The organism is Curvibacter sp. GW821-FHT09D12 (assembly GCF_059416245.1).
Genome location: NZ_JBWKOU010000003.1, coordinates 115,343 through 173,013, shown reverse-complemented (window position 1 = coordinate 173,013; position 57,671 = coordinate 115,343). Strand labels below are relative to the sequence as shown.

At 65.0% G+C, this 57,671-nt stretch carries 46 protein-coding genes and 1 pseudogene (2 of these 47 running past the window's edge); 28 read left to right on the top strand and 19 right to left on the bottom strand.

The annotated features are described in order from the left end of the window. Both AC07PT_RS05700 and AC07PT_RS05695 read left to right on the top strand, forming a co-directional pair. Nucleotides 1-1,067, top strand: the 3' portion of a protein-coding gene (locus AC07PT_RS05700; RefSeq protein ID WP_494656081.1) for a class I adenylate-forming enzyme family protein. It extends 433 nt beyond the left edge of the window; the window shows 1,067 of its 1,500 coding nt (coding positions 434-1,500); its start codon lies off the left edge, out of view; it ends in the stop codon at nt 1,065-1,067. Nucleotides 1,068-1,088: 21 nt separating this feature from the next. Continuing rightward, nucleotides 1,089-1,880, top strand: coding sequence for a citryl-CoA lyase (locus tag AC07PT_RS05695; protein WP_494656080.1), 792 nt, complete (start codon nt 1,089-1,091; stop codon nt 1,878-1,880). Here AC07PT_RS05695 and AC07PT_RS05690 read toward each other — a convergent pair. Then, nucleotides 1,853-2,443, bottom strand: coding sequence for a PadR family transcriptional regulator (locus tag AC07PT_RS05690; protein WP_494656079.1), 591 nt, complete (start codon nt 2,441-2,443; stop codon nt 1,853-1,855). The two genes, AC07PT_RS05695 and AC07PT_RS05690, sit on opposite strands and share 28 nt — an antisense overlap. 127 nt (nt 2,444-2,570) lie before the next feature. Between AC07PT_RS05690 and AC07PT_RS05685 the strand changes: the two genes are divergently transcribed. From AC07PT_RS05685 to AC07PT_RS05670, 4 genes are all read left to right on the top strand, one after another. Next, a complete protein-coding gene (locus tag AC07PT_RS05685) occupies nt 2,571-4,595 on the top strand; it encodes an oxidoreductase (protein WP_494656078.1) in 2,025 nt (674 codons plus the stop codon). A gap of 19 nt (nt 4,596-4,614) precedes the next feature. Then, entirely contained in the window at nt 4,615-5,055 is a 441-nt protein-coding gene (locus AC07PT_RS05680) for a nuclear transport factor 2 family protein (RefSeq protein WP_494656077.1), read from the top strand. Between the two features lie 99 nt (nt 5,056-5,154). Next, nucleotides 5,155-5,403, top strand: a complete 249-nt coding sequence (locus AC07PT_RS05675) for a type II toxin-antitoxin system Phd/YefM family antitoxin (RefSeq protein WP_492345455.1) — start codon at nt 5,155-5,157, stop codon at nt 5,401-5,403. Further along, nucleotides 5,400-5,819: a type II toxin-antitoxin system VapC family toxin gene (locus AC07PT_RS05670; protein ID WP_494656076.1), complete on the top strand. Its 420-nt coding sequence runs from the start codon at nt 5,400-5,402 to the stop codon at nt 5,817-5,819. Before AC07PT_RS05675 ends, AC07PT_RS05670 begins: the two co-directional genes overlap by 4 nt. Nucleotides 5,820-5,881: 62 nt before the next feature. Here AC07PT_RS05670 and AC07PT_RS05665 read toward each other — a convergent pair whose 3' ends face one another. Beyond that, nucleotides 5,882-7,414 carry a methyl-accepting chemotaxis protein gene (locus AC07PT_RS05665; protein WP_494656075.1) on the bottom strand — a complete coding sequence of 511 codons (1,533 nt, stop codon included), beginning with the start codon at nt 7,412-7,414 and terminating at the stop codon, nt 5,882-5,884. A gap of 119 nt (nt 7,415-7,533) precedes the next feature. Further along, the gene (locus tag AC07PT_RS05660) at nt 7,534-8,427 is read right to left on the bottom strand and encodes a LysR family transcriptional regulator (RefSeq protein ID WP_494656074.1); all 894 of its coding nucleotides are present in this window, start codon (nt 8,425-8,427) and stop codon (nt 7,534-7,536) included. Nucleotides 8,428-8,591: 164 nt separating this feature from the next. Between AC07PT_RS05660 and AC07PT_RS05655 the strand changes: the two genes are divergently transcribed. The 11 genes from AC07PT_RS05655 (at nt 8,592) to AC07PT_RS05605 (ending at nt 23,900) form a co-directional block, all read left to right on the top strand. Continuing rightward, on the top strand, nt 8,592-10,091 hold the full coding sequence (locus AC07PT_RS05655; RefSeq protein ID WP_492345451.1) for a CoA-acylating methylmalonate-semialdehyde dehydrogenase: 1,500 nt from the start codon (nt 8,592-8,594) through the stop codon (nt 10,089-10,091). Between the two features lie 101 nt (nt 10,092-10,192). Beyond that, nucleotides 10,193-11,353 (top strand): acyl-CoA dehydrogenase family protein, encoded by a 1,161-nt coding sequence (locus AC07PT_RS05650; RefSeq protein WP_492345450.1) that lies wholly within the window; start codon nt 10,193-10,195, stop codon nt 11,351-11,353. Between the two features lie 52 nt (nt 11,354-11,405). Further along, the gene (gene mmsB / locus AC07PT_RS05645) at nt 11,406-12,290 is read left to right on the top strand and encodes a 3-hydroxyisobutyrate dehydrogenase (protein WP_492345449.1); all 885 of its coding nucleotides are present in this window, start codon (nt 11,406-11,408) and stop codon (nt 12,288-12,290) included. 104 nt (nt 12,291-12,394) lie between these two features. Continuing rightward, on the top strand, nt 12,395-14,596 hold the full coding sequence (locus AC07PT_RS05640; RefSeq protein WP_494656073.1) for a diguanylate cyclase domain-containing protein: 2,202 nt from the start codon (nt 12,395-12,397) through the stop codon (nt 14,594-14,596). Nucleotides 14,597-14,690: 94 nt separating this feature from the next. Next, nucleotides 14,691-15,896 (top strand): succinyldiaminopimelate transaminase, encoded by a 1,206-nt coding sequence (dapC, locus tag AC07PT_RS05635; RefSeq protein WP_492345447.1) that lies wholly within the window; start codon nt 14,691-14,693, stop codon nt 15,894-15,896. A gap of 62 nt (nt 15,897-15,958) precedes the next feature. Continuing rightward, nucleotides 15,959-17,116, top strand: a complete 1,158-nt coding sequence (locus AC07PT_RS05630; protein ID WP_494656274.1) for a PilT/PilU family type 4a pilus ATPase — start codon at nt 15,959-15,961, stop codon at nt 17,114-17,116. Continuing rightward, nucleotides 17,116-18,288, top strand: coding sequence for a succinyl-diaminopimelate desuccinylase (dapE, locus tag AC07PT_RS05625; RefSeq protein WP_494656072.1), 1,173 nt, complete (start codon nt 17,116-17,118; stop codon nt 18,286-18,288). Before AC07PT_RS05630 ends, dapE begins: the two co-directional genes overlap by 1 nt. After that, a complete protein-coding gene (prmB, locus tag AC07PT_RS05620; RefSeq protein WP_494656071.1) occupies nt 18,285-19,193 on the top strand; it encodes a 50S ribosomal protein L3 N(5)-glutamine methyltransferase in 909 nt (302 codons plus the stop codon). Before dapE ends, prmB begins: the two co-directional genes overlap by 4 nt. Before the next feature lie 243 nt (nt 19,194-19,436). After that, nucleotides 19,437-21,242: a methyl-accepting chemotaxis protein gene (locus AC07PT_RS05615; RefSeq protein WP_494656070.1), complete on the top strand. Its 1,806-nt coding sequence runs from the start codon at nt 19,437-19,439 to the stop codon at nt 21,240-21,242. 82 nt (nt 21,243-21,324) lie between these two features. Next, complete coding sequence (locus AC07PT_RS05610) at nt 21,325-23,361, top strand: ABC-F family ATP-binding cassette domain-containing protein (protein ID WP_494656069.1); 2,037 nt, start codon at nt 21,325-21,327, stop codon at nt 23,359-23,361. 50 nt (nt 23,362-23,411) lie between these two features. Next, nucleotides 23,412-23,900 (top strand): hypothetical protein, encoded by a 489-nt coding sequence (locus AC07PT_RS05605; protein WP_492345442.1) that lies wholly within the window; start codon nt 23,412-23,414, stop codon nt 23,898-23,900. Nucleotides 23,901-23,923: 23 nt separating this feature from the next. Here AC07PT_RS05605 and AC07PT_RS05600 read toward each other — a convergent pair whose 3' ends face one another. The 9 genes from AC07PT_RS05600 to AC07PT_RS05560 all read right to left on the bottom strand — a co-directional run bounded on the left by AC07PT_RS05600 (nt 23,924) and on the right by AC07PT_RS05560 (nt 37,113). Continuing rightward, complete coding sequence (locus AC07PT_RS05600) at nt 23,924-24,316, bottom strand: VOC family protein (RefSeq protein WP_492345441.1); 393 nt, start codon at nt 24,314-24,316, stop codon at nt 23,924-23,926. Between the two features lie 123 nt (nt 24,317-24,439). After that, nucleotides 24,440-26,086 carry an ABC transporter ATP-binding protein gene (locus AC07PT_RS05595; protein ID WP_494656068.1) on the bottom strand — a complete coding sequence of 549 codons (1,647 nt, stop codon included), beginning with the start codon at nt 26,084-26,086 and terminating at the stop codon, nt 24,440-24,442. Continuing rightward, nucleotides 26,083-27,189: an ABC transporter permease gene (locus tag AC07PT_RS05590; protein WP_494656067.1), complete on the bottom strand. Its 1,107-nt coding sequence runs from the start codon at nt 27,187-27,189 to the stop codon at nt 26,083-26,085. The genes AC07PT_RS05595 and AC07PT_RS05590 overlap by 4 nt, the downstream gene beginning before the upstream one ends. After that, a complete protein-coding gene (locus AC07PT_RS05585) occupies nt 27,155-28,180 on the bottom strand; it encodes a microcin C ABC transporter permease YejB (RefSeq protein ID WP_494656066.1) in 1,026 nt (341 codons plus the stop codon). Before AC07PT_RS05585 ends, AC07PT_RS05590 begins: the two co-directional genes overlap by 35 nt. Before the next feature lie 48 nt (nt 28,181-28,228). Beyond that, on the bottom strand, nt 28,229-30,055 hold the full coding sequence (locus AC07PT_RS05580) for an extracellular solute-binding protein (protein WP_494656065.1): 1,827 nt from the start codon (nt 30,053-30,055) through the stop codon (nt 28,229-28,231). Between the two features lie 87 nt (nt 30,056-30,142). After that, entirely contained in the window at nt 30,143-35,524 is a 5,382-nt protein-coding gene (locus tag AC07PT_RS05575) for a beta strand repeat-containing protein (protein WP_494656064.1), read from the bottom strand. Nucleotides 35,525-35,549: 25 nt separating this feature from the next. Further along, a complete protein-coding gene (locus AC07PT_RS05570) occupies nt 35,550-36,062 on the bottom strand; it encodes a phage tail protein (RefSeq protein WP_494656063.1) in 513 nt (170 codons plus the stop codon). A 12-nt stretch (nt 36,063-36,074) separates the two neighbouring features. Continuing rightward, nucleotides 36,075-36,569: a phage tail protein gene (locus AC07PT_RS05565; RefSeq protein ID WP_494656062.1), complete on the bottom strand. Its 495-nt coding sequence runs from the start codon at nt 36,567-36,569 to the stop codon at nt 36,075-36,077. Between the two features lie 25 nt (nt 36,570-36,594). Next, nucleotides 36,595-37,113 (bottom strand): phage tail protein, encoded by a 519-nt coding sequence (locus tag AC07PT_RS05560; protein WP_494656061.1) that lies wholly within the window; start codon nt 37,111-37,113, stop codon nt 36,595-36,597. Between the two features lie 155 nt (nt 37,114-37,268). On the opposite strand from AC07PT_RS05560, the gene AC07PT_RS05555 reads away from it, so the two are divergent. Continuing rightward, nucleotides 37,269-37,676 (top strand): DUF6916 family protein, encoded by a 408-nt coding sequence (locus AC07PT_RS05555; RefSeq protein ID WP_494656060.1) that lies wholly within the window; start codon nt 37,269-37,271, stop codon nt 37,674-37,676. Here the strand turns inward: AC07PT_RS05555 and AC07PT_RS05550 are convergent. Both AC07PT_RS05550 and AC07PT_RS05545 read right to left on the bottom strand, forming a co-directional pair. After that, complete coding sequence (locus AC07PT_RS05550) at nt 37,663-38,187, bottom strand: GNAT family N-acetyltransferase (RefSeq protein ID WP_494656059.1); 525 nt, start codon at nt 38,185-38,187, stop codon at nt 37,663-37,665. The genes AC07PT_RS05555 and AC07PT_RS05550 overlap by 14 nt on opposite strands. Continuing rightward, nucleotides 38,184-38,510 (bottom strand): DUF6916 family protein, encoded by a 327-nt coding sequence (locus AC07PT_RS05545; RefSeq protein WP_494656058.1) that lies wholly within the window; start codon nt 38,508-38,510, stop codon nt 38,184-38,186. The genes AC07PT_RS05550 and AC07PT_RS05545 overlap by 4 nt, the downstream gene beginning before the upstream one ends. Nucleotides 38,511-38,659: 149 nt before the next feature. On the opposite strand from AC07PT_RS05545, the gene fabI reads away from it, so the two are divergent. Together fabI and AC07PT_RS05535 are read left to right on the top strand one after the other, a co-directional pair. Further along, entirely contained in the window at nt 38,660-39,463 is an 804-nt protein-coding gene (gene fabI, locus AC07PT_RS05540; RefSeq protein ID WP_492345436.1) for an enoyl-ACP reductase FabI, read from the top strand. A gap of 124 nt (nt 39,464-39,587) precedes the next feature. Continuing rightward, nucleotides 39,588-40,520, top strand: coding sequence for a DNA ligase (locus AC07PT_RS05535; protein WP_494656057.1), 933 nt, complete (start codon nt 39,588-39,590; stop codon nt 40,518-40,520). Between the two features lie 96 nt (nt 40,521-40,616). On the opposite strand, the gene AC07PT_RS05530 is transcribed toward AC07PT_RS05535, so the two are convergent. After that, nucleotides 40,617-42,887: an Orn/Lys/Arg family decarboxylase gene (locus AC07PT_RS05530; RefSeq protein ID WP_492345434.1), complete on the bottom strand. Its 2,271-nt coding sequence runs from the start codon at nt 42,885-42,887 to the stop codon at nt 40,617-40,619. Nucleotides 42,888-43,048: 161 nt separating this feature from the next. Between AC07PT_RS05530 and AC07PT_RS05525 the strand changes: the two genes are divergently transcribed. Together AC07PT_RS05525 and AC07PT_RS05520 are read left to right on the top strand one after the other, a co-directional pair. Beyond that, nucleotides 43,049-43,474, top strand: a complete 426-nt coding sequence (locus tag AC07PT_RS05525) for an NfeD family protein (RefSeq protein WP_494656056.1) — start codon at nt 43,049-43,051, stop codon at nt 43,472-43,474. A 52-nt stretch (nt 43,475-43,526) separates the two neighbouring features. Further along, the gene (locus tag AC07PT_RS05520) at nt 43,527-44,438 is read left to right on the top strand and encodes an SPFH domain-containing protein (protein WP_019576615.1); all 912 of its coding nucleotides are present in this window, start codon (nt 43,527-43,529) and stop codon (nt 44,436-44,438) included. A 132-nt stretch (nt 44,439-44,570) separates the two neighbouring features. Here AC07PT_RS05520 and AC07PT_RS05515 read toward each other — a convergent pair whose 3' ends face one another. The 3 genes from AC07PT_RS05515 to AC07PT_RS05505 form a co-directional block, all read right to left on the bottom strand. Continuing rightward, nucleotides 44,571-45,098, bottom strand: a complete 528-nt coding sequence (locus tag AC07PT_RS05515; RefSeq protein WP_494656055.1) for a hypothetical protein — start codon at nt 45,096-45,098, stop codon at nt 44,571-44,573. After that, nucleotides 45,095-46,216: an MGDG synthase family glycosyltransferase gene (locus AC07PT_RS05510; protein WP_494656054.1), complete on the bottom strand. Its 1,122-nt coding sequence runs from the start codon at nt 46,214-46,216 to the stop codon at nt 45,095-45,097. The genes AC07PT_RS05515 and AC07PT_RS05510 overlap by 4 nt, the downstream gene beginning before the upstream one ends. 243 nt (nt 46,217-46,459) lie before the next feature. Next, entirely contained in the window at nt 46,460-47,014 is a 555-nt protein-coding gene (locus tag AC07PT_RS05505; protein WP_492345430.1) for a BON domain-containing protein, read from the bottom strand. A 234-nt stretch (nt 47,015-47,248) separates the two neighbouring features. On the opposite strand from AC07PT_RS05505, the gene AC07PT_RS05500 reads away from it, so the two are divergent. Both AC07PT_RS05500 and AC07PT_RS05495 read left to right on the top strand, forming a co-directional pair. Continuing rightward, nucleotides 47,249-48,004, top strand: coding sequence for a carbonic anhydrase (locus AC07PT_RS05500; RefSeq protein WP_492345429.1), 756 nt, complete (start codon nt 47,249-47,251; stop codon nt 48,002-48,004). Between the two features lie 123 nt (nt 48,005-48,127). Then, nucleotides 48,128-48,430, top strand: a complete 303-nt coding sequence (locus tag AC07PT_RS05495; RefSeq protein ID WP_492345428.1) for a cupin domain-containing protein — start codon at nt 48,128-48,130, stop codon at nt 48,428-48,430. A gap of 44 nt (nt 48,431-48,474) precedes the next feature. Here the strand turns inward: AC07PT_RS05495 and AC07PT_RS05490 are convergent, their stop codons facing one another. Next, entirely contained in the window at nt 48,475-49,674 is a 1,200-nt protein-coding gene (locus tag AC07PT_RS05490) for a serine hydrolase domain-containing protein (RefSeq protein WP_494656053.1), read from the bottom strand. A gap of 114 nt (nt 49,675-49,788) precedes the next feature. Between AC07PT_RS05490 and AC07PT_RS05485 the strand changes: the two genes are divergently transcribed. The 4 genes and pseudogenes from AC07PT_RS05485 to AC07PT_RS05470 form a co-directional block, all read left to right on the top strand. Continuing rightward, entirely contained in the window at nt 49,789-50,691 is a 903-nt protein-coding gene (locus AC07PT_RS05485; RefSeq protein ID WP_494656052.1) for a LysR family transcriptional regulator, read from the top strand. Between the two features lie 297 nt (nt 50,692-50,988). After that, a pseudogene (locus AC07PT_RS05480) lies at nt 50,989-51,527 on the top strand (IS256 family transposase); the annotation flags it as partial. A 360-nt stretch (nt 51,528-51,887) separates the two neighbouring features. Next, nucleotides 51,888-52,667 (top strand): methyltransferase domain-containing protein, encoded by a 780-nt coding sequence (locus AC07PT_RS05475; RefSeq protein WP_494656051.1) that lies wholly within the window; start codon nt 51,888-51,890, stop codon nt 52,665-52,667. 450 nt (nt 52,668-53,117) lie between these two features. Beyond that, nucleotides 53,118-57,671: the 5' portion of an SDR family NAD(P)-dependent oxidoreductase gene (locus AC07PT_RS05470; RefSeq protein WP_494656050.1), read on the top strand. The gene runs 3,165 nt beyond the window's last position; only the first 4,554 of its 7,719 coding nucleotides appear in the window; its start codon is at nt 53,118-53,120; its stop codon lies beyond the right edge, outside the window.

The following is a 57,671-nucleotide window of genomic DNA, read 5'->3' as shown; positions in this document are numbered from 1 at the left end:
CTGATCAGGCCACCCAGGCCATCAAGTTCACGGGGGGCACCACCGGCCTGCCCAAGGGCGTGATGCAGCCCTACCGGGCCTGGATGGCCAACATCGTCAACCAGATCCAGGCCTGGGGCTTTGACGAGCACACGCGCTATGTGGTGGCCGCCCCGATCACGCACGGCACCTCGACCTACCTGTTGCCGGTGCTGGCCCAGGGCGGCTGCCACGTGCTGCTGGCCCAGGGCGGGGCCGAGGCGGTGCGCCAGGCCTTTCGCGAGCGTGGCGGCACGGTGTGCTTCATGCCCCCGACCCTGATCTACATGCTGATGGCCCTGCCCGGCAGCAGCCGGGCCGACTACCCGCAACTGCGCCAGTTGATCTATGGCGGAGCCCCCATGCCGCCCGAGAAGATCCGCGCCGTGCGCGAATTCTTCGGCCCGGTGTTGGGCACCACCTATGGCCAGACCGAGGCGCCGCAGATCCTGACCGTGATGCGCCCGGACGATTTCGAGGACGAGCGCCACTGGGCCGCGGTGGGGCGCACCGCCTGGTTCAGCGACGTGGCCATCATGTCGCCCAGCGGTGAGATCCTGCCGCCCGGCGAGATCGGCGAGGTGGTGGCGCGCGGCGACCTGCTCATGAGCGGCTATTGGCGCCTGCCCGAAAAGACCGCCGAAACTCTGGTGGAAGGCTGGCTGCACACCGGCGACCGGGGCCTGATCGACGAACAGGGCTACCTGTTCCTGAAGGACCGCCTGCGTGACGTGGTGATCACCGGTGGCTTCAACGTCTACCCGGTGGATGTGGAAAACGCCCTGGGTCAGCACCCGGCCGTGCACGAATGCGTGGTGTTCGGCGTGCCCGACGACAAGTGGGGCGAATCGGTGCAGGCCGCAGTGCAACTGCGCCCCGACGCCCTGCCCCTGCCCAGCGAGGCCGAGCTGATCGCCTTTGTGCGTGAGCGCCTGGGCCCGGTGCAGACCCCCAAGCGCATCCACTTCCATGCCAGCCTGCCCCGCTCACCCGTGGGCAAGGTGCTCAAGACCGAGGTGCGCCAGCAAGCGCTGAGCCCCGCTGCCTGAAACTGTTCCAAAGGAATCCCCATGACGAACCCCCAAGCCCAGAACACCCCGACCACCGGCCTGTGCCGCCACACCCTGACCAGCCTGCATTACCGCGATGCGGATCTGGTCGAAGACCTGATGGGCCAAAAAGGCTTCACCGAGGTGATGCTGATGCAAATCCTGGGGCGCCCGCTGCGACCGGTGGATGTGCGCATCACCGACGTGGTGCTGGTGGTGCTGATGGAGCACGGCCTGACCCCCAGCGCCATTGCCACCCGCCTGATCTACATGAGCGCCCCCGAGAACCTGCAAGGCGCGGTGGCGGCCGGTCTGCTGGCCGTGGGCAGCTCTTTTGTGGGCACCATGGAGAACGGCTCCCGCTTGCTGGACCGCATCCTGGCCGCCCCGGATGGGCCCGCCGAAGCGCTGGCCATCGCCCGTGAGCATCGCGCGCGCAAACAGGCCGTGCCCGGCTTCGGCCACCACCTGCACAAACCGGTGGACCCGCGCGCCTACAAGCTCATCGAGCTGGGCCGGGCCGAGCCCGAGTTGAAGGGGGCCCATCTGGATGCCTTGATGACCTTGTCCCAAGCGGTGGACGAGGTCTGGGGCCGCCCCGTCACGATCAACGCCACCGGCGCCGTGGCCGCCCTGCTGGGCGAACTGGGCGTGCCCACCGCCGTGATGCGCGGCTTTGCCGTGATCTCGCGTGCGGCCGGGCTGGTGGCCCACATCGTGGAAGAACAGAAATCGCCCTCAGGGCGCTTCATCTGGGACACGGTGGAGCACGCGATCCCCTTTGTTCACGGGGATGGCGGGCCTGCTGCCTGATCCGCTGCAGGGGAGCCCTCGCCGGCCTCAGGCTCGGGTTCATTCAGGATGGCCAGGGCGCGCTCTGAGAACTCGCACCACATGGACTCCACCATGATGCCGGCCTGCAGGACCAGGTGCTGCAGGCGCTGGGCTCGCTGGTCACCGCCCGCTGGAAAGTCGCGTTGTTCGATGGCCTGATAGACCGCCAGCTGGGCCTGGTGCAGGGCCAGCCGACGGGCAATTTCGGGCTCCAGGCCACAGGGGCCGACGGCGGCATCAGCCCGCAGGCGCACCATCAGTTCCTCGCGCAGGGGCCGCGGGTCGGCGGGCTCGGCCACCCAGCGGCGCAGTTCCTCACGCCCCGCGTCCAGCACTTCGTAGACCTTGCGCCCGCCCCGGGCGCTTTCGTCGGCACTGGAGCGCACCCAGCCCGCCTCTTCCAGCCGGCCCAGTTCACGGTAGATCTGCTGGTGTGAGGCCTGCCAGAAATAGGCCATCGATTTGTCAAAACGGGCCGCCAGGTCAAAACCTGAACTGGGTCGCTCGATCAGGGCCGTGAGCAAGGCATGGGGCAGGGACATGGGGAAGATTTTGCCTCAACACAGCTTTTGGGGCGCTTGGGCCACCGTTTATGCAACCGGTTGCACAAAGACCAATTTTGCCTCTAGAATTTTATGCAACCAGTTGCAATTAAAACGGAGACCGACGATGAGCCACCCCTACCCTCACCTGCTGCAGCCCTTGGACCTGGGCTTCACCACCCTCAAGAACCGCGTGTTGATGGGCTCCATGCATGTGGGCCTCGAAGAGGTGCCGAACGGCTTTGAGCGCATGGCCGCCTTTTACGCCGAGCGCGCCCGCGGCGGCGTGGCCTTGATGGTGACCGGCGGCATCGCCCCGAATGACGCGGGCCGCCCCATGAAGGGCGGCGCCAAGCTCAGCACCGAGGCCGAAGCCCTGCAGCACCGCACGGTGACCGAGGCCGTGCACGCGGCGGGGGGCAAGATTGCCATGCAGATCCTGCATTTCGGCCGCTATTCCTATCAAAAAGGCCTGGTGGCCCCCAGTGCACTTCAGGCGCCCATCAACCCCTTTGTGCCCCAGGCCCTGTCAGGTGAAGAGGTGGAGCAGACCATCGCCGATTTCGTGAATTGCGCCGCCCTGGCCCAGTGGGCGGGCTATGACGGCGTCGAGATCATGGGCTCGGAGGGCTACCTGATCAACGAGTTCATTGCGGCGCGCACCAACCACCGCAGCGACGAATGGGGGGGGCCCTACGAAAACCGCATCCGCTTTGCCGTCGAAATCGTGCGGCGGGTGCGTGAGCGGGTGGGCCCGAACTTCATCATCATCTACCGTCTGTCGGCTATCGACCTGGTCGAGGGCGGCTCCACCCTGGCCGAGGTGATCACCCTGGCCCAGGCCATCGAAGCCGCCGGGGCCACGATCCTCAACACCGGCATTGGCTGGCACGAGGCCCGCATCCCCACCATCGCCACCAAGGTGCCGCGCGCGGCCTACGCCTGGGTGACCGGCAAGCTCAAGGGGCATGTCGGCATCCCGCTGGTGGCCACCAACCGCATCAACACCCCCGAGGTCGGCGAACAACTGCTGGCCGACGGCGTCTGCGACATGGTGTCGATGGCCCGCCCCCTGCTGGCCGACCCGTTCTTTGTGCAAAAGGCCGCCGACAACCGCGCCGACGAGATCAACACCTGCATCGGTTGCAACCAGGCCTGCCTAGACCACACCTTTGGCGGCAAGATCACCTCCTGCCTGGTCAACCCCCGGGCCTGCCACGAGACCGAGCTGCTGATCGAGCCCACGGCCCAGCCGCAGAAGATCGCCGTGGTGGGCGCCGGCCCGGCCGGATTGAGCTTTGCGGTCACCGCCGCCGAGCGTGGCCACCAGGTCAGCCTGTTTGATGCCGCGGCCGAGATCGGCGGCCAGTTCAACATCGCCAAACAGGTGCCGGGCAAAGAGGAGTTCCATGAAACCCTGCGCTACTTCAAACGCCAGCTTGAGTTGACGAAGGTGGCTCTGCACCTGAACACCCGCGTCGATGTGGCCGGCCTGCGGGCCGGCGGCTTTGACCAGATCGTGCTGGCCACCGGCGTGGTGCCCCGCACCCCGGCGATCGAGGGCATCGACCACCCCAAGGTGCTCGGTTACCTCGATGTGTTGCGCGATCACCAGCCCGTGGGCCGCTCGGTGGCCGTGATCGGGGCCGGCGGCATTGGCTTTGATGTGTCCGAGGTGCTCACCCATGCGGGCGACAGCGCCAGCCAGAACCCGACCAAGTTCTATGCCGAATGGGGCATCGACCCAAGCTATGCCCAGGCCGGCGGCCTGGCCCGCCCGCAGGTGGAGGCCTCGCCACGCCAGGTGCACCTGCTGCAGCGCAAGGACAGCAAGGTGGGCGACCAACTCGGCAAGACCACGGGCTGGATCCACCGCAGCGCCCTGAAGGCGCGCCGCGTGGCCATGACGAATTCAGTGGCCTACCAGAAGATCGACGACGAAGGCCTGCACATCACCGTGGACGGCCAACCCCAGTTGCTGCCCGTGGACAACGTGGTGGTCTGCGCCGGCCAAGAACCCCAGCGCGAGTTGTACGAAGGGCTGCGGGCCGCCGGCTGCAGCGTGCACCTGATCGGCGGTGCCGATGTGGCCGCCGAACTGGATGCCAAGCGTGCCATCCACCAAGGCACCACCCTCGCCGCCCAAATCTGAACCCCCAAAGGAGACTGCGATGATCAACACCCTGACCCACCTGAACCCCGCCGTGCAGGCCTCCCTGGCCCGCTGGCACGCCATGGTGCAAACCAAAAACCTCAGCGGCCTGAGCGCCTTGCTGCACCCCAACGCCGTGTTCCGCTCGCCGATGGCGCACACGCCCTACGGCCCGGCGGCCGCACTGGAGATGATCCTGGGCACGGTGATGCAAGTGTTTGAAGACTTTGCCTACCACCGAGAACTGGCCAGCGACGATGGCCTGAGCGTGGTGCTGGAGTTCAGCGCCAACGTGAAGGGCAAGGCGCTCAAGGGCATCGACCTGATCCAGTTTGACGCCCAAGGGCTGATCACCGAGTTTGAGGTAATGGTGCGCCCGCTGAGCGGCCTGCAGGCACTGGGCGCGGAGATGGGCGAGCGGCTGGCGGCACGCTTGCCGGCGCACAAGCTGAAAGGCTGACGAACTGACGAACTGACCGGCGGACAGGGCACCGAAAGCACCTGCCCATGGCATGGCGATAAACTATGCCCTGTCTGGTCAGAATTCACGGAGGCACCCATGTCCATCTGGCAAGTTCAAGAAGCCAAAGCCCGCTTCTCCGAAGTCGTCAAGAAGGCCGAAACCGAAGGCCCACAGGACATCACCCTGCACGGGCGCCCGGTGGCGGTTCTGCTATCCCAAAAGCAATATGAATCGCTCTCAGGTCGACATCAGTCTCTCGTGGAATTCATGCAGCAGGCGCCGTTTCCGGACCTGGAGTTGGACCTGACACGGCAACAGGACACCGTACCCGAGGTTCCCTGGTGAGCTACCTGCTGGACACCAATGTGCTGTCCGAGTTGCGGCGTAAGGCCCCCAACCCCGCCGTCGCCCACTGGATATCACAACGCCCGTCTCGCGCCTTGTTCCTCAGCGTCCTCACCCTCGGAGAAATCCGCAAAGGCATCGACAGCCTGCAGGACCTTCCGAAAAGGCAGATCTTGAACGACTGGCTGGAGACCGAGCTTCCGGCCTACTTCCAAGGGCGCATCCTGCCGGTGGATCAGCTTGTCGGCGATCGTTGGGGCCGCTTGTTGGCGAAGGCTGGCCGACCCCTGCCGACCATCGACTCGCTGCTGGCGGCCACCGCGGCCGCTCACGGCCTGTGCATGGTGACACGCAACACCCGTGATTTCGAAGGCCTGGGCATCGATCTGTTCAACCCCTGGTCCGGGTCAGCCTGAGAGCCTGTTCTCGCGGTGGGCGCACACCAGGCCATCAGCCGGGCATCGGCGGGCCATCCACCTCAGCAATGGAAATGCCCCACCGTCCCCGTCAGCCGCTGGGCCTGCTCCTGCAGGCTGGCGGCCGCGGCAGAGCTTTGCTCCACCAGGGCCGCGTTCTGCTGCGTCATCTGGTCGAGTTGCGACACCGCGCTGCCGATCTCGCCCAGGCTGCGGCTTTGTTGCGCCCCGGCCTCCGAGATGTCCTGGATCATGACGCTGACCTGGTCCACCGCTTTCACGATGTCGTCCATGGTGGAGCCCGCCTGCTGGACCAGGTGGCTGCCGTTCTCGACCCGGCTGCCCGAATCGGCGATCAGGGCCTTGATCTCGCGGGCGGCTTGGGCGCTGCGGCCTGCCAGGCTGCGCACCTCGCTGGCCACCACGGCAAAGCCGCGCCCCTGCTCACCGGCACGGGCCGCCTCGACAGCCGCGTTGAGCGCCAGGATGTTGGTCTGGAATGCAATGCCATCGATCACGCCGATGATGTCGCCGATGCGCCGCGATGAATCATTGATCTCGGCCATGGTGCTCACCACCTGGGCCATCACCGAGCCCCCTCGGCTGGCCACATCGCTGGCCTGCAAGGCCAGTTGACGGGCCTGTTGTGCCGCCTCGGCGTTGTGCTGAACGTTGTCGGTCAGTTGTTCCATCGACGAGGCGCTCTCCTCCAGGCTGGCCGCCGCCTGCTCGGTGCGGTTGGACAGGTCCTGGCTGCCCTGGGCCACCTCCTCGGCCGCCTGGCGGATGGTGGACGCCCCCTGCTGAACCTCTTGCACCACGTCGCGCAGCGAGCGCTGCATGGTTTGCATCTGACCCAACAGGCTTTCAGCGGGCCCTTCCAGCACGATGGACTGGTCCAACCGCCCTGCGGCGATGCCCCGGGCAATGGTGGCCGCGTAATCGGGCTCACCCCCAAGCTGCCGCTGCAGCACGCGATGGGTGCGCCAGCCCAGGCCCAGCAAAACGGCCAGCACCACGCCACCCAGACCCAGAAAGTGCAACAGGTAGCTGCGGTAGATCGCGTCAATGTCGTCGATGAACACCCCGTTGCCGATGACCCAGCCCCAGCGCTCGTCCAGGATGGCGCCCAGCAGCTTGGGCACTTCGCTCTTGTCGGTCGCGGATGGCCGGGCCACGTAGGCGGTCATGAACACCTGGCGGGCGCGGCTGAGGCCGTCGCGGTAGACCTCGGAGGTCAGGCGGCCATCATCGGTGCGAGAGCCCTTGTCCACCTTGCCCACGCGGCGCGGGTCGGCGTGCACCAGCATCACGTTGTCAAGAGTGCGCACAAACAGGTAGTCGTCTTCAAAGCGCATGCCCGTCAGCGCCTCGCGGGCCTGGGTCTGAGCCTGTTCACGGCTCAGCTTGCCGGCACTTTCCAGTTGCTGGTACTGCGCCACCACGCCCTGGGCCAATCGGGCCACTTTCAGGATCTGCTCCTGTTTGCCCTCCACCAGGGTCTGGCGCAGAGCTTGAAGGCCCGTGGCACTGATCAAGGCCATGCCCAGCAGCGAGGCCAGGCTCATCAGCAGGATTCTCTGGCGTGTCTTCATGGCCGAGGCTCCTATCTTTTTGGGAATGAACCGCGCTGCAACTGCGCGACGCGTTGTCACAAGATGTCACGAGCGTGCCCACCTGTCCACCCGTGGCAAACCCTCACCAGGCCCCGCTGTCAAGCGGACGGGTTAATCCAGTCCTGCAAGCCCTGCACCGTCTCGCGCACAAAGGCCCAGGTGGCCTGCATGCGGGCCTGGTGCTTGGCCTCGGCGGGCATGGACATCCAGAAGGTGCGGGTGAAGCGGGCCTGCCCTGGCAAGACCGGCACCAGCGCCGGGTCGCGTGCAGCCACAAAGGCCGGCAGCACGGCCAAGCCGGCGCCCGCCTTCACGGCCTCGTACTGGGTCAGGATGCTGGTGCTGCGCAGGGCGAAGCGCTCGGGGCGGTACAACTCGTCCAGCAACTGCAGCTCCTTGGAAAACAGCAGGTCGTCCACATAGCTGATGAAGGTGTGCAGGCGCAGGTCGTCCCGGCTTTCGATGGCCGGTTGGCGCGCCAGGTAGTCGCGCGAGCCATAGAGCTGCAGCACATAGTCGGTGAGCTTGGTCACCACCACCGGCCCGCGCTTGGGCCGCTCCAGCGAGATCACGATGTCGGCCTCGCGCCGCGACAGGTGCACCAGGCGTGGCAGGGCCAGCAGGTCGATCGACAGGGCCGGGTACTGGCGGCTGAGCCGGGCCAGCTGAGGGGCCAGCACCACCGTGCCAAAGCCCTCGGTGGTCCCCAGCCTGACCAGGCCCGAAGGGCCCTCGGCCGTCGACAGCGACGCCCGCTCGACCTGGGCCACCGCGGCCTCCATGGCCTCGACCTGGGGCAGCAACTGCCGGCCGGCCTCGGTCAGGCGGTGGCCGCCCGCCTCGCGGGCGAACAAAGGCGTGCCCACTTCTTTTTCAAGCGCCTGCAGGCGCCGCGCCACCGTGGTGTGGTCCACCTCCAGGCGCCGCGCCGCATTCACCAGGGTGCCGGTGCGGGCCAGTTCGAGGAAATATCGCAGGTTGTTCCAGTCCATGGTGAAAGGCGAGCCTTTTTTGGAGGACGTCGGCTGAATTGACGCCCGTCCGTGTTGTGCAAATTTGCAATGATGTGATGCGAATTTACCTCTTGCCTGAATAATTTCGCAAACCTAACATGCACGGCAAAGCAACCGCCTACCTACATTGGAGACAAGCGACCATGAGCACCCCCACCGTCAAACTGCTGATCAACGGCGAATTCGTCGAGTCCAAGACCACCCAGTGGCGCAATGTGGTCAACCCGGCCACCCAGGAGGTGCTGGCTCGCGTGCCCTTTGCCACGCCTGACGAGATCAACGCCGCGGTGGCCAGCGCCAAGACCGCGTTCAAGACCTGGCGCAAGACGGCCATCGGGGCCCGGGCCCGCATCTTCCTGAAGTACCAGCAACTGATCCGCGAGAACATGGCCGAGTTGGCCGCCATCCTGACCGCCGAGCAAGGCAAGACCCTGCCCGACGCCGAAGGCGATGTGTTCCGTGGCCTGGAGGTGGTGGAGCACGCAGCGGGCATCGGCAACCTGCAACTGGGCGAGCTGGCCAACAACGTGGCCGGTGGCGTGGACACCTACACCCTGCTGCAGCCGCTGGGCGTTTGCGCCGGCATCACGCCGTTCAACTTTCCGGCCATGATCCCGCTGTGGATGTTCCCAATGGCCATCGCCACCGGTAACACCTTCATCCTCAAGCCCTCCGAGCAAGACCCCATGGTGACCATGCGCCTGTGCGAACTGGCGCTGCAGGCCGGCATTCCGGCTGGCGTGCTGAACGTGGTGCATGGCGGCGAAGAGGTGGTCAACGCCATCTGCGATCACCCTGACATCAAGGCCATCAGCTTCGTGGGCTCGACCAAGGTCGGCACCCATGTGTACAACCGGGCCAGCCTGGCCGGCAAGCGGGTGCAATGCATGATGGGCGCCAAGAACCACGCCATCGTGCTGCCCGATGCCAACAAGGAGCAGACCCTGAACGCCATTGCCGGTGCCACCTTCGGCGCCGCCGGTCAACGCTGCATGGCGCTGTCGGTGGTGGTGCTGGTGGGTGAAGCACGGCAGTGGGTGAACGACCTGGCCGACAAGGCCAAGACGCTGAAGGTCAACGCCGGCACCGAAAAAGGCACCGATGTGGGCCCGCTGGTGTCCTGCGCAGCCCGCGACCGGGTCGAGAGCCTGATCGAGCGCGGCGTGGCCGACGGCGCCACCCTGGTGCTGGACGGCCGCAAGCCCCAGGTGCCCGGCTATGAACAAGGCAACTTCGTAGGCCCGACCATTTTTGACGGTGTGAAACCCGGCATGGCCATCTACGACCAGGAAATCTTCGGCCCGGTGCTCTGCCTGGCCGGGGCCGAAACCCTGGATGAAGCCATCGAGCTGATCAACAGCAACCCGAACGGCAACGGCACGGCCATCTTCACGCAAAGCGGTGCCGCAGCACGCAAGTTCCAGGAGGACATCGACGTCGGCCAGGTGGGCATCAACGTGCCGATCCCGGTGCCGGTGCCCATGTTCTCGTTCACCGGTTCGCGGGCTTCCAAGCTGGGCGACCTGGGCCCCTATGGCAAGCAGGTGGTGTTGTTCTACACCCAGACCAAGACCATCACCGCACGTTGGTTCGACGACAGCACGGTGAGCCAGGGCGTCAACACGACCATCAGCTTGAAATGAGACCACCCTGTTGGAACTTCCTCGCAGGAAAACGCCGGGCCGCCCGCCGTTTTCCTGTCCCTCTCGGGGTAAAACAGCACTTTGGGTTCTGAAAGTCTTCCATGGATTTTGAACTGAGCGAAGAACAGCGGGCCTTTGCACAAACCGCCCGCGACTTTGCCGAAGCCGAGTTCGCGCCGCATGCGGCGCATTGGGACGAGGCTGGCATTTTTCCGAAAGAGGCCATCGCCAAGGCGGGCGAGTTGGGCTTTTGCGGCCTGTACGCCCCCGAGGCCGCCGGCGGCCTGGCCCTGCCCCGCCTCGATGCCACGCTGGTGTTCGAGGAGATGGCCGCGGTCGACCCCTCCACCACGGCCTTCATCAGCATCCACAACATGGCCACCTGGATGCTGGGCACCTGGGCCACCCCCGCGGTGCGCGACCACTGGGGGCCCCTGCTGTGCAGCGGCCAGAAGCTGGCCTCGTACTGCCTGACCGAGCCCGGCGCCGGCTCCGACGCGGCTTCGCTCAAGACGCGGGCCGAGCGGGTGGGCTTTGAGTATGTGATCAACGGCGGCAAGGCCTTCATTTCGGGGGCGGGCAGCACCGATGTGCTGGTCTTGATGGCCCGCACCGGCGGCCCTGGCGCAGGAGGTGTGTCGGCCTTGGTGGTGCCCGCCGATGCGCCGGGCATCAGTTACGGCAAGAAGGAGCACAAGATGGGCTGGAACAGCCAGCCCACCCGCACCATCAGCTTTGACAACGTGCGCATCCCGACCGACAACCTGCTGGGCGCCGAGGGCGAGGGCTTCAAGATCGCCATGAAGGGGCTGGACGGCGGGCGCATCAACATCGCCACCTGTTCGGTCGGTGCCGCCCAAGGGGCGCTGGCCCAGGCCCAGCGCTACATGCAGGAGCGCCAGCAGTTCGGCAAACCCATTGCCAGCTTTCAGGCCTTGCAGTTCAAGCTGGCCGACATGGCCACCGAACTGGTGGCCGCTCGCCAGATGGTGCGGCTGGCCGCCAGCAAACTCGATGCCGGGGCCCCCGATGCCACCACCTACTGCGCCATGGCCAAGCGCTTTGCCACCGATGTGGGCTTCACGGTCTGCAACGAGGCCCTGCAACTGCATGGCGGCTACGGCTACATCCGCGAGTACCCGCTGGAGCGCCTGCTGCGCGACGCCCGGGTGCACCAGATCCTGGAAGGCACCAACGAGATCATGCGCGTGATCATCTCGCGCCGCATGCTTGACGGCGATGCCCCGGACGCCATCCGCTGACCCCCACCGAACCACGGTACCGCGACCACACAACGACGACGGAGACACACACATGAAGATCGCTTTCATTGGCCTGGGCAACATGGGCGGCCCGATGGCCCTGAACCTGCTCAAGGCCGGCCACGCCGTGCAGGCTTTTGACCTGTCCAAACCCGCCTGCGACAAGTTTGCGGCAGAGGGTTTGACGATTGCCACCAGCGCCGCCGAGGCCGTGCGCGGTGCCCAGGCGGTGATCAGCATGCTGCCCGCCAGCCAGCACGTCGAGTCGCTGTACCTGGGCGACACCGGCCTGCTGAAGCAATTGAACCCGGGCACGCTGGTGATCGACTGCTCGACCATTGCCGCCGCCAGCGCGCAAAAAGTGGCCCAGGCGGCCACAGCCCTCGGCCTGCCCTGCATCGACGCCCCGGTGTCGGGCGGCACGGGTGGCGCCATCGCGGGCACCCTGACCTTCATGGTGGGGGGGGATGACGCGGGCCTGGCACTGGCCCGGCCCCTGCTCGAAAAAATGGGCGCCAACATCTTCCATGCCGGCAGCGCAGGCGCCGGCCAGACCGCCAAGATTTGCAACAACATGCTGCTGGGCATCCTGATGATCGGCACCAGCGAGGCCCTGGCCCTGGGCGTGGCCAACGGGCTGGACCCCAAGGTGCTGTCCGAGATCATGCGCCGCAGCTCGGGCGGCAACTGGGCCCTCGAAAAATACAACCCCATGCCCGGCGTAATGGAGACGGCCCCGGCCTCCAAGGGCTACGCGGGCGGCTTTGGGACCGATCTGATGCTCAAGGACCTGGGCCTGGCCCAGGAAAACGCCACCGCGGTCAAGGCCAGCACGCCGTTGGGCGGCCTGGCGCGCAGCCTTTACGCCGCCCACAGCCTGGGCGGCCAGGGGGCACTGGACTTCTCCAGCGTGATCCGTCTGTTTCAGAAGGGTTGAAGCCCCATCGGGCTGAATCCATTTAACTGTTCAGCACCTGGCAATGGTGCGGCCTCACGGGAGGGTCCACTTCTAAAGTGGGCCCTCTTTCATTGCGCCGCCCCATGTCCGATCTGCCCCCCCATCTCCAGCCCGAGGCTGATTTCGCCCGTCAGGACACGGTTCTGATGATCTGGATCACCGGCTTGCTGATGGTCTCGTCGTGTCTGGCCATGAGCTATGTCTACGACACCCGCTTCTTCGAAGAGATCGCCCGCATCCGCCTGGCCATCCTGCTGGTGCTGCCAAGCTGCCTGCTGCTGGTCAATCTCGGCCATGTGCAGGCAGCAGCCCATGTGCTGATCTGGGGGCAATGGCTGATTTCACTGGAGGTGGTCTTCCACAACGGCGGCCTGAACGGACCACTGATCCTCTCGCTGCCGATCCAGGTCGCCAGCGCCGCCTGGTTGCTGGGGCCCCGCAGCGCCCTGGCCGTGGCGGCCCTCAACACGGGCTACATGCTGGCCCTGCCCTGGTTTGAAGCCCGGGGCTGGCTGCCGCCGGCCCGCTTTCAGCGCGAATACGCCCCGCACCTGGTGGTGCTCACCAACATGGCCGTGGCCCTGAGCATTGCGCTGCTGTCGCGCCTGAGCTACCAGCGCCAGTTGCTGCGGGCCCAGGCCACCCTGAGTGCCTGGCAGGCGCAGGATGAAGAAATCCACAAACTGGTCAGCCTGATCGAGCAGTGCCCCATCGGCATCGTGATCACGGACACCCAGCGGCGCATCGAATACGTCAATCCCGCCTTCATTGGCCGGGCCGGCCTGAATGCGGCCGCCTTCCACAACCTGCCTGCCGACCTGCTGTCCACCCCGGGCCTGAGCACCCAGCAACGCCACAGCCTGCACGAAGCCATGGCCCGGGGCCAAACCTGGCGGGGTGAGCAATCCGTGCTGCTGCCCGATGGTCGCCGGGTGTTGGAAGACGTCGAGATCGGCCCCATCCGACGCGCCAATGGCGACATCACACATTGGTTTGAACTCAAGAAGGACATCACCGCCAGCCGCTGGGCGGCCGACCAGATCGAGCGCCTGGTGTACCTGGACACGCTCACCCGCCTGCCCAACCGCGCGGCACTGCACGATCGCCTGATGGCGGGCCAGGCGGCGCAAGGCCAGGCCTGGAACCTGCTGATGGTGAAGCTCGATGGCCTGGGCCAACTCAATGAACTGCGGGGTCCGCAGGCGGGCGACGCCTGCCTGCAGCAATTGGGGCAGGCCTTGAGCCAGCACCTGCCCGAAGCCGGCACCGACCTGTTCCGCTTGGGTGGCAGCGAATTCGTGGCCCTGCTACCGGCCCACTTGACGGCGTCTGAAGTCGAGGCCTGCGCCTGGCGCGTGTACCAGGCCCTGATGGGGTACGCCGGCCACCCCACCCGGCCCCTGAGCGAGGTCAGGGTGCTGCTGGCGGCCGCCCCGCTGAGCGGCGACGAAGACGACCCCCTCACCCAGGGCTTGCGCCGCGTCAGCCTGGCCGTGCGCCAGGCCCGCCACGAAGCACCGGGTCGCCCCTGCTGGTACGCCCCCGGGCTGGGCCAGCAGGCCCGGCAAAGGCTGTTGGCCCGCAGTGACCTCGGCCTCTCGGCGCTGACCCGTTGGCTGAGCCTGGACCTGCGCCATCGCCAACGCTCCGACGGCCAGCCAGGGGGCCATCGGGCGGCCCTGCGATGGATTGAAACCGCCGGCCCCAGAGCGCCGCTGCAGGAAGTGGCCCGCCGCGCCGATCTGAGCTTTGAACTGGACGAAGAACTGATCGCGCGGGTCAGCCGATGGCAACACCTTGAAAAGGGCCCGGCACCGCCAACCTCGGCCCCTTTGCCGCTGACACTGGCCCTGTTGACCCCCTTGCTGCGCCAGGACCATGCGGTGCGCTGGCTGCAAGACTGCCTGCAGCGGCACCCCCTGCCGGGGCAGGTGCTGGGCCTGGCCCTGAGCACCCATGACCTGGCCTGGGCCGCCAGCGACCCGACCAGCGCATGGCGCCGACTGCAGAGCTTGCGGGCGGTCGGGTTCCGCCTGTGCCTGCAAGACGTCGGGCTGGGCTACCCGGGGGTGCTTGAACTGCCCCAGTGGCCCGTGGACGAGTGGCTGCTGGCCCCCGGCCTGCTGAGCGCAGCCCAACACCCAGGCTCCCACCAGGCGCTGCTGCAGGCCATCGTGGCGATGGCCCGTGACCTCGCCAAACCGCTGGTGACCGAAAGCGAGCTGCCGCATCCGCGCGACGCCGGCCCGTATAAGAGCCTGGGCAATACCGTCATGGTCAACTGACACCCGAGCAAAAAGGCACCTGCGCCAGCGCTGCAGGGCGATTTCAAGCCCGTTTTCAACGAAGGTCTGCGGCACTCCGGGATAATGTGGTTCCATGAACCCACTGCTCTCCAAACTGCAGCCTTACCCGTTTGAACGGCTGAGGCAACTTTTTGCCGGCGTCACGCCCAGCCCCTACCACAGCCCGATCAGCCTGGGCATTGGCGAGCCCAAGCACCCGACGCCCGAGTTCATCAAGACGGCCCTGGTCAACAGCCTGGACGGCCTGGCGGGCTACCCGGCCACGGCCGGTGAACCCCGATTGCGCGAAGCCATGGCCGCCTGGGTCAAACGCCGCTACGACCTCGACCTGAACCCTGCCAGCCAGATCCTGCCGGTGAACGGTTCGCGCGAAGCCCTGTTTGCCTTTGCCCAGACCGTGATCGACCCGCGCTGGCCCACACCGGCCGTGGTCTGCCCCAACCCCTTCTATCAAATCTATGAAGGTGCGGCCCTGCTGGCCGGCGCCGACCCGTACTTTGCGCCCAGCGATCCGGCGCGCAACTTTGCGGTCGACTGGGACAGCGTGCCCGCCGACACCTGGGCCCGTACCCAGTTGCTGTTTGTCTGCTCGCCCGGCAACCCCACCGGGGCCGTGATGCCCCTGAGCGAGTGGCAAAAGCTGTTCGAACTCAGCGACCGCCATGGCTTCATCATTGCCTCGGACGAGTGCTACAGCGAAATCTATTTCCGCGATGAGCCCCCACTGGGCGGCCTGGAAGCCGCCAAGAAGCTGGGGCGCGACGATTTCCGCAATCTGGTGTCCTTCACCAGCCTGTCCAAGCGCAGCAACGTGCCGGGCCTGCGCAGCGGCTTTGTGGCGGGCGATGCGGCCATCCTCAAGCAGTTCCTGCTGTACCGCACCTACCATGGCAGCGCCATGAGCCCGGTGGTGCAGGCGGCCAGCATCGCAGCCTGGAACGACGAAGCCCATGTGGTCGAGAACCGCGTGCTGTACCGCAAGAAATTCGCCCAGGTCACCCCCATTCTGGCCGGCGTGCTGGATGTGGCACTGCCCGACGCCAGCTTCTACCTCTGGGCCCGGGTGCCCGAGGCCCTGGGCCTCAGCGACACCGGTTTTGCCCGTGAGTTGCTGGCTCAATACAACGTGACGGTGCTGCCGGGCAGCTACCTGGCACGCGAGGTGGGTGGGGTCAACCCCGGAGCCCAGCGCATCCGCATGGCCCTGGTGGCCGATGCGGCCGAATGCGTCGAAGCGGCGCTGCGCATCGTCAACTTCGTCCAGTCACGCAGCCGCTGAAGCCGGTTGCCCCGGGTCCCCACGCCACCCTGCACTTCGAAAGCCAGTCCATGAGCGCCAACATGAGCATGATGGAACGCATCCTGCGGTTGATGGGTGAAAAGGGTGCGTCCGACGTTTACCTGTCAGCCAACGCCCCAGCCCTGATCCGCATCAACGGCACCTGCGTGCCCATCAACAACCAGTTGTTGCCCTTTGATGCCCCACGCAGCCTGCTGGCCGAGATCCTGCCCGCCAGCAACATGGAAGAGCTGCAGGAGACCGGCGAGCTGAATGTGGGCTATGCGCTCAAGGGCATCGGGCGCTTCCGCATCAGCGCCATGCATCAGCGCGGCAGCGTGGCCGCCGTGATCCGCTACATCAGCCATGAGATCCCCAAGCTGGCCACGCTCAACCTGCCCGACATCCTGACCGAACTGATCATGGAGAAGCGGGGCCTGCTGCTGGTGGTGGGGGCCACGGGCTCGGGCAAGAGCACCACGCTGGCCTCGATGCTGGACAACCGCAACGAGCACAGCACGGGCCACATCCTGACCATCGAAGAACCGATCGAGTTTCTGTTCAAGAACAAGAAATCGATCATCAACCAGCGCGAGGTGGGCACCGACACCCAGTCGCTGCAGGTGGCGCTCAAGAACGCACTGCGCCAGGCCCCCGACGTGATCCTGATCGGCGAAATCCGCGATCGCGAGACCATGTCGGCCTCCCTGGCCTATGCGCAGTCGGGCCACCTGGTGCTGGCCACCATGCACGCCAACAACAGCTACCAGGCCCTGAACCGGATCCTGAGCTTCTACCCGGTCGAAGTGCGCCAGACCCTGCTGGTCGACCTCAGCTCGGCGCTCAAGGCCGTCATGTCGCAGCGCTTGCTGCGCAGCAACCAGGGCGGCCGCATCCCCGCCTGCGAGGTGTTGCGCAACACCAAGCTGATTGCCGACCTGATCGAAAAAGGCGACTTCAACGGCATCCAGGAAGCCATGGAAAAGTCCATGGCCGAAGGTTCGCAGACCTTCGAAGAAGACATTGCCCGCCTGATCCAGGCCGGCATCATCGACCGCAAGGAAGGCATGGCCCATGCCGACTCGCCCACCAACCTGATGTGGCGTCTGCAAAACGACTTCGACCAGTCCGGCAAGGCCGCTGCCGAGGCCGCCAAGTCCCGGGCCGAGCCCGAGGACGAACCCTCATTCACCGAAATCGTCCTCGACGTGAAGCACTGATGTCCCGTACCCTGCACCTCACCGAACAACTGATCTCGCGCCCCTCCGTCACGCCCGACGACGCGGGCTGCCAGGCGCTGCTGCGCGAACGCCTTGAGGCCCTGGGCTTTGTCTGCGAAACCCTGGTCAGCGGGCCCGCGCATTTCCGAGTCACCAACCTGTGGGCCAAGCGGCCGGGCGCCACCCCCGATGCCCCTACCCTGGTCTTTGCCGGCCACACCGATGTCGTGCCCACCGGCCCGCTGGAGCAGTGGAAGAGCGACCCCTTCACCCCCACCCACCGCGACGGGCGCCTGTACGGGCGTGGCGCCAGCGACATGAAAACCTCGATCGCGGCCTTTGTGGTCGCCACCGAGGAGTTTCTGGCCGCGCAGCCGCAACCAGCCCTGTCCCTGGCCCTGTTGATCACCAGCGATGAAGAAGGCCCTTCAGTGGACGGCACCGTGGTGGTCTGCCGCACCCTCAAGGAACGTGGCGAGAAGCTCGACTTCTGCATCGTGGGTGAACCTACTTCGGTGCAGCGCACCGGCGACATGATCAAGAACGGCCGCCGCGGCACCATGAGCGGCAAGTTGACGGTCAAGGGCGTGCAGGGCCACATCGCCTACCCGCAACTGGCCCGCAACCCCATCCATCAAGCCCTGCCGGCCCTGACCGAGTTGGCCGCCATCGAGTGGGACCGTGGCAACGCCTACTTCCCACCCACCAGCTGGCAGATCAGCAACATCCACGGCGGCACCGGTGCCACCAATGTGATCCCCGGGCAGGTGGTGATCGACTTCAACTTCCGCTTTTCGTCCGAATCGACCGCCGAAGCGCTGCAGCAGCGCCTGACCAGCGTGCTGGAGCGCCATGAGCTGGAATACGACATCCAGTGGACCATCGGTGGCCACCCCTTCCTGACCACCCCGGGCAGCCTGGTCACAGCCATCCAGGGCGCCATCCGCGACGAAGTGGGCATCGAGACCGAACTCTCCACCACCGGTGGCACCAGCGACGGTCGCTTCATTGCCCAGATCTGCCCCCAGGTGATCGAGTTTGGCCCGCCCAACGCCACCATCCACAAGATCGACGAGCACATCGCCGTGGCCGACATTGAACCTGTGAAAAACATCTACCGCCGCACCCTTGAGAACTTGAACGCCAGCCTGGGCACCGGAGTCGCAGCGTGAGCGGCGCCCCGCAAACCGTGTTGGGTCTGATCGAGCAAGCCCGGCAACAACTGGAGACCGCTGGCGTGGCCTTTGGTCACGGCACCACCAATGCCTTTGACGAGGCCGCCTGGCTGGTGTTGTGGCAACTGGGCCTGCCGCTGGACAGCCCCTTGGGGGGTGAGCCCGAGGGTGAACCTTCGGTGGCCGACCAAGCCGTTGGCCCCGACGATGCCGCACGCGTGCAGGCCCTGATCGAGCGCCGCATCAGCAGCCGCCAGCCCGCGGCCTACCTGACGCGCGAGGCCTGGCTGCAAGGCGTGCCTTTTTATGTGGACGAGCGCGCCATCGTGCCGCGCAGCTTCATTGCCGAACTGATTGCCGACGGCAGCATCGACCCCTGGCTGGACGCCAACACCCACCGCGTGCTCGACCTGTGCACCGGCAACGGCAGCCTGGCCGTGCTGGCCGCCATGGCCTGGCCCGAAATCGTGGTGGAAGGCGCCGACCTCTCTGCCGACGCACTGGCCGTGGCCCGCATCAACGTGGACCGGCATGGCCTGCAAGACCGCATCACGCTCAAGACCAGCGACGGCCTGAGCGCCCTGCCCGGCCCCTACGACCTGATCCTGTGCAACCCGCCCTACGTCAACGCCCAGAGCATGACCCAACTGCCCGCGGAGTACCTGGCCGAGCCCGAAATGGCCCTGGCTGGCGGCACTGACGGCATGGATTTCATCCGGCAGTTGTTGCGCGATGCGCCGGACCGACTCAGCGAGCAAGGCGTGCTGGTGCTCGAGATCGGCAACGAGCGGGCCTACTTCGAAGCCGCTTTCCCCGATCTGCCGGTGTTCTGGCTGGAAACCAGTGCTGGTGGCGACCAGGTGCTGCTGGTGACGCGTGAGGCCTTGAGCCCTGCAGACTGACCCAGGGCGGCCCGCCACTCAGGGCAAAGCTGTAGCCAGTTGTCACATGAATGTGTCAAACTTTGTCACATCTGACCACAACCAGAGACGAGCAGCCTACCCCAAGTCCCCTTGAATCCCATGTCCGCCGGAGGTCGAGGCTGCATCCCCCTTGCTCAGGCCATGGGGTCACAGGCCGAAGGGGCTCCGGGTGACAGACTGGAGCAGGGGCCTGCCCGCCTCGATCCTCATGAAGGACAGGCCATGTTCCACAGCATCCGCCAGAAGCTGATCGCCACCAGCGTGCTCATCGTGAGCGCCGCCATCGTGCTGGTCAGCGCTGTCAGCTATTACTTTGCACGCGGCTTCATCCTCGAGGACCTGAACGAGCAATTGACCCGCATCAGCCAGTCCGAAGCCCGGCAACTGGGCCAATGGGCGCTGGCGCAAAAGCAGGTCGTCGAAGCCCTGGCACCTGCGGTGGACAACCCCGACCCCAACCCGGCCCTGCAACAGGCCCTGGTGTCCGGTCGACAGGACCTGGCCTACATCGGCAGCGCCGACAAGAAGATGGTGTCGGTGCCCAGCCGCAGCCGCCCGGCCGACTACGATCCCACCTCCCGCGCCTGGTACAAGCTGGCCGATCAGAGCGGCAAGGCCATCCTCACGCCGCCCTACATCGCTGCATCGAGCCAAAAGCTGGTCGTGACCTTTGCCTTCCCCGTCAAGACCGGCGGCCAGACCCGCGCCGTGACCGGGGCCGATGTCACGGTTGAAGACGTGGTCAAGGGCCTGGGCCAGATCCACCCCACGCCGAGCGGCTTTGCCTTTCTGCTGGACAAGGAGGGCCGCATCCTGGCTCACCCTGACAAGCAATTGATCCTCAAGCCCGTGGCCGACCTGTCCAGGGACATCACCCCGGATCTGCTGGGCCGCGCCAGCCAGAGCGAACATGACCCCGAAGTCGCCGGGATCGGTGGCGAGGCCTATTTGCTCAAGGCCGCGCCCGTCCCCGAGACCGACTGGGTACTGGTGACGGCTGCCCAGCGGCGCGAAGCCCTGAGCCGGCTGGACCGCCTGCTGCTCAGTGTGGCGGGTGCCCTGGTCGTCGTCGGTGTGCTGGCCGGCCTGCTGGCCATGGGCACCGTGCACGCCCTGCTGGGTGGCCTGACCCGCGTGCGCAACGCCATGCGCCAGATCGGCTCGGGCACAGGCGACCTGACCCAGCGCCTGCCGATCAAGGGCCGCGACGAGATCGACGAGATCGCCACCGCCTTCAACGACTTCGTGGGCAAGATCGAGGCCGTGATGCGCGACGTCAGCCACACCAGCGAGTCCATCGCCACGGCCTCCAGCGAGATCGCCCTGGGCTCGCAAGACCTGAGCAGCCGCACCGAGCAGACCGCCAGCAACCTCGAAGAGGCGTCGGCCTCGATGGAGCAATTGACCCAACTGGTCAACCACAGCGCCCAGAGCGCAGCCCACGGCCGCGACCTGGCCACCCGCTCGGTCGACATGGCCGATCGCGGGGGCCTGGTGATGGGTCAGGTGGTGCAAACCATGAGTGACATCTCGAACAGCTCGCACCGCATCTCAGACATCACCTCAGTGATCGACGGCATTGCCTTCCAGACCAACATCCTCGCCCTGAACGCGGCGGTCGAAGCTGCGCGGGCCGGCGAGCAAGGTCGTGGTTTTGCCGTGGTGGCCTCCGAGGTGCGCTCGCTGGCCAGCCGATCTGCCGAGGCCGCCAAAGAGATCAAGACCCTGATCGGCGCCAGCGTCGAGCGGGTGGAAGACGGCGGCCGCCTGGTCGGCGAGGCCGGACAGGCCATGGGCGAGATCGTGCAAAGCGTGAAACAGGTCACCACCATCGTCCAGGAGATCAGCACCGGCACCACCGACCAGAGCCGTGGCATCGGTGAGATCAATGCGGCCGTGTCCCACCTCGACCAGATGACCCAGCAGAACGCCGCCCTGGTCGAGCAATCGGCCGCTGCCGCCGAAAGCCTCAAGGAGCAGGCGGCCCATCTGGCGGCTGTGGTGGCCACCTTCAAGATCAGCCGCTGAAGCTCGCGGCAACCCTGCCCTGTCCGGGCATGCGAAAATCGCAGGCTTTGCCTTCCAACACCGGCACCGGCCGGGCCTTGCCATGATCACGCTCAAGAACATCGTCTTGCGACGCAGCGCCAAAGTGCTGCTCGACAAGGTTTCCGTCACCCTCAACCCGGGGGAGAAGGTAGGCCTGGTCGGTCGCAACGGGGCCGGCAAGTCCACCCTGTTTGCCCTGCTGAATGGCAGCCTGCATGAAGACGGCGGCGATTTCTACATTCCGGCCCAGTGGCGCATGGCCCAGGTGGCCCAGAACATGCCCGAGACCGATGAAAGTGCCACCCATTTCGTGTTGAATGGCGACACCCGACTCGCCGAGTTGCGTGCCCAATTGCACGCACTGGAGGCCTCTGACGCGTCGTACGACGATCACGACCACGGCATGGCCATGGCCCAGCTCTACACCGACCTGGCCGATGCGGGTGACCACGATGCGGTGCCGCGCGCCCAGTCGCTGATCCTGGGCCTGGGTTTCCAGAGCCACGAGCTGGACCGCCCTGTGAACAGTTTCTCGGGCGGCTGGCGCATGCGCCTTCAGTTGGCCCGGGCTCTGATGTGCCCCTCCGACCTGCTGCTGCTCGATGAACCCACCAACCACTTGGACCTGGACGCCCTGGTCTGGCTCGAAGCCTGGCTCAAGCGCTACGCCGGCACCATGATCGTGATCAGCCACGACCGCGAGTTTCTGGATGCCGTGACCAACGTCACCCTGCACATCGACAACGCCCAACTGGTGCGCTACGGCGGCAACTACAGCGCGTTTGAGACCCTGCAGGCTCAGCAGATGGAGTTGCAGGCGGCGGCCTTCTCCAAGCAGCAGGACAAGATTGCCCACCTGCAGAAGTTCATTGACCGCTTCAAGGCCAAGGCCAGCAAGGCCAAGCAGGCGCAAAGCCGGGTCAAGGCCCTGGAGCGCATGGAGAAGATTGCGCCCATCCTGGCCAATGCCGAGTTCACCTTCGAGTTCAAGGAACCGACCAACCTGCCCAACCCCATGCTGGCCATCAGCGATGCGGCGTTCGGCTACCAGACCGACGAGGGCGACAAGTACATCCTCAGCGGGGTCAACCGCTCGGTACTGGCCGGCCAGCGCATCGGCATCCTGGGTGCCAATGGCCAGGGCAAATCGACCCTGGTCAAGACCATTGCCCGCGAGATGAAGCCCCTGGGCGGCACCGTGACCGAAGGCAAGGGCCTGTCCATCGGCTACTTTGCCCAGCAGGAACTGGATGTGCTGCGCAGCGGCGAGAACCCGCTGGAGCACATGATCCGGCTGGCCAAGGAGCTGGGGCCGAATGCCCGCGAATCCTCCCGCGAGCAAGACCTGCGCAACTACCTGGGCACATTCAACTTCAGCGGCGACATGGTCAAGCAGGCCGTGGGCACCATGAGCGGCGGTGAAAAAGCGCGCCTTGTGCTGGCCATGATCGTGTGGCAGCGACCCAACCTGCTGCTGCTGGACGAACCGACCAACCACCTGGACCTGGCCACCCGCGAGGCCCTGTCGGTGGCGCTGAACGAGTTTGAAGGCACCGTGATGCTGGTCAGCCACGACCGGGCGCTGCTGCGCTCGGTGTGCGACGAGTTCTGGCTGGTGGGCCGTGGCGTGGTCGGCCCCTTCGATGGTGACCTGGACGACTACCAGCGTTACCTGCTGGACGAATCCAAACGCCTGCGTGAAGTCGCCAAGGAAACCCAGCGCAATCTGGAGGCCGAGGCCCAGGCCAGCCAGGCCGCCGCTGCCGAGGCCGCCCGTGCTGCCGAAGCCGCCGCCAGCCAGGCAGCTGCCCCGGCCATTGCCTCACGTGATCAACGCAAGCTCGATGCCCAGGCCCGCCAGGCCCTGGCCGAAAAGACCCGCCCCCTCAAGAAAGAGCTGGAGCAAGTGGACCAGCGCATGGCCCAGCTCGGCAAGGACAAGACGGCCTTGGAAGAACGCCTGAGCACGCCGTTGCCGTCGGCCGAGATTGCAGAATGCGGCAAGAAGCTCAAGGCCATCAGCGACGAACTGGAAAAGCTTGAAGAGCGCTGGCTGGAACTCAACGAAGAGATCGAAGCCATCACGCAGGCCGCTTGAAGAAGGCCCTTGGCCAGCACAATGGCGCCATAGGACTGACTGGAGCCCCCATGCCCGACAAGACCCTGGCCCTGACCCACGGCCAAGCCGACCTGCAACGCGCCGTGCTGAACAGCCGGCGCCTGCTGAAAAAGCGCGCATTGTGGGCGGCGGCTGCCGCCGCCCTGCCCGTACCGGGCCTGGATTTCGCTGTGGACGCGGCCCTGCTGTCGCGCCTGATCCCCCAGATCAGCCATGAATTTGGCCTGTCCGGGGTGCAACTGGACCGCTTGTCACCAGATCGGCGCGAACAGGTGCAGAAAGCCGTCGCAGTGGTGGGCTCGCTGCTGATCGGGCGTTTTCTCAGCGCCGAGTTGCTGCTGACCTTGGCGGCCAAGGCTGGCCTGCGCCTGACCGCCGGCCAGGCCGCCCGCTACGTGCCGCTTGCCGGCCAAGCCCTGTCGGCTGCCATGGGCTATGCAGCGGTGCGTGCCCTGGGCGAACAGCACATCCGCGAATGTGTGCTGGTGCGCCAGGCGCTGCCGCCAGCACCTGACTGACGGCCCGACCCGCGGCCAGCAACTTACTTGGGACGGTACAGGGCGCAGAGCTTGTGACCATCCGGGTCGCGCACATAGGCCAGGTACATCGAGCCCATCTTGCCTTCGCGCAGACCCGGTGGGTCTTCGATGGAGATGCCGCCATGGGCCACCGCGGTGTCGTGGAACTGCTTCAGCTGCTCGGGTGAATTGCATTTGAAGCCCAGGGTGAAGCCGTTGGCCACGGTGGCGGCCTGGCCATCGATGGGTTCGCTGAGGCCGAAGGTGTTGCCATCGTGCCGATAGAACAGCCGCACCTGGCCGGTGGCGTTCACGTTGCGCGCGGGCTCGCCCGCGCCCAGAACGCCCAGCACGGCGTCGTAAAAACGTTTGGACCGCTCGATGTCGCTGGTGCCCAGCATCACGTGGTTGAACATGGGAGTCTCCTTTGGGTTTTCATGGGGGGTGAGGCATGCTAGCGCAAGGTGGCGCCCCAGCCGGCGCGGTCTGAGTCACCTGCGTGGCAGTGCGACAGCGCCTGGGCAGGATCCAAGCGGCCCTCAATCCAGCGCGGCCTGCACCAGGGTGCGGGTGTAGTCGCTTTGCGGCTGCTCCAGCACCTGGGCCACCGTGCCGGATTCGACCACCTGGCCATCTTTCATCACCAGCACCTCGTGCGCCATGGCGCGGATCACGGCGATGTCGTGGGTGATCAGCAGGAAACTCAGGCCGCGTTCGCGCTGAAGCTGCTGCAGCAACTGCAGCACCTGCTTCTGGATGCTGACATCGAGCGCGCTGGTAGGTTCGTCCAGCACCAACAGGCTCGGGCCCACGATCAAGGCCCGGGCAATGGCCAGGCGTTGACGCTGGCCGCCCGAGAATTCATGCGGGTAGCGGGCCAGCAGGCCCGGAAACTGCGCCTCGCCCAGCCCCACCTCGGCCAGGGCCTGGGCGACTCGGGCGCGCCGCTGGGCCCCACTCAGCCCGGGTTCGTGCACCAGCAGCCCCTCGCCCACGATCTCCTCCACCGTGAGCCGGGGCGACAAGGACGAAAACGGGTCTTGAAACACCACCTGCACCTGGCGCCGCAAGGCCCGGTGGGCCGGCGTGTTGCGGGTGCCCAGGCCTTGCCAGCCCTGCGCACCAAAGCGCAGCGTGCCCTGGCTGGGCAGCAAGCCCAACACCGCCTGTGCCAGGGTGGACTTGCCCGAACCCGACTCGCCCACCACCCCCAGGGTGCGCCCCTGGGGCAGGCTGAAACTGGCACCTTGCACCGCCACAAACTCGCCGCGCCCCCACCAGCCCCGCCAACCTGGCAAGGCCACGGGGTAGACCACGCGCAGGCCCTCAGCCTGCAGCACCGCGGCCGGAACAGGGTCGGCGGGATCGACCTCGATCACGTCGCGCCGCGGCAGGCTGTCGAGCAACTTGCGGGTGTAGGCATGGCGGGGCCTGGCAAACACCTCAGCGACGGCGCCCTGCTCCACCAGCACGCCGTTTTCCATCACCGCCACACGGTCGGCAAAACGGCGCACCATCTGCAGATCATGGGTGATCAACAGCACGGCCATGCCGGTGCGCCGTTGCAGATCGGACAGCAGATCCAGGATCTGTGCACGCAAGGTCACATCCAGGGCCGTGGTGGGCTCATCGGCCAGCAGCAGGCGCGGCTCGGTGGCCAAGGCCATGGCAATCATGGCGCGCTGGCGCTGGCCGCCCGACAACTGATGGGGGTAGCTGCGGGCGCGCCGTTCCGGCTCGGGAATGCCGGTGTCTGCCAGGGCTTTAACCGCCAGGGGCCAGGCCTGCTGGCGGTTCAGCCCCTTCTTGAGTTGCAGCACCTCCACAATCTGCTCGCCCACCGTGAACAGCGGGTTGAGGGCGGTCATGGGCTCTTGGAAGATCATGGCGATGTCGTCTCCCCGCAGGCCTTGCAACTCACGCTCTGGCAGGCTCAGCAGGTCACGCATGGGGGCGCCGGTCGCGGTGTCGCGCAGCAGCACACAACCCCGACAGCGGGCATGCGCCGCCAGGCGCAGCAAGCTCAGCGCCGTGACCGACTTGCCCGAGCCCGATTCGCCCACCAGGGCCAGTTTTTCGCCCGCAGCCAAGTTGAAGCTGATGCCATGCACCACTTCCTTGTCGTCAAACGCGATGCGCAGATCCTGCACCTGCAACAGCGGTGCATCGGTGGTGGGGGTGTTCATGCCTGGGCCTCCGCCTGACGGGGGTCGAGGGCATCGCGCAGCGCATCGCCCATGAAAGTGAGCAGCAGCAGGGTGATCACCAGCACGCCAAACGTGGACAGCGAGATCCACCACGCATCGATGTTGCCTTTGCCCTGGCTCAGCAATTCACCCAGCGAGGGCGTGCCCGGTGGCACCCCCAGGCCCAGAAAATCAAGCGAGGTGAGCGCCAGGATGGCTGCGCTCATGCGAAAGGGCAAAAAGGTGACCACCGGGGTCAGGCTGTTGGGCAGGATGTGGCGCCAGATGATCTGGGTGTTGGACACCCCCAGGGCACGGGCAGCCTTCACGTAGTCGAGCTGCCGGTTGCGCAAAAACTCGGCGCGCACATAGTCGGACAGGCCCATCCAGCCGAACAGGCTGAGCAGCACCAGCAGCAGGGCCACACTGGGCGCAAACACCGCGCTGAAGATGATCAGCAGGTACAGCTCAGGCATGGAGCCCCAGATTTCGATGAAGCGCTGAAAGGCCAGGTCGGTGCGCCCACCGAAATACCCTTGCACGGCGCCCGTCAACACCCCCAGCAACACCCCCGACACGGTGAGTGCCAGGGCAAACAGCACGCTGACACGAAAGCCATAGATCAGTTGGGCCAGCAGGTCACGCCCCCGGTCGTCAGTGCCCAGCCAGTTGTCTCGGCTGGGGCCGGAGGGGTTGGGCTCTTTGGCGAAGTAATTCAGGGTTTTGGGGCCATAGGGGTTGGGCGCAAACACCGCCCAATTGCCGGGCTGCGCCAATTGCTGACGGATGAAAGGGTCGAGGTAGTCGGTGGGGGTTTCAAAATCACCGCCAAACACCTTTTCGGGGTAATCGTTCCACATCGGGAAATAGGTTTGCCCGGCGTAGCGCACCAGCAGCGGTCGGTCGTTCGACATCAGCTCGGCGCCCAGGCTCATCAACACCAGGGCCACGAACAACACCAGACTCCAGTAGCCCAGCCGGTTGCGCTTGAAGCGCAGCCAGGCACGGCGGGAGGGGCTGAGGCTGGCCGGCACGGGGGGCAAGGATTCAGGCAACGAAAGGGGGGCTTCAGTCGAATTTGACACGGGGGTCCACCCAAACATAAGACAGGTCGGAGATCAGCTTGGTCACCAGGCCGATCAGCGTGAACAGGTACAGCGTGCCCAGCACCACCGGGTAGTCGCGCCGGATCACACTCTCGTAGCTCAGCAGCCCCAGCCCGTCGAGTGAGAACAGGGTCTCGATCAACAGCGAGCCGGTGAAGAAGGCACCCACAAAGGCCGCCGGAAAACCGGTGATGATGGGGATCAGCGCATTGCGGAACACATGCTTCCACAGCACCTGACGTTCGCTCAGGCCCTTGGCACGGGCGGTGATCACGTACTGCTTGCCGATTTCTTCGAGAAAGGCGTTCTTGGTCAGCATGGCGGTGACGGCAAAGCTGCCCAGCACCATGGCCGTGACCGGCAGCGCGATGTGCCACAGGTAATCGGTGATGCGCGCCGGCCAGGCCAGGTCAGACCAGTTGCTGGAGGTCAGCCCACGCAGCGGGAACCACTGCAACTGCCCGCCAAAGATCACCAGCAGCGCCACCCCGAGCACAAAGCCCGGAATCGCATAGCCCACCAAAATCAGCAAGGTGGTGACCAGATCGAAGCGCGAGCCTGACCGCACCGCCTTCGCCACCCCCAGCGGCACGGCCACACCGTAGCTGATGAAAAAGGTCCACAGGCCCAGGCTGGCCGACACCGGCAGTTTGTCGAGGATCAGCTGCCACACATCCTTGTTCTGAAAAAAGCTCTTGCCCAGGTCAAAGCGCGCAAACTGGCCCAGCATCTGCACGAAGCGCTCGGCTGGCGGCTTGTCAAAGCCATACAAGGCCTTGATCTGCTCCAGCCGTTTCGGGTCCACACCCTGGCTTCCGCGGTAGCTGCCGCCGCCCTCGGCCCCGCGCTGGGCACCGGCCTTGGCTTCGGCCAGATACTGCTCCACCGGCCCACCGGGCACGAACTGGATCACGGCGAAGGTCAGCAGCAGCACCCCGAACAAGGTGGGCACCATCAGCAGCAGGCGTTTGACGATGTAGGCAAGCATGGGTGGGCCGGTGGGTGACTGGGGTCAGGGCTTGAGGTCAGGGCGGGATCAGGGCTGTCGGGCCGGCGCGGGCCGGGCCCACCAGGTGTCGATCACCCACTCTTCGCCCGGGGCGTAGGGGGGCATGGTGGCGGGCCCCTGCAAGCGCCAGGCATCAAACACCAGCCGGTGGGTGACGGCGGTGTACTGCGGAATCAGGTAGTGGCCGTGCATGATGACCCGATCCAGCGCACGGCAGGCCGAATGCAACGCGGCCTCGGTCTTGGCCGCCGTCATGCGGGCGATGAGGGCATCCACTGCCGGGCTCTTGACGCCCGCCATGTTGCCCGAATCCTCGGTGTCGGCGGCCTTGCTGCCAAACAGGTCGGCGTACTCCTGGCCCGGCGTGTGGGTGCCGGGCACGGCCAGGGTGATCAGGTCGAAATCGAACTTCTGGATGCGCTGCAGGTACAGCGCAAAGTCGACCGAGCGGAAATTGAGCTTGATGCCCAGCTTCTCGAGATTGCGCCCCCACGAGGCAAAAGTGGCCATCTTGCCTTCGCTGCTGTCCAGGTACTCCAGCACCAGGGGCTCGCCCTGCGCATTGCGCAAGGCGCCATCGCGGTAGTGCCAACCGGCCTCGGCCAGCAGCGCCTGGGCCCGGCGCAGGTTGCCCCGCAGCGACTGATCGCCATCGGTGCGCGGCGGCTGGGCCATGGGGCCGAACACGGCCTCGGGCACCTGGCCACGCCAGGGCTCCAGCAGGGCCAGCTCATCGGGGCCGGGGCTGCCGGAAGCGGCGCAGGCCGTGTTGCCGAACAAACCCGTCACGCGCTGGTAGCTGCCATAGAACAGTTGCCGGTTCATCCATTCGAAATCGAGCGCCAGCCCCAGGGCCTGACGCACCCGGAGGTCGTCCAGCGGCTTGCGCCGGGTGTTGAGGAAAAAGCTCTGGAAACCCGAGGGCAACTGGTGCTTGAACTCACGCTTGACCAGCTCGCCGGAATCGAATCGCTTGCCATTGACGCGGCGCGCCCAGTCGCCCGCCGAATAGAAACGCATCAGGTCGAACTCGCCCGCCTTCAAGGCCTCCAGCTTGGCCGTGTTGTCCTTGTAGATCTTGACCGTGATGCGGTCAAAGTTGTCGCTGCCACGCTTGACGTTGAGATCGCGCGCCCAGTATTGGGGGTCGCGCACATAGGTGATGTCTTTGCCGAAGCGCACCGGGCCGATGCGGTAGGGGCCGCTGCCGATGGGGACCTCGGTCACCACCTCACTGAAGCGCTTGCCAGCCCCCCATTGGTGGCTGAACACGGGCAAGCCGCCCACGGTCAGGGGCAGCTCGCGATTGGGCTTTTTGAAGCGGTAGCGCACGGTGCGCTCGTCCAGCACCTCCAGGCCCGCCACATCTTCGAGTGTGGTCTTGTAGGCGGGCGAGGTGTCCGGTCCCATCAGCATGTCGTAGCTGTACTTCACATCACGGGCCAGCACCGGGTCGCCGTTGTGAAAGCGGGCCTCGGGCCGCAGCCGGAAAGTGGCGCTCAGCCCATCGGGGGCCACCGTCACATCCTCGGCCAGCAAGCCATAGCCCGAGCCCACCTCGTCCATCGCACCGGTGAGCAAGGTGTCGAACATCAGCCCGCTGAGGTAGGCCGGGGCCGACCCCTTGAGCGTGAAGGGGTTGTACTTGTCGAAGGTCGAGGCGCGGCTGTTGCTGACCAGGCGCAATTCGCCGCCCTTGGGCACCTGCGGGTTGACGTAGTCGAAATGCGCGAAACCCGCCGGGTACTTGGGCTGCCCCCACAGGGCGTAGGCCGGGGCCGCGGTGCCGAGCACGGGTCCGACCGCCAGCAGCGCCCCCAACAGGCAGGCATGGATATTTCGCAAAGACGTCATTGCGACTGAGTGTAGCGGCAGCCTGCAGGCTCCGGCCCGACAGCAGGCATCCGACCACCGCGCCCCGGCAGCACCGGGGTCACGGGCTCAGCCGCGCGGGCGGCGTCGGCCCCAGGCGAAGACCATCAGCAGCATCAGGGCCAGCGCGGCCAGAGCCGCTGGGTTCAGGGCCGGGACCGAATTGGCCAAGGCCGAGGGATCGGGCACCACGATGCCACCGCCATCGCTGATCGAGCCATTGGCCGTCAGGTCATCATCGCCGACTCCGCCGTCCACAATCGTCAGGGTGACGGTCCTGCCGCTGAACTGCACGCCGTTGAACTGATACCAGTGCGGCGACGTGTTGGACGCCGTCGGGCCGAACTTCCAGTACTGTGCGTTCGCTGGTGCAGCGGCCGGCAGGTCGAAGGTCAGGACCACAGTGGCCCCGGGGGCTCCGTTCATCACGACAAAATCAAACAGTCCGTACGGAAACGTGAGGCCAGGCGGCGGTGCCACGCTGGGTGACTTCGGATGTCCAGTCAGAGGAATAAAACCGGCCGTCGCCCCGTTGCCACTGCCCGACGGTGCGAACACCCAGCCACCGCTCAAGGACACACTCCCGCCCCCAGGCAGGCCGCCCAGGCTGGTGCTGGTGCCCGCCGGCAGCGTGATGGTGAAGCTCTGATCCACCGGCGCAGCGGCAAGGTGACTTGCGTCACCCGCTTGACGCGCACTGAGGGTGCACAAGCCTGTGGCGGAAAGATGCACGCTGCTGCCATTGACCTGGCACAGACCCGGGGTGAGGCTGACGTAGCTCACCGCCAGGCCCGAACTCGCACTGGCACCCAGCGTGAAATCAGGCGTCCCCAGCACGCGGTCGGTCAGTGCTGCAAAGCTGATGCTCTGGCTGGCCTTGCCCACACCGATGACCAGGCTGGCGGTGGCCGGCAGATACTGTGCATCACCGGCCTTGCTGACGCCGACGGTGCAATCGCCGACGGCCTGGGCGCTCAGCGTGCTGCCGGACAGCGTGCAGAAGGCCTGGCCGGCGTCGAGTGTGAAACTGGCAGCACCGGTCCCCGATCCGCCTGCCGCACTGAGCGTCACCGATCCGTTGAGCACCAGGGTGGCCGGTGCAAGTTGTACCGACAGGCTGGCCTGGGCGGCACGCCCAACCACCACGTCGACGGTGGCGGTGGTCGCCAGATATGGACCCGATGCCGCCTTGGTGGCCGTCACCGTGCAGGTGCCAACCCCGATGGCGCTCAAGGTCGTCTGGTTGACACTGCAATAGCTGTTGCCGGCCGTGATGGCGTAGCTGACGGCGCCATTGCCCGAACCACCGCTGCTGCTCAGGCTGGCCGTGGCCCCGTAAGCCAGCGACGCTGGCGTGGCACTGACGACCAGGCTGGCCTGGGCTGCCGCGGCCACCCCCACGTCCAGCGTCACGTCGGCCTGGTTGTAGGTGGCATCCCCGGCCTTGGTGGCGGTCACCGTGCAGGTTCCCACGCCGGTCGCGCTGAGCGTATTGCCACTGATCGAGCAAACACTGGCGCCGGCCGTGACGGCGTAGGAGACCGCACCACTGCCGCTGCCCCCCGTGATGGCCAGGCTGGCCGTGCCCCCGTAGACCAGGCTGCTCGGCGTGGCCGTCAAGGTCAGGGCGGCCTGCGCCATCTTGCCCACCGTGATGTCCAGGGTGGCCTGGCGGGCCTGGTACTGCGCGTCCCCGGCCTTGGTGGCCGTCACCGTGCAGGTGCCCACGCCAGTGCCGGTCACGGTACTGCCACTGACCGAACAGTAACTGCTGCCGCTGCTGACCACGAAGCTCACGGCACCGCTGCCCGAGCCGCCGCTGGTGCTCAGCGTGGCCGTGCCCTGAAGCACAAGGCTGCTGGGGTTGATGCTCAGGCTCAACGCACTCTGGGGGCCTGCGCTGACCACCACATCGACGGCAGCGCTGGCGGCTTCGTAGCTCGCATCGGCGGCCTTGGTGGCGGTGACCGTGCAAGTGCCCACGCCGATGGCATTCAAGGTGCTGCCCGAGACCGAGCAGAAAGTGCCGCCGCTTGTCACCGCATAAGTGACGGAGCCACTGCCGGCCCCCCCGCTGGTAGACAGCGTGCTGCTGCCGCCAAAGCCCAGCGCCGCGGGGTTGGCGCTGACACTCAGGGCACTCTGTGCGGCCTTCGAGACCACCACGTCAACCGTGGCGGAGGCCGGCAGATAGCTGGCATCACTGGCCTTGGTGGCAGTGACAGTGCAGGTCCCGACACCGATGGCCGTCAGTTCGGCCCCGTTGAGGCTGCAATAGGCGCCACCGGCGGTGATCGCATAGCTCACGGCGCCGCTGCCTGCCCCCCCACTGCTGGACAACGTGGCGCTGCCGCCATAGCTGAGCGCCGCCGGGCTGGCACTCACGCTTAAGCCCGACTGCGACGCCTGGGTGACGCTGACGTCAACCGTCGACTGGGCAAGCTTGTAATGGCTGTCGCCGGCCTTGGTGGCGGTCACGGTGCACGTGCCGACGGCGATCCCGGTCAGGGTGCTGCCCGCAAGTGAGCAGAAGCTGTCGCCACTGGTGATCGCGAAGCTCACGGCGCCCGTGCCCGTCCCCCCGCTGCTGCTCAGCGAGGCGCTTGAATTGAAGGCTATGCTGGCGGGCGAGGCACTGACTGAAAAACCACTCTGGTCGGCCGTGCCGATGCTCAGGTCCAGCGTGGCACTGGCCGCGTTGTAGTTGGAGTCGCCCGCCTTGGTGGCGGTCACGGTGCAGCCACCGACCTCGGTGGCCGTCAGGGTGCTGCCGCTGATCGAGCAATAAGTGGTGCCGGTGGTGACCACAAAGGTCACGGCCCCGCTGCCGGATCCCCCTGTGCTGCCCAACGTGCCAGTGCCGCCATAGGCCAGCGTGGACGGGGTCAGACTGGGCACCAGCGCGGCCTGCGCGCCCTTGAGGTTGCTCAGGCTGAAGCTGGTCGACAAGCCGCCAGCGGCCGCCTGCACGTTGTAGCTGCCCACCGTGCCATTGGCGGTCGCATTGACCGTGGCGTAGCCATTGCCATCGGTGCTGACGGCACTGGAGGGCGTGAGCCCGGCTGAGGCCCCGGTGGCCGGCACCGTGAAGGTGACCACCACGTTGCGCAACGGCTGGCTGCTGGCATCGAGCACCTGGACCTTCAGGGCCGTGGCAAAGGCACTCTGGATCGCCGTCGCCTGGTTGTCACCGCTCTTGATCAGACTGGCCGGCGGGCCGAAGGGATCGATGCGCAGCACCATGCCCGAGGCACCGCTGTAACTGGCCAGCGCCGAAAGGTCGCTGCTGGAGGCCGTGGCCGCACCGCCGGGCAGGCTGCTGCCGGAGGTCGTGCCCCCCAGGCGCAGCACCGGCCCGTCGATCGAGGTGGCCGCCACCAGCGAACGCGCCTCGTCGATGCCGGTGCCGCCCAGCAGGCCGGCGTACTTCCAGGCCGACGGTGCGCTGTAAAGCACCTTGCCCAACATCACGTCCTGGGCCCCCAGCGCGACCTGGCTCAGGCCTTTGTCATCGACAAAGTTGAAATTGCTGCCCGCGCTGCTGGGGCCCGTGAAGTAAAACGCGCTCCCGTCCGAGGCCACGGCCTGCACCGCGTCATAGCCGCTGGCCCCCACATAGGAGACACTGGTGATCGCCGTGCCACTGCCGTCCAGGCGCAGGACAAATCCATCCATGCCTCCGCGTGAGGACACCAATGGCCCAACGCTGCTGCTCGAACCGCCCGTGCGCTGCGGAAAGCCGCTCGAATCGGTTTCGCCCCCCACCACCACCCCGCCCTGCCCGTCCAGAGCCACGGCAAGGGCACGGTCGGCACCGGATTCGCCGGTCTGCGAAGGCTGGCCAGTCAGCAGCGAGAAGAAGACCGGCGCCCCGGTCGATGCCAGCCGGGCCACAAAGCCGTCGCTGCTGTCGAGGCTTCGACTGTTGGTGCTGCTTTGCAGGGCCGACAAGGTCGGCAGGCTGGCGCTCTGCGAGTTGGTCTGCCCGGCCACAAAGACCGTGCCATTCGACATGGCCACGATGGCATTGCCCATGTCGGTATCGCCGTCACCGCCGAGAAAACCGGCATACACCAGGCCGCTGCCGTCCGCCGCCACGGCGGCGACGAAGGCGTCATAGCCCTGGGCACCGCTGGCGCCACCATATTGACTCAGCACCGGGCCCAGCAGGCTGGGAAAGGCCGTTCCAGCGGTGACACAGCCTGCACCGGGCGTGGCCGTGCACTGGCTGTATCCCGTCACATAGGCGCGGTAACTGGCATCGACGGCAATCCCGTTGGCCTGATCGTTTTCGCTGCCACCGATGAAACCGCTGTAATCGATGCTGCTGGCACCAGCCGGCAACCGCATCACGAAGGCATCACGCCCACCGGCCAGGGCGCGGCGGAAACGATTGTTCGAATCGCTGCCCTGGATCGGGAAATTGCTCGAATCGGTGCCCCCGGTCAGGTAGATGCGTTTGGCATCGTCCACCGCCAGACCCGTGCAGACCTCATCGCCCGAGCCACCAAAGTAAGTCACCGATTGGGCCGTGCCGGCATTGTCGAACTTGACCAGAAATGCGTCGTCATTGCCGCCGTACGTATTGGTGGCCTTGGGCAGTCCGCCCGAACGCGTGACACCGCAGGCATAGGTGTTGCCATCCGTGTCCATCGTGACCGCATGCACCTGGTCTTGCGCGCTGCCGCCGATCAGGCCCGAATAGCCGACCCAGGCCGGGTCGATCACCAGCGGCAAGGCACTGTCATAGGCCCCGAGCACAAAACTCACGCGCCAGCGCCCACCGCCCAGATCCTCCAGCCGGTAGCGCGTGGCCACAGTGCGCTGCTGCCCACCCGATGACTGGTACGACACCGGCGCGGCATCGACCAGGCTGTGCCCTCCCTGGCGCCACCACAGGCTGCCGTCAGCACGCAACTCGGCCGCGTCCACGCCCTCCACCAACATGCGGACGCTGGCCGGATCCGCACCACTGGCCAGCTCAAAGCGGTATTTGAAGCCGGCCCGGTCGCCAGCAAAAATCGCGTCCACACCCGGCCAGACCTGCCGGTAAGCCACCGAGTCGTAGCTGCGCAAACCCGTCTGCCATTCGCTGCGTGGCCCGACCAGCCAGTGGTAGAGCGTGGGTGACATCCCGCTGCCCTCAGGGGCCACACCTGCTCCGGCTTCAAAACGGTAGCTGAGGCCGGTGCTGGCGCCGCGCAGGCCGGCCGCGGTGGCCGACTTGCCGGTCTCGCCCGGAAGCTGCAGCGATACCCCTGCCGCACCAAAATCGAGCCGACGCCCAGGCGCCACCGCCACAAAGCCCTGCCCCGATCCGGCGTCAATGAAACGCCCCTCGCGCGCGGCGCTCACGCTGCGCTGGACCAGCGGAGCCTCGGCCGCAGCATGCGCCCCGGCTTGCGAAAAAAGCACGATGGCCGCCGATGCCGCGGTAACGAGAATTTTCATGGTGACAGGTTTTCGCTGGGTGGACTCAGGGGCGCTGGGGGAAAACGCCTTGGAGCGCGATGATGAAATTCATCGTCAGATAGGGCGGCATGTTGTTGTGTGGACTGTTGCCACCAACCGGCGACAGGGCAGACGCCGCCATCGTGGCATCGGGCGCGGCGTTCACATAGGGCAGGTTCGAGGCGCTGCCCAATGCCGCACCGGTCGGCTTGTCGGTGACGCTGCCAGCGGCGCTTTGCACCGTGTGGCGATGGACGGGCATCTGGGAATCCAACAAGGTCACAGACTCCGAGCCACCGGCCTCGCCGAGATCGTGCTGAGACAGGCCCGGGCCCTGCCCCGGGTGCATCGGCATGCGGGCTTGCAGATCGGGCAGCGCGAAGTTGCTCATCCCGTTGCCACCATAGGTGGTGCCCAGCAGAGAGAAAAGCGCGGTGTTCTGAGACAGTGGCAGGATCTGCCCGTTGCAAAAGGCCCAGCCTGTTGGGGCGAAATTGAACCCGACGATGCGGATCTCAGCCACGAATGGGTTGGACATGGGGTGAGTGCCTCAGTTTTGGGAAGGAAAAATACCTTGCAGCGCGATCACCGCCGCCAGCACCAGATACGGTGCCATGTTGTTGTGGGGTTGGCTGCCGCCCACGTTGGCAAGCGTGGCCGAATTGAGCACGGTGTCCCCGCTGTCTGCATAGCGGCCGCGGGCGGCCGCCAGGGCATTGCCCACCGGCGAGGCCTGACGACCTGTCGAGGTGGAGGCCATCAACGCATGCGTGTGCGTGGGCATCTCGCCCGAGGTGACGGTATGCAACATCTCACCACCACGCTGCCCCAGGGTGTAGCCGTTGCCCATGTGTACGGGACTGCGCCCCTGGAGATCGGGCAGGCCAAAGTTCACTCGTCCATCGCCGCCATAAGTCGTTCCCAGCAATGAAAAAGCGGCCTGGTTCTGGTTGATCGGCAACAACTGGCCATTGCACAAGGCCCAGCCTTTGGGAGGAAAGTTGAAGGCAACCAGCTTGACTTCGCACATGAACGGATCGGACATTGCAAGACCCCGAGAAAACGACTGATCAGATCTGACTGGGAAAGATCCCAAACAGGGAGATGATGAAATTGATGCACAAATAGGGCGGCAGGTTGTCGTGCGGTTGACCGCCACCATCTGCACCAACGCTGTCCACACGCAGGGCAGATCCTGAGGGGGTGCCGTTGTTGAATGCCTGAAGGTCGCGGTCGCGTGCCAAAACGGCATTGGCCGGCGAAGCCGAATAGCCCGGAGTTCCAGACACTGCCACCGGATGGCTGTGAGAAGGGATCTGCTGAATGCTCAGCGTCTCGGTCTCGGTGCCGGCCACTTGCCCAATGACGAAACTCTGGCCTTGGAGTGTTCCTTGGTGGATGGGTACCCGCCCGCGCAGATCGGGCAGTCCAAATGTCTGCTGGCCGTCACCGCCGTAAGTGGTGCCGATCAGATTGAACAAGGTCTCGTTCTCGGAAATTGGAACGATGGCCCCGTCACAAAAAGCCCAACCCACAGGGGCAAAACTGCCAGCGAACATGCGTATCTCACCGACATATGGATTGCTCATGGGCAACAGCCTCCCGTTTGAATTGACATTTTGTGACGCGCCAGATGCAGAAAGCCAGCGCGTGGAGCTTAGACTCCAGAAACAAAATATTTACACAAAACACAATATAACGTCCAGATGGTTACATTCGGACGCAATTGCCTGTTGAGATGCCCATGAACACCTCGTCTTCCCCCAGCTCCCGCCGTACGTTTCTGCAAACTGCGACCGGTGCGCCGGTGATGGCGCTGGCCTCGGGCGGCCTGGCAGCAGCCCCAGTCTGGCCCCGCAGCAACGGCACCCTGCGACGCAGCGACTTCGAGTCCTGCAGGGGCAAGGTGTTTGTCTTCGAGTCAGAGTCCGGTGGCCCCGGCGTGCAGGCCCGCCTTGAGAAGGTGGAGGCCCTGCCGGGTACCCACCACGCGGATCTGAGTTTCAGCCTGCTGTTTGCACCCCAGGCCGGCGCCACCCTGTCACAGGGCACCTGGCGATTCAGTACCGCCGCAGGCCCGACCGGCCTGATGTTCGTGAGCCCCAACGATGCTCAAGGGCGGGTGGTTGAAGCGGTCTTCAACCGGGGTTGAGCGCGGCGCGGGCGGCCGGGCGGCTCATTCGGGTGTACACACCCTGCTCATCGACGGTGACAAAGCCTCGCCGCTCGTACAGACGACGGGCCGGGTTTTGCTGCTCGACATACAAGCCGCAGCCCATACCGGCCTGATCGGCTTGATCCAGCCACCAATCCAGGATCCGCGTGCCCAGGCCCTGGCCACGCCATTCGGGCAACAGGGCGATGTCCATCAGACCCCAGCGAGCAGGGGCCAGGTCCAGGTACAGCCTGCCCACATCCCGCCCCTGCCAGACAATCACACCCCAATGGCCTTCAGGGTAATGCGCACGGTAGTGGCGCCGCTGCAAATCGAATTGGGAGTGGCAGAACGCCTCGCGCATGGCCTCGGGCCAGGACGTCAGGGCAAGCTCAGGCTCTCTCACGGAGCGGTACAGTTGCCGCAGGAAGGCCTCATCAGTGTCCTGTTCGGGGCGCCAGGCCCAGCCACCGTCGCGCCCATCGGGCCAGCGCTCAATCCAGCTCATGCGTCGACATCGTGGCTGATGCAGGCCTCGTATTGGACACCCAGAGGCGTCCGGCCGATGGCGGTCAGCAGCAAGGCATGGTCGCCCAACTGCGGGTGCTGCAGAACATAGGTGCGCTGCGGCAGAGGCACCTCGTGGCGACGCAGAAAGAAAACGCTGAATTGCTTCAGCCGGCCCTGTGTGGAGGCGGCGCGTATTTCGGTCACTTCAAGCTCAGACTCGGGCCCAGGCTCGAAAGCCGGACGGGCACGCAGCACCGAGCCCAACATCTGTCGCGCCACCGATTCGGTGAGCACGCGTGAAAAAACGGCATCGTCCAGCATGAGAGGCATCGATAAGACGCAGAGGTTGGGTCGCGGGCCAGTATAGCTTTTGTATCCTGACGCATCGTCTATGATGACGCCCCTCGACGCGATGGCGGGCCACAGGTCCGCACAACCAGGCCTTTGGGGCCCTGACCAGGAGAACAAGAATGGGATTTCTCACCGGCAAGAAACTGCTGATCACCGGCGTTCTGTCCAACCGCTCGATTGCCTACGGCATTGCCAAGGCCTGCCATGCGCAGGGCGCCGAGCTGGCGTTCAGCTATGTGGGCGAGCGCTTCAAGGACCGCATCACCGAATTTGCCGCCGATTTCGGCTCAAACCTGGTGTTTGACTGCGATGTGGCCGACGACGCCCAGATCGAGAAGCTGTTTGCCGACCTGTCCACCCACTGGCCGAAGTTTGACGGTTTTGTGCACGCCATCGGCTTTGCCCCGCGCGAGGCGATCGCCGGCGACTTTCTCGATGGTCTGAGCCGTGAGGCCTTCCGCATCGCGCACGACATCAGCGCCTACAGCTTCCCGGCCATGGCCAAGGCGGCCCTGCCCTACCTGAACGACAAGTCGTCGGTGCTGACCCTGAGCTACCTGGGTGCCCTGCGCACGGTGCCCAACTACAACACCATGGGCCTGGCCAAGGCCAGCCTCGAAGCCTCGGTGCGCTACCTGGCCGAGTCGCTGGGCAGCCAGAACCGGGGCCTGCGTGCCAACGGCATCTCGGCCGGACCGATCAAGACCCTGGCCGCAAGCGGCATCAAGGGCTTTGGCAAGATCCTGTCGGTGGTGGCCGAAAACTCGCCGATCCGCCGCAACGTGACCATCGACGACGTGGGCAACGTGGCCGCCTTCTTGCTGAGCGATCTGGCCGCCGGCGTGAGCGCTGAAATCACCTATGTGGACGGTGGTTTCAGCCAGGTGGTCGGCGGCATTGCCGAGCCCGCCGTGGCTGGCTGAGCACCACAATCTCAGGCGGCCCCAGCGCCGCCCTGCCGCGCCCGGGCAGAAGCCCACCGCGCCCGTGCCTGACGGCACCGGTGCGGTGCCGATCGACCTTGATCCCTTCGCACCGGACGCTGCCATGCCCTCTGCCTCTCCCATCTCGCGCCCCCAAGGTGCCTCCACGGCTTCGCGCCATCCAGCACGGCGCCAAACTTTGCTGGCACTCGCGGCCCTGGGTTCGATGGCGCCACATGCCCGGGCCCTGAGCCCTCAACCCGCCCCCGGGCCCCTCATGAAGGCGGGCCGCTACCAGGCTGGCCAGTCGGTGGACGGTTTTCTGGTGAGCGAAAAACTCGACGGTGTGAGGGCGCGCTGGGACGGCCAACAACTCTGGACCCGCAGCGGCCACCGGATCACGCCACCGGCCGACTTCACCGCAGGCTGGCCCGCACTGCCTCTGGATGGCGAGCTGTGGGCCGGCCGGGGCCAGTTTCTGCGCGCCGTGGCCGCGGTACGTGAGGGTGCCGGCAGCGAAGCCTGGACCGGCCTGCGCCTGATGGTGTTTGACACCCCCGACCCGGTGCGGCCCTTTGGCGGCCCGGAGGGTCGCCTGGCCTTGCTGCAGGCGGCGCTGAGCGCATCGCACGCACCGGCCCCCACGGGCCTGCAGGCCCTGCCCCAGCACCCCGTGACATCGACGGCCGACCTGCAATCCTGGCTGGACGAGGTGGTGACCGCCGGTGGCGAGGGGCTGATGCTGCACCGCGCCAGCAACCTCTACCGATCAGGGCGCTCCAACGACCTGCTGAAGTTCAAGCCCTTTCTGGACGCCGAGGCCCGCGTGGTGCAGATCCTGCCCGGCAAGGGCCAGTGGCAGGGCCTGGCCGGGGCCTTGCTGGTGCAGACCACCGACGGGCATCGCCTGCGGTTGGGCAGCGGCCTGTCCGAGGCCCATCGCCGCGCGCCACCGCCCGTGGGCAGCTGGGTCAGCTTCCGCTACCAAGGCCTGCACCCCGGTGGCATGCCACGCTTTGCCAGCTTTTTGCGGGTCATCCCCGACATCGACCTTTGACGCGCGGGGCTCCGGCTCGCAAAAAGGCCCCGCCTCCTGTTTGGAGGGCGGGGCCTTGGTTCATGTGCCGCAGGCCTGCGGCTCAGCGGACCGGTCTCAAGCGCCTTGTTTGACGCAATCGGCAAAGTAACGCATGTGACCGTCTGCGTCTTCTTCCTCGACCAGGCCGTGGATGTCGGTCTCGAAGCCCGGGCACTGAGCGTTGAACTCGCGCGAGAACTTGAGGTAGTCGACGATCTTCTTGTTGAACACTTCGCCCGGGATCAACAAGGGGATGCCCGGCGGGTAAGGTGTGACCAGGCTGGTGGTGATGCGGCCTTCGAGGTGGTCGATCTCCACGCGCTCGGTCTTGCGCTGGGCGATGTAGGCATAGGCGTCCGACGGCTTCATGGCCGGGGTCAGGTCGCTGAGGTACATCTCGGTGGTCAGGCGCGCGATGTCGTACTTGGCGTACAGCTCGTGCACGTGCTGGCACAGGTCACGCAGACCCATGCGCTCGTAGCGGCGGTTCTTTTGGCAGAACTCGGGCAGGATGCGCCACATCGGCTGGTTCTTCTCGTAGTCGTCCTTGAACTGCTGCAGCGCGGTCAGCAGCGAATTCCAGCGGCCCTTGGTGATGCCGATGGTGAACATGATGAAGAAGCTGTACAGGCCCGTCTTCTCGACGATCACCCCGTGCTCGGCCAGGAACTTGGTGACGATGCTGGCCGGGATGCCGGTCTTGGCGAACTTGCCGTTCAGATCCAGGCCGGGGGTGACGATGGTCGACTTGATGGGGTCGAGCATGTTGAAGCCGTCGGCCAGCTTGCCGAAGCCGTGCCACTTGGTGGACTTGGCGTCGGCCTTGATGATCCAGTCGGTGGCGCGGCCGATGCCGTCGTCCACCAGCTTGTCGGGGCCCCAGACCTTGAACCACCAGTCCTTGCCGTACTCATCGTCCACCTTGCGCATGGCGCGGCGGAAATCGAGTGCCTCGGCAATGCTTTCTTCCACCAGCGCGGTGCCGCCGGGCGGCTCCATCATGGCGGCGGCCACATCGCAGCTGGCGATGATGCTGTACTGAGGGCTGGTGCTGGTGTGCATCAGGTAGGCCTCGTTGAACAGGTGGCGGTCCAGCTTGGTGTTCTGCGAATCCTGCACCAGCACATGGCTGGCCTGGCTGATGCCGGCCAGCAGCTTGTGGATGGACTGGGTGGCGTACACCACGCTCTCCTTCGGGCGCGCGCGCTTCTTGCCCATGGCGTGGTAGGGGCCGTAGAAGGGATGGAAGGCCGCGTGCGGCAGCCAGGCTTCGTCAAAGTGCAGGTTCTCGACATAGCCGTCGAGCATGCCCTTGATGGTCTCGGTGTTGTACAGCACGCCGTCGTAGGTCGACTGGGTGATGGTCAGGATGCGCGGCTTGACCTTTTTGGCATCCACCCCCTTGAGCAAGGGGTTGGCCTTGATCTTGGCCTGGATGGACTCGTGGGTGAACTCGCTTTGCGGGATCGGGCCAATGATGCCGAAGTGGTTGCGCGTCGGCTTCAGGAACACGGGGATGGCCCCGGTCATGATGATCGAGTGCAGGATGGATTTGTGGCAGTTGCGGTCCACCACCACCACGTCGCCGGGCGCCACGGTGTGGTGCCACACCATCTTGTTGCTGGTGCTGGTGCCGTTGGTGACAAAGAAGCAGTGGTCGGCATTGAAGATGCGGGCCGCATTGCGCTCGCTCTCGCCGATGGCGCCGTTGTGGTCCAGCAACTGGCCCAATTCTTCCACCGCATTGCACACGTCGGCGCGCAGCATGTTCTCGCCAAAGAACTGGTGGAACATCTGGCCCACCGGGCTTTTCAGGAAGGCCACGCCACCCGAATGCCCCGGGCAGTGCCAGGAGTAGGAGCCATCTTCGGCATAGTCGAGCAGGGCCTTGAAAAACGGCGGCTGCACGCCTTCCAGGTAGCTCTTGGCCTCGCGGATGATGTGGCGCGCCACGAATTCGGGGGTGTCCTCGAACATGTGGATGAAGCCATGCAACTCACGCAGGATGTCGTTGGGCAGGTGGCGTGAGGTCTTGGTTTCACCATAGATGTAGATCGGCACATCCAGGTTCTTGCGCCGCACCTCATCGATGAAGCTGCGCAAATTGACGACGGCCGGGTCCAGGTCGGGGCCCGGCGTGAACTCTTCATCGTCGATCGACAGGATGAACGCGCTGGCCCGGCTTTGCTGCTGGGCGAACTGGCTCAGGTCCCCATAGCTGGTCACCCCCAGCACCTCGAACCCTTCAGACTCGATCGCCTGTGCCAGCGCACGGATGCCCAGGCCCGAGGTGTTTTCAGAGCGGAAGTCCTCATCGATGATGACAATGGGGAAGCGAAATTTCATGCAGACCTCCGGAAGCGGGAGTGGGGCTAAAAAGGGCGTGGATCACGGAAACAGGCGCGAAGTGTAAGGAATATTGGGGGCGCCCTTTTGACACCCCCTGTTTTTCACCCAGAATGTGGTGTCAGCAAGACATCATCATGGCTGGCCTGGGAGAAGAAATCATGACCCCGATCACCCTGTGGTGGATTCTGGCCGGAGCGGCCGTCGTTGCCGAGCTGTTGACGGGCACGCTCTACCTCCTGCTGCTGGCCGCCGGACTGGCCACCGGCGCCTTGGCCGCCTGGCTGGGTGCCGGCACCACCAGCCAGTTGCTGCTGGCTTCGGCCGTGGCGGGCGCGTTGATGCTCGCCTGGCACCTGTGGCGCCGCCAGCACCCCAAGGACCGCCCCGCCAGCCAGAACCCCGACGTGAACCTGGACCTGGGCCAGACCGTGCAGGTGGCGCACTGGCAGGCCGACGGCAGCGCCACCACCCAATACCGCGGCGCACAATGGGCCGTGCAATTGCAGGCTGGCCAAAGCGCCCGCCCCGGGCCGCAGCGCATCGTCGAAGTGCTGGGCAGCCGACTGATCGTTGCCCCCATCTGAAACGCTCCCTCCCGTTCCACTTCAGCCCTCCTCCACCAGCCCAGGGAACCCCATGGAATTCGCCCTCGTCATCGCCGTCATCGTGGCCATCTTCATCGCCCGCTCCATCAAGATCGTGCCCCAGCAGCACGCCTGGGTGGTTGAGCGCCTGGGGCGCTACCACAGCACCCTCACGCCCGGCCCCAAGCTGCTGATCCCCTTCGTGGACAACGTGGCCTACCGCCACAGCCTCAAAGAGATTCCGCTCGATGTGCCCAGCCAGATCTGCATCACCCGCGACAACACCCAGCTGCAGGTCGATGGCATCCTGTACTTTCAGGTCACCGACCCGATGCGGGCCAGCTACGGCTCATCAAACTACATCATGGCGGTCACGCAACTGGCCCAGACCTCACTGCGCAGCGTGATCGGCAAGCTGGAGCTCGACAAGACCTTTGAGGAGCGCAACATCATCAATGCCCAGGTGGTCGCCGCCATTGATGAGGCCGCCCTGAACTGGGGGGTGAAGGTGCTGCGCTACGAGATCAAGGACCTGACTCCGCCCAAGGAGATCCTGCACGCCATGCAGGCCCAGATCACGGCCGAACGCGAAAAGCGGGCCCTGATCGCCGCCTCGGAAGGCCGCCGGCAAGAGCAGATCAACATCGCCACCGGCGAACGCGAGGCCTTCATTGCGCGCTCGGAGGGCGAAAAACAGGCCGCCATCAACAAGGCCCAGGGCGAGGCCGCCTCCATCACGGCGGTGGCCGACGCCACCGCGCAAGCCATCGAACGCATTGCCACCGCCATCCGCCAGCCCGGCGGTGAACAGGCCGTGCAGCTGAAGGTGGCCGAACGGGCCGTGGACGCCTACAGCCGAGTGGCCACCGACGCCACCACCACGCTGATCGTGCCCAGCCACATGGGTGAACTGGCCAGCCTGATCGGTTCAGCCATGGCCCTGGTCAAGCAGAACAAGGGCTGAGACGACCCAGACCATCGATGACAAAGACAGGGTTTTCCCCGCGAGCACTGGACAAAGCTGTGGACAAGCCGTGCCCTTGGGCTTGAAAGCAAACGCAAGTCATTGATTTGACTTGACTTGCACTGCCTGTTTTCAAGGCAGTGGTGTGACAGGCAGCGCTTTTGGTGCACCGATGGCCTTGAACGAGAGCCAGAACAACACAATGGCCACGGCCGAGAAGGTCCAGTAGTCGGTCGGGGCCCACCCCCACCAGTGCTTTTGCCAGGGCACGTTCTGCGGATCGAAGCGGGCCAGCCCGAAATCGGGGTTGAACACAAACCACAGAAAATCTTCCATCACCCAGAACTGCATGATGCAGGCCAGCGCCCGGGCCTGAAGACGCCATGACCAGGTCTGCACAAAGGCCAGCGGAAAATGGAACATCAGCACCATGAAGGAGAAGATCCAGGCGTGGTAGCCCGTCATGGCCCGACCGCCCCAGAAGATGTCGAGCAGCCAATGCTGCTCGATGCGCCAGGTGGGCAAGGCCGCCGCCCAGCCTGCCCCGCCTTCGATCTGGATCTCGACCTGGGCAAAAAAGAAGGCCAGCACGGCCACCCAGGCGATGGTGAGCCAGGGCCGCTCGGTGGCCTGCCCCTGCAGGCTGGGCTGCGCGCTCACGACAGCACCCTGGCCAGCACCCGCTGCGCCGCGTCGGGGCGGCCCAACGCGCGACTGCGCTCGCGCATGGCGGCCAGCAGCGACGGTTGATCGAGCAGGCGCCGCACACGGTATTCCAGCGTCACCCCATCGAAGGCCTTGAGCGCCACGCCCTGCTCCAGCAGGTAGTCGGCATTGCGCTCCTCCTGGCCCGGAATCGGCGAATTGACGATCATCGGCAAACCCATGGCCATGCACTCGGAGGTGGTCAAGCCACCGGGTTTGGTGATCACCAGATCCGCGCAGGCCATCAAGCGCTCGACCACGCCGGTGAAACCTTGCGGAAAAAGTCGACCCGGGTGTTGCTGGGCCAGGCCCTGCAGGCTGGCCAGGGCCTGCAGATTGCGGCCGGCCAGCACCACCAGCTGAAAGCGCTGCTCCAGGCGCATCAGTCGCTGGGCAATGGTCTCCAGGCTGCCCACGCCGGCCCCACCGCCCATCAGCAGCAAGGTGGGCTGGCTGGGGTCCAGCCCAAACTCTGCCGCACACGCGGCACGACTGAGCGGCTGCCCAAAGGCCGGCATGATGGGGATGCCCGTCACCTCGATGTTGCGCGCCAAAATGCCCTGGGCCTGCATGCGAAAAGCCACTTCGTCATTGGCGGCAAAGTAACCCGCCATGCCTTCATGCACCCACAGGCGGTGCAAATCGAAATCGGTCACCTGCACCCACACCGGGCAGGCAAGCTCACCCAGGTGGATCTGGCGCGCCAGCATCTCGGCCGGCAGAAAGTGGGTGCAAATGATGGCGTCGGGCTGAAGGGCCCGGATCTGACGGCGCAAGGCCCGCGCATTCATGCGCTCCAGGGCGCGGCGCAGGCGCTCCAGGGAGCTGTCGGCCTTGGCCTCATGGGTGTGGTTGTACAGGTAGCCCCACAGCGTGGGCGCCTTGTCGACCAGCTTGACGTAGAAATCGGTGTAGACCTTGCGAAAGCCCGCCGTCACAAAGTCCATCGCGTCCAGGTGCACCACTTCGGCCACCTCGGCATGCTGCAGCGCACAGGCCCGGATGGCCTCCGCGGCCCGCACATGGCCCATGCCGGCCGACACGCTCATGATCAGGAGTTTCTTGGCTGGCATGGAAGGCCGGGGTTCAGGTAGGGGGACATGGCAATGGCACGAAAATGACACAAGGGCATTTCGACGAAACGGTCGATCCTGGAGCCTAGGGCCCGCACATGACAACAGCATTTCCCCAGGCAATCGCTTGAGGGGCACCACAGGTCTCCAGGCGGCAGCCCTTGATGGCGTCACGGCGGGCCTCGATCCGGCACTCGGTCGAGGCGAGGGCCGACCGCCCAGTGCTCTGCAGGGCAAGGCGCATCAGGGTGACGGCCCAGCCACCGGATAGGGTACTGGCGCGCCTGCCCCAACCCGCCATTGGCCGACAACGGCCTCCACATCGTCAATGCCCTGGATGGCCTGCTCCAACGCCCTGCCCTGCGCCTCTGAACTCACACAACCGAACACAAACACCCAGCGGCGCTGGCCCAGAACCCAGAGGCTGGTCCCCCAAAACCGATCATCTTGCTGAATGAACTGGCGCACCCTGGGAATGATCTCGGCGTCGTAAAGGTAGGCATTGGGCAGTCGACAGCGGCCAGAACGGTAGCAACTGGTGCCGCGTTCGGCACGCCAATGAGCCGAATCGCGGGCCTGTGCCGGTGTTTCAACAGGCACGGCCGGTATCGGGCATCCGGCGATGGCCTGGCTGACCTGCAACATCGGGTCATCGGCGTGCCGCGTTGGCTGAGCCGCCGCAGACCCTGCACCCAAGACCGCGGCCAGCCACAGGCCATGCGCGCCGAGAAAGCAGGCCACACCCAGCATGGGCTTGCGGCAAGCCAGCACAAGCCTTGGCAAAAAGCGAACGCCCATGTCTTCTCCTGCTCTGCTCTGGACCGAGGCCCGCCCCGCGATGGGCGGGCGGGTGCAGCCCCGCTGAAAAAAACGGGTCTTTTGAATCGTGTCGGCGACCCCGGATGTTCGACATCACACCAGCCTCGCTTTTGATTGTCCAAATTTGAACCAACCAAGAGTAACATCCACTTACATTTAACCCACTCGTACGCGCATCCCTGAGACCTGCGCCAGCCGAGAAGGAGCCCTCACATGATCCGCCGCCCCACCCTTCAGACACTGTCTGCGAGCATGCTCGCCCTGGCAGCCATCGCAGCCCAAGCCGCCGATACAGCCCCCCACTGGGGCTACGCAGGCCACCATGGGGCCGCGCACTGGGCCGAGATGGACCCCGCATTTGAAAGCTGCGCCAAGGGCTTGCGCCAAAGTCCGATCGACATCAGCACCACGGTCAAGGAGACACTGCCCGCACTCGATTTTCAGTACGGCAGCGCATCCCCGACGCTGGTGAACAACGGCCACACGGTGCAGGTGAACCTGCCCACCGGCAGCAAGCTGAGCGTGGGTGACAAGACCTACGAATTGTTGCAGTTCCATTTCCACACCCCCAGCGAAGAGACCCTGAAGGGACGCCATACCGCGATGGTGGCCCATTTTGTGCACAAAAGCGCTGCCGGCGAACTCGGCGTGGTCGGCGTGCTGATACAGCCTGGCGTGCCCAACAAAGCCTTCGAGCCCGTGTTTGCCCATCTGCCGCGCCCCGGGGAAAAGATCACCGTCGAGGGACTGGAAATCAAACTGGCTGACCTGCTGCCTGCCAAGCAGGGTTACTACGCCTTTGAGGGCTCGCTGACCACGCCACCTTGCTCGGAAGGGGTCAACTGGATGGTGCTCAAGCAACCCATTACGCTGGCACCGGCGCAGATCAAGGCCTTCCGCCGCCTGTTCCCGGCCAACGCTCGGCCCGTGCAACCCTTGCAGGGACGGGTGGTGCACGAGAGCCTCTGAGCTCAAGGCCCTGGCCCCGAACGGGTGCGCAATCCGGTACAAGACTGCCAGGCCTTGGGCCCCTATGCTTGCCATCGGCCTGGCGCACGGTGCGCGGGGCCAGACCGGAGCCTCATTGCACCCATGCCTTCTTTGGACCTGTACCCACTAGCTGCCCAGCTTGAACCAGCCTGGTGCTCCCACATCATTGCGCGCCTGGGCCACAGCCAGATCAAGATCCTGCGCATGGATGGCCGGACCGTCGAAGAAGAAACCCACCCCTATGACGAGGCCTTCTTGGTGCTGGAAGGCCAGCTTCTGCTGACGATTGAAGGGCAGGCCGTCCGCGTCCAGGCCGGTGAGCTCTACACCGTGACCGCGGGCGTTGCGCATGCGGTGGCCAGCGGTAGCTGGGGTTCCTTGCTCATCGTCGATCCGCCAGGCTAAGCCACAAAGGCCTGAGCGGCCAAGCGAAAGCGGGCCCCCCAGATTCAGGACAAGGCGTGCAACAAGGCCTGAACCAAGGCCGAGGTCTCTGCCACACAGGCCGGGTCGATCGGCTCGGCCCAGGCGCTGTGCAGCACCAGCACCATGCGTGAAGCCGGATGGATGTAGATCTGTTGGCCGAAAATGCCCAGTGCCGCGAACAGGGCGGCACTGCGCTGCCCCGGCGCGGGCGGTGGATCGGCAAAGGTCCACCATTGATAGCCGTAGCCCCGGGGGGCATAGCGGGGTATCTGCCCGGGTTGAAGGTGGCGGTGACGGACCACGTCAGTCGAATCGGCCACCCAATCCAGCGGCAAGATGCGACGGCCATCGACCACACCCTGGTTCAGGATGAACTGCCCAAAGCGCCCGAAATCGCGCAATGTGGCGTTCAAGCCGCTGCCAGCAAATTCCAGCCCCTCTTCGGCATCGAGTTGCCACAGCGCATCGCACTCCATCCCCAGCGGGGCCCAAAGCTTGTCAGACAGGTAGTCGCTGAGCGGGCGAGCAATGGCGGCAGAAAGTATCTCGCCCACCAGATAGGTTTCACCGGTGCTGTAGTTGAAGCGCGTGCCCGGTTCCGCCACCTGCGGCAGGTGGGCCATGAACGCCAGCACCCCCCCTTTCTGATCAGCGGCCTGGACGGCCAGCATGCGCCGACGCTCGGACTGGGGGTCGAGGTAGTCCTCATTCCAGCCCACGCCGGAGCTCATCTGCAGCACCTGGCGGATGCTGACCTGCTCGTAGGCCGAGCCCTTGAGAGAACGCACATAGTCCGTCACGGGCTGGTCCAGGCTTTGGATCAAGCCCTCCTGCAGCGCGATCCCCAGCAACACTGAAGAAATCGATTTGGCCACGGAAAAAGAGGGCCATCGGGCTTGGGCATGGTGCCCCCCCGCATAGCGCTCCAGCCGAACCTGGCCGTCCTGGAGCAGCAACAGCCCCGTGGTGCGATTGCGTTGCATGAAATCGTCGATGCCCAGTGCCTGTTCGCCAACGCGGTACTGGAGCGAAAGCCCCGGCCCCGACGGCAGAGGCCGCACCCCGGGACCGCGACAGACCCGACGGGTTGGGTAGACCTGCTCCATCTGCCGGTAACTGTTGAGCTGGACCTCTGCGGGCCAGGTCATCATGTCTTCGAAGCGGCCTATCGGCAGAGGCTCGCCGGGGCGCGGAGAGCCGCATTGATCAGAAGAAGTGGGCATGGATGTCTCGGGCAGCAAGTGACAAAGACCTGATCATCCTGTGCCGAGTTCAGTGATTCAAGCGCAAAATAATCATCCAATTTTTGCAATTTCCTCATACAACGACCTTCAAGCATGGAAAGCCGCAAGTTGCAGCACTTTCTGGCAGTGTGCGAGCATGGCTCGATGCAGCGGGCCGCCGAGCATTGCCACCTCACCCAGTCGGCCCTGAGCCGGAGCCTGGCAGCACTGGCCCAGGAATTGGGCGTGCCCCTGTTCGATGGTGGCAAACGTCGGCTGCAGCCCAGCCGCTTCGGCCTGGCCCTGCAGCAAAGGGCCCAGCGCCTGCTGGATGAGGAGCGTGAACTCAAACGCGAATTGGCCCTGATGAACGCAGGGCAGGCCGGCGACTGCGCGATCGGGTTCAGCCCGACCCCGGCCGAACTGGGCATGGCCCCCTGCCTGGGCTGGCTGGCCGACCAGGCGCCGCAGGTGCACGCCCGCATGGTCATCGGCAGGACAGACGCCTTGCTCAACGATCTGCGCCGCCATGTCCTGGACCTGGCGGTGGTGGATGCCAGCGCCATTCACGACACAGAGGGCCTCAGCATCGAGCTTTTGCGACCCCTGACTGGTGGTTTTGTTTGCCGGGCCGCCCATCCTCTGAGCGCCCTGCCCCAGCCTGGCCTGGCCGATTTGCGCCCCTACGCCGTGGCCTGCTCCCCCTTGAGTGAAGCCTTTGACCGGGAGATCGGCCAGATCCTCGGCAAGCCGCTGCACTCGGGTGACTTGCTGAGCCTGCAGGGCGACAACTACCAGGCCCTCAAGAGCGCAACCCTGGCCTCCAACATGGTGCTGCTGGTGGCGCATGCCGTGGTGCGGGCCGAACTGGACGATGGGCGCCTGATCGCTCTGCCCGCCACCGGTCTGCCGACGCCGGACGGTCGCTATGCCCTGGTACGGACCACCAGCCGGGTCCAATTGCCGGTGATGGCCCCTTTGTGCGACCTGCTGCGCGAGCACATGGCCCGGGCTTGAGGATGAGCAAACGTTGGAGTCAACGGACATTCCGCCACCGGCGTGAGCCGGCCTGTCCTTAGCCCCCTGCCCACCAAGACACACACGGTACCCGAAGAACTGCTGTCCAACGACATGCAGCCTAAGAGCGGCTTGTATGGACACCGCCCGGATTGCAAGTGACGGGGATGCGTGAGGGATCGGGAGGCAGGGCTGCAGTCTTATATCCGGCGAGACTGTCAGAAACTTTGTGTGTGAGGCATAGCTTGTCAACAAGGAGCATGAATGCCACGCAAGACGAAGACCGCCGCCACGGCGGTCCAGATCGCCGTCACCGACGGGCTCAAGGGCATGCCCGAGGCGCTGGGCGCAGTGTTCCCGGCCACGACGCTGCAGACCTGCTTCGTGCACCTGATCCGCAACAGGATGGACTTCGCCAGTTGGAAAGGCCACAAGGCGCTTGCAGCAGCGATCAAGCCGATCTACACAGCGGTGAGCGCGGAGGCCGCTGAGTTCAAGCAGAACGCGTTTGAAGCGGGGTCATGGGGCCAGAAATTCCCGACCGTCGTCAACGCCTGGCGCAGGGCCTGGGACAAGGTCATTGCGTTCTTTGCGTTCCCGCCGGAGGTGCGGCGCGTGATCTACACGACCAATGCGATTGAGAGTGTGAACGCGAGCTGCGCAAGATCATCAAGAGGCGGGGGCACTTCCCCAGCGACAATGCGGCCACCAAGCTGATCTTGCTGGCCCTGCGCAATATCACCGAGGACTGGGGACGGGCAGCAAACAACTGGAAATCAGCAATGAATCAATTCGCGATTCTCTACGAAGACCAGTTCACGAAATCGAGGCGGTAAGATACCCAAGCAGCTTCACGAATTCGGTGAAGATTCAATGAGCGTCACACACGGAAATTCGGACAGGCCACGAGCATCCGACTTTAAACGCCTCCAGAGCAAGACTTGTGTACCGTCGGGAACGAGCGTTGCCGCAACCAGCGACCCCGTGAGCCTATTAAAGAAACACCAAGCACGATGCCCCCATGACCATGGCGGCATGGGCCTGGTACAACCACGGTGCGCACGGCCGCAATCAACTCTTTGCACTCCAGGTGGGCCTCGAAGTCGACGGCCCAACCGCTGCCAGAGGCGCCCTGAAAGCAGAAGTGCATTGGCCCAACGCCTCTCAAACTACATCAATTCCCGTTTTGGCACGCCATGACAGACTCCGCTCAATTTGATCCCGCCACTCAGTTCGTGCATGACTGCATGCGCGCACGCCTGCGCCCCGAGGACGCGGCCATCGTCCACACCTATTGTGAAGACGTCTTCAGGCAAGGTCGACGCGACCATGTGGTGCGAGCGATGGAGACCCTGCGGCTCTTGTCAAACAAAAAGCTGTTGACCCCACAAACCCGCCTCGCGGAAACAGGCGACCTTGGCGAAGTCGGCTTGACCTTGCGCAACGCCGGGTATGACTGCCAAGGTGTCGAGGGCGACTTGCGAAAGCAGATGCAGATGCCGGACGCGTCACTGGATCTGCTGCTATCGCTGGAAGTCTTTGAACATCTGCAGGACATCCCGCCCGACCATTGGCGGGAGACAGCCATTTTTCATGGAAATGGCGCTCAGGCATTTGCCAAGGAATGTGGCCGCCTAGTGAAGCCTGGCGGCCATCTTCTGCTGACCACACCCAATGCCACCTCGCTGTTCTCACTGATCCAACTCGCTGAAGGTCAGGCCCCCATGCTGTGGCGCCAGCACGTGCGGGAGTACACGATGGCCGAAGTCACGACTCATTTTGAGGCAGCGGGCTTCGTGCTGGAGCACATCGAAACCTGGTTTGCTTACCACTTTCTGCATCCCCACGACATTGAAAGCCTGGAAAACCGCTACCTGAAGCCGCTGGGTGCCTCTTGTGAACACAGGGGGGACGATGCAGCCTACATCTTTCGCCGCCTGGGTGCCCCTGCCTCTCCCATTCCAGCCGAGGGTTGAACTCACGCCACGGGCCTGTACCCCACTGGGGACCCGCTCCAGGCTCACACCCGTCGGCACGGCGGCGGGAAACATCGCCTTCGTCAACCCGGAACTGTGCGGTCCAAGCGCTTCGCCACCGCTCATGCGGGTCTTGGCACAAAAATTCTCTGAATTTCAACCTCCTGACAGCATCAACCAGCCCATCCGCCGGGGTTAGGATCGGAGGCACCAAGTGCTTCATTCCGCGCACCTGACGTTGAGTCGATTCTGTTGTGCGATACACCCCCCTCCCGTCGTCACGGAGCTGACCCTGGCGGGCCCTGCCTCGACTCCTACCAACAGAGGTGGACCCGACCTCATCAACAGAGTACCGCATGCGGGCGATGCAACGGACAGACAGAACTTAGGCTAGTTTCATCACCTAGCACCGTGGGCTCAAAACCACCCAAGCATCACCGAAGAATTTGCATGATGGGGCGGCCCAGTGCGCTCCACACAACAGTAAGTTGCCCCAGCTACAGCATTTGTCCCATGAAAAAAGTCGCAATCTTAGGCTGTTCATTCAGGTTCCCCGGCACAACACCAGCGCAGTATTGGTCGAATCTGATGGGCGGCAAGAACTTGGTCACCAACGTGGATCCGAGCCGTTGGGCCACGGACTCCTTCACACATCCCGACAAAAAGCACGCAGGCACCAGCTATACCTTTGCGGCCGGCATGTTGCAAGGTATCGACGAGTTTGATGCCGCTTTCTTCGGGATTTCGCCTCGTGAAGCGGCCCAAATGGATCCCCAGCAACGCCTCCTGTTGGAGATGAGCTGGGAAGCCCTGGAGAATGCAGGCACCCGCCCCAGCACCATCAGGGGGACCAGATGCGGCGTATTCATTGGCATCTCCAGTGCGGACTATGGCCTGCGCTTTCTGGACGATTTGGGGGCAGTGGACGCCAGCGTGCCTACCGGCAACACCTCGTGCATTGCAGCCAACCGCATCTCTTACTTACTGGACCTGCAGGGTCCAAGCATGTCGATCGACACGGCATGCTCATCGTCGCTGGTTGCCTTTCATCAAGCATGCCAATCGATTGCCACCGGCGAAGCCACCACGGCCTTGGCCGGTGGGGTGAGTTTGCTGCTGCATCCGTATGCTTTTGTCGCGTTTTCCAAGGCCTCGATGCTCTCGCGCAAAGGGCGTTGCAGCGTCTTTGATGCCGCTGCGGACGGCTACGTGCGCTCTGAGGGTGGGGGTATCTTCGTTCTCAAGGCTTATGACCAAGCACTGGCCGACGGTGATCCCATTCTGGCGGTCGTGGCAGGCTCCCTTGTCAACACCGATGGCAAAAAGTCAGGTCTCACGGTGCCCAGCAAGGTCGCGCAAGCGACCTTGTTGACCCAAGCCTATGCCCAAGCAGGCATCGCGCCGAACGAAGTCTCCTACATCGAAGCCCACGGGACGGGCACACCCGTTGGCGACCCCATTGAAACAGGTGCCCTGGCCACGGCCTTGAGCCAACGGCGCCCCAAGGGGCAGCCGTTGCTGATTGGATCGGTCAAGAGCAACCTGGGCCACTTGGAGGCTGCCAGCGGCGTCGCCGGCTTGGTGAAGGCGCTTTACTGCCTGCGGCACCGAGCCATCCCCGCCTCGATCCATTTCGAAAACCCCAACCCCAACATTCCTTTCGATGAATGGAATTTGAAGGTCGTCAGCGAAAACACCGATTTACCCAGCACGGGCCGTCTGATTGTTGGGATCAACAGCTTCGGCTTTGGGGGGGCCAATGCTCACGTGATTCTGGAGAGCCACGACGACGCCGCCACGGCACGCAAAACCACGCCGCGGCCAGGCCCCATCGACGTGCCACTGGTTTTGTCCGGCAAAACCGAAGCGGCCTTGAGAGCCAACGCCCGGCACTATGCCGATCTGCTGAGACAATCGCCTGCTGAGCACTGGTACGACCTGGCCTACAGCGCCGCCCACCACCGCGACTGGCATGAGTATCGCGCCGTCATTCTGGGGAGTGCTCCGCAGGAGGTAGCGGCCACGCTGGCCTCGTTTGCAGATGGCCAGCCTGGTCCTATCCCCTTGGTGCACACCACCAGCATGACATCGCCCCCTCGTCTGGCCTTGATTTATTCTGGCAACGGCTCGCAATGGGAGGGCATGGGCCGGCAACTTCTGCTGGAAAGCGGGCACTTTCGATCCGCCGTCCAAGAGATTGAGCACCTTTTTGCTCAGTACCAGGACTTTTCCTTGACAAAAGAGTTGAATGGGGATTACGGAAGTGGCCGCTACGCGCGCACCGAGATCGCTCAACCGGCCTTGTTTGCCATTCAGGTTGGCGTGACCCAGATGCTGCGAGCCCACGGCATGATGCCAGCCGCCGTGGCAGGACACAGCGTCGGTGAAGTGGCCGCGGCCTGGGCGGCGGGCGCACTGACACTCGAGCAAGCCGTCCAAGTCATTTTCTACCGCAGCCATTTTCAGGGACTAACTCAGGGCCGAGGACAGATGACGGCGGTGGCGCTAGGCGCCTCGGCCATGCAACAGTTACTGACAGAAACTGGGCTGTGCGAACGCATCGCGGTGGCGGGCATCAACAGCGCGCGAGGCATCACCCTGGCTGGGCCTTCCGAGGCACTCACCCAGTTGGAGGCAATCCTGTCGGAGCGACAGATCCAATGCAAGCGGTTGGACCTAAACTACGCCTTTCACAGCCCGGTAATGGACCCGATCCAAACCGGTCTCATAGACGCGCTGAGCCAACTGAAACCCCAGCCCACCCAACTCGATTTTGTCTCCACCGTCACCGGCGAACTGACGCCCGGCACCCAGTTGGATGCCCGCTACTGGTGGAACAACATTCGTCAGCCCGTGCTGTTCGAGAAGGCGGTCGGAACGCTCAGGCACGATGGTATCGACGTTTTCCTCGAGGTTGGCCCGCACGCTGTGCTGCGCGGCTACCTGCTCGAATGCCTCAAGGCCGAGGCATCCCCAGGTCGGGTCATCACCACCCTGATCCGTGGTGACGATTCGCCACAAAGGGTGTGGCATGCCTACGCTGAACTGATGCTGGCGGGCGCTGCCGTTGACCTGGCATGCCTGTTCCCGCATGCTGGCCGTTTCACCCCCTTGCCCAACTATCCCTGGCAACGCCAGCGCCATTGGCAGACAGTGACCACCGAGTCCCTCCAATTGATCCAGAGGCGCAAGGTGCACCCACTCCTAGGCTACCGCGTGGGGCAGCACCAGCCAATCTGGGAGAACCAAATTGATCCGCTGGTCTGCCCGGAGTTGGCAGACCATCAGGTCGACGGCGCCATCGTGTTCCCCGGTGCCGGCTACGCCGAAATGGGCTTGGCGGCGGCAGCGCAGTGGACCGGCCCACAAGGCCTGCCGGAGCAACTAGAGATCGAAGAGCTCGACATCAAAATGATGCTCGGACTCAGCACCGACAGCACTAAGCTGATGCGGGTATCCCTGGAGCCCAGTGATGGCAGTTTCACCATCGCCAGCCACACCCAGTTCAGCGCCGACGCCTGGACCATTCACGCCACAGGCCGGGTCCGTACCGAACCCACCGACACACTGTTCGCCCAGGAGACCATCCAACTGCCAACCCGGCAACCCGATTTCGATACGGGATCGCATGCCGCGGCCATTGCACGCATGGGACTGCGGTACGGCCCGACCTTCCAGGCCATCGAAAGAGGCTGGGTTCAAGGCCAGATGGCCTGGGCCCGCTTGAATGCCCCCTCGGCCCCATCTTCCCCCCTGGCGCAGCAAGCACTGTTGCACCCAGCCCTGCTCGACTGCAGCTTTCAACTTCTTTTGCACATTCTGAATGGCTTGGCTGAACTGCCCGACGGGCTGACCTACCTGCCCGCCAAGATCGGTCGCCTGAGCCTGCGCACAGCCCTGGGCCCTCCAGTGATGACCCAGGCTCAATTGGTACAGCATTCAATGCACAGCCTGACTGCCCACTTCACCTTGTTCAACGCGCAAGGTGAGGTCGTGGCTTGGCTGCGCAATGTGCGTTTCCGCGCGGTGTTCATTGGTAAAAAGGCTAGCGACGCCTTGTGCTTGATGCAGTATGTAGCCCAAGCCAAGCCGCACCCTCAAACACCCGTTTCCGTGCCTCCTGCACTGGCTGAGCAGTTGCAGTACGCCATGGCTTCACCGGCGCAGGCGCAGGATGGAGACGGGGGCGCCGGCCTGGCCTACGAACAGGAGGTAGAGCCCCTACTCGCAGCCCTGTGTAGCAGCTTCGCCGTGGAGGCGTTCATTCAACTGGCAGGCCCGGGCCACTACCTGTCCGAATCCTCGCTAGCACAACTGTTCGAACCCCACACCGACGCCGCAGCGATGTGGGATCGCCTGATCACGATCCTGCAACAGGACCAACTGTTGGAGCGCCGAGACGGCGGTTGGCAACTACGCGACACCACGGACAGCCCACCTTCGCAGGACATCTGGCGCATTCTTTTGGCCGACCATCCAGAGCACTTTGCTGCAACCAACGCCGTGAGCCGGTTGGGCCTCAACCTACAGGCCGTGATCCAGGGACGCGCCACCCTAAGCCAGTTGCTTCCGGTGGACTGCACCCGGGCTTCGATGGCCGCGCACAGTTTGGGCATCGGCCAACGCCATCCTTTGCTCCAGGCCCTGTCCAACGCCGTTCAAGCCGGCCTGAATCAATTGAGCGAAGGTCAGCGCTTGCATCTCGTCGAGATCAGCAACGGCTCCCCCAGCGTCGCCCCCGCCCTGCTGCGCAGCCTGGCCACAGAGCGCTTCCAAGCCACCTTCGCGACCCTCGACGCCGAGAACCTGGCGCAATGCCTGCACCGCGCGGAGTCCTGGCCGGCCCTCACGCTGCTGGAGGCTGACCCAGCAGACCGGACTGCAGTGCAAGCCACGGCGCAACTGATCGTGGTTCACAACGATTTTTCCACGCCCCAGGAGGCCCTCAGCGCACTGGATTGGGCGCGTCGGCGCTTGGCCCCTGGCGGCACCCTGGTCTGGCTC

Coding starts and splice junctions, on each gene's coding strand:
- AC07PT_RS05695 (WP_494656080.1), top strand. CDS start 1,089: ATGACGAACCCCCAAGCCCAGAACACCCCGACCACCGGCCTGTGCCGC.
- AC07PT_RS05690 (WP_494656079.1), bottom strand. CDS start 2,443: ATGTCCCTGCCCCATGCCTTGCTCACGGCCCTGATCGAGCGACCCAGT.
- AC07PT_RS05685 (WP_494656078.1), top strand. CDS start 2,571: ATGAGCCACCCCTACCCTCACCTGCTGCAGCCCTTGGACCTGGGCTTC.
- AC07PT_RS05680 (WP_494656077.1), top strand. CDS start 4,615: ATGATCAACACCCTGACCCACCTGAACCCCGCCGTGCAGGCCTCCCTG.
- AC07PT_RS05675 (WP_492345455.1), top strand. CDS start 5,155: ATGTCCATCTGGCAAGTTCAAGAAGCCAAAGCCCGCTTCTCCGAAGTC.
- AC07PT_RS05665 (WP_494656075.1), bottom strand. CDS start 7,414: ATGAAGACACGCCAGAGAATCCTGCTGATGAGCCTGGCCTCGCTGCTG.
- AC07PT_RS05660 (WP_494656074.1), bottom strand. CDS start 8,427: ATGGACTGGAACAACCTGCGATATTTCCTCGAACTGGCCCGCACCGGC.
- AC07PT_RS05655 (WP_492345451.1), top strand. CDS start 8,592: ATGAGCACCCCCACCGTCAAACTGCTGATCAACGGCGAATTCGTCGAG.
- AC07PT_RS05650 (WP_492345450.1), top strand. CDS start 10,193: ATGGATTTTGAACTGAGCGAAGAACAGCGGGCCTTTGCACAAACCGCC.
- mmsB (WP_492345449.1), top strand. CDS start 11,406: ATGAAGATCGCTTTCATTGGCCTGGGCAACATGGGCGGCCCGATGGCC.
- AC07PT_RS05640 (WP_494656073.1), top strand. CDS start 12,395: ATGTCCGATCTGCCCCCCCATCTCCAGCCCGAGGCTGATTTCGCCCGT.
- dapC (WP_492345447.1), top strand. CDS start 14,691: ATGAACCCACTGCTCTCCAAACTGCAGCCTTACCCGTTTGAACGGCTG.
- AC07PT_RS05630 (WP_494656274.1), top strand. CDS start 15,959: ATGAGCATGATGGAACGCATCCTGCGGTTGATGGGTGAAAAGGGTGCG.
- dapE (WP_494656072.1), top strand. CDS start 17,116: ATGTCCCGTACCCTGCACCTCACCGAACAACTGATCTCGCGCCCCTCC.
- AC07PT_RS05615 (WP_494656070.1), top strand. CDS start 19,437: ATGTTCCACAGCATCCGCCAGAAGCTGATCGCCACCAGCGTGCTCATC.
- AC07PT_RS05610 (WP_494656069.1), top strand. CDS start 21,325: ATGATCACGCTCAAGAACATCGTCTTGCGACGCAGCGCCAAAGTGCTG.
- AC07PT_RS05605 (WP_492345442.1), top strand. CDS start 23,412: ATGCCCGACAAGACCCTGGCCCTGACCCACGGCCAAGCCGACCTGCAA.
- AC07PT_RS05600 (WP_492345441.1), bottom strand. CDS start 24,316: ATGTTCAACCACGTGATGCTGGGCACCAGCGACATCGAGCGGTCCAAA.
- AC07PT_RS05595 (WP_494656068.1), bottom strand. CDS start 26,086: ATGAACACCCCCACCACCGATGCACCGCTGTTGCAGGTGCAGGATCTG.
- AC07PT_RS05590 (WP_494656067.1), bottom strand. CDS start 27,189: ATGTTTGGGTGGACCCCCGTGTCAAATTCGACTGAAGCCCCCCTTTCG.
- AC07PT_RS05585 (WP_494656066.1), bottom strand. CDS start 28,180: ATGCTTGCCTACATCGTCAAACGCCTGCTGCTGATGGTGCCCACCTTG.
- AC07PT_RS05580 (WP_494656065.1), bottom strand. CDS start 30,055: ATGACGTCTTTGCGAAATATCCATGCCTGCCTGTTGGGGGCGCTGCTG.
- AC07PT_RS05575 (WP_494656064.1), bottom strand. CDS start 35,524: ATGAAAATTCTCGTTACCGCGGCATCGGCGGCCATCGTGCTTTTTTCG.
- AC07PT_RS05570 (WP_494656063.1), bottom strand. CDS start 36,062: ATGTCCAACCCATTCGTGGCTGAGATCCGCATCGTCGGGTTCAATTTC.
- AC07PT_RS05565 (WP_494656062.1), bottom strand. CDS start 36,569: ATGTCCGATCCGTTCATGTGCGAAGTCAAGCTGGTTGCCTTCAACTTT.
- AC07PT_RS05560 (WP_494656061.1), bottom strand. CDS start 37,113: ATGAGCAATCCATATGTCGGTGAGATACGCATGTTCGCTGGCAGTTTT.
- AC07PT_RS05555 (WP_494656060.1), top strand. CDS start 37,269: ATGAACACCTCGTCTTCCCCCAGCTCCCGCCGTACGTTTCTGCAAACT.
- AC07PT_RS05550 (WP_494656059.1), bottom strand. CDS start 38,187: ATGAGCTGGATTGAGCGCTGGCCCGATGGGCGCGACGGTGGCTGGGCC.
- AC07PT_RS05545 (WP_494656058.1), bottom strand. CDS start 38,510: ATGCTGGACGATGCCGTTTTTTCACGCGTGCTCACCGAATCGGTGGCG.
- fabI (WP_492345436.1), top strand. CDS start 38,660: ATGGGATTTCTCACCGGCAAGAAACTGCTGATCACCGGCGTTCTGTCC.
- AC07PT_RS05535 (WP_494656057.1), top strand. CDS start 39,588: ATGCCCTCTGCCTCTCCCATCTCGCGCCCCCAAGGTGCCTCCACGGCT.
- AC07PT_RS05530 (WP_492345434.1), bottom strand. CDS start 42,887: ATGAAATTTCGCTTCCCCATTGTCATCATCGATGAGGACTTCCGCTCT.
- AC07PT_RS05525 (WP_494656056.1), top strand. CDS start 43,049: ATGACCCCGATCACCCTGTGGTGGATTCTGGCCGGAGCGGCCGTCGTT.
- AC07PT_RS05520 (WP_019576615.1), top strand. CDS start 43,527: ATGGAATTCGCCCTCGTCATCGCCGTCATCGTGGCCATCTTCATCGCC.
- AC07PT_RS05510 (WP_494656054.1), bottom strand. CDS start 46,216: ATGCCAGCCAAGAAACTCCTGATCATGAGCGTGTCGGCCGGCATGGGC.
- AC07PT_RS05505 (WP_492345430.1), bottom strand. CDS start 47,014: ATGGGCGTTCGCTTTTTGCCAAGGCTTGTGCTGGCTTGCCGCAAGCCC.
- AC07PT_RS05500 (WP_492345429.1), top strand. CDS start 47,249: ATGATCCGCCGCCCCACCCTTCAGACACTGTCTGCGAGCATGCTCGCC.
- AC07PT_RS05495 (WP_492345428.1), top strand. CDS start 48,128: ATGCCTTCTTTGGACCTGTACCCACTAGCTGCCCAGCTTGAACCAGCC.
- AC07PT_RS05490 (WP_494656053.1), bottom strand. CDS start 49,674: ATGCCCACTTCTTCTGATCAATGCGGCTCTCCGCGCCCCGGCGAGCCT.
- AC07PT_RS05485 (WP_494656052.1), top strand. CDS start 49,789: ATGGAAAGCCGCAAGTTGCAGCACTTTCTGGCAGTGTGCGAGCATGGC.
- AC07PT_RS05475 (WP_494656051.1), top strand. CDS start 51,888: ATGACAGACTCCGCTCAATTTGATCCCGCCACTCAGTTCGTGCATGAC.